Source organism: Paenibacillus sp. PL91, assembly GCF_012935325.2.
Classification (GTDB): domain Bacteria; phylum Bacillota; class Bacilli; order Paenibacillales; family Paenibacillaceae; genus Pristimantibacillus.
The window spans coordinates 518,416-576,086 of sequence record NZ_JABBYG020000003.1; the positions used below are offsets into that span (position 1 = coordinate 518,416).

The following is a 57,671-nucleotide window of genomic DNA, read 5'->3' on the forward strand; positions in this document are numbered from 1 at the left end:
TAAGCGCAATAAGTTCCCGGTAAAACGCCAGTACCGAATTCGGATCGCTTTCGGCTTGCTCGACATTAATCCTCTCATAATTCGGGTTAAGCTTAATCCACGGCTCCGCGCTGCCAAAGCCCGCATAGCGCCCGGCATTCCACTGCATCGGCGTTCTTGAGTTGTCTCGGCTGAGCGGCTGCAGCGATTGGAACACCGCCGCAGGGTCTTTGCCCTTGCCGATCTCCTCCACATACTTATTTATCATCGCGATGTCCTTATATTCGCCGATCGTTTCATACCTTACGCCCGTCATCCCGATTTCTTCGCCTTGATAAATGTAGGGAATGCCTGGCAGCGTATGTATCATCGTCGCAAGCAGCTTAGCCGACTCTTCGCGATATTCCGTATCATTGCCGTAACGCGTCACCTGTCTCGTATGGTCATGATTATTGAGAAACTGCGAGCCAAAGCCACGCCCTTCCAAAGCTTCCGCCCATTGCCTCTGTATTTGCTTGTAGCGAACCATATCCCATTCCGGCATTTCGTCAGCCACTTCAAAGTGAAACAGCGTGTTCAGCTCCGATCGGTCCTCATCGACAAACAGGGCGCCCAGCTCAGGCGTAGCAAATGCGATTTCGCCAACGGTCATCATATCATAATGGCGAAACACCTCATGGTTCATTTCCTGCAAATAATCATGAAGACCCGGATTATGCGTCAAATACCGAATATCACGCGGGTCCTCCACATCTGTATAGCTTTGCGGCTTAGCCAGTAGCGCCAGAGCATCGAGCCTAAGCCCGTCGACTCCTTTATCCAGCCAGTACCGCAGCATTTTATAAATTTCCATCCGCATCTCTTTATTTGCCCAATTCAAATCTGGCTGTTCGATGGCAAAGGAATGCATGTAATATTGCCCCGTATTCTCATCAAGCTCCCAGCAAGAAGGATTGAAATAGGAGCGCCAATTCGTAGGCGGCCCACCATGCACGCCGTCCTGCCAAACGTACCAGTCCCGCTTCGGGCTGTTAATCGAGGAACTAGATTCGATAAACCAAGGATGACGATCCGACGTATGGTTGACGACGACGTCCATCATGAGCTTCATGCCTCTCGCATGAGTCTCCGCCACCAATTGGTCAAAGTCCTCCATCCTCCCCGCTTTCTTCATGACCGTATAATAATCGGACACATCATAGCCATTGTCCTTATCCGGCGATTCGTTAAATGGGTTGATCCACAGCATGGTCACGCCCAACGATTTGATGTAATCCAGCTTCTCAATCACACCTGGCAGATCGCCAATGCCATCCCCGTTCGTATCGCGGAAGCTGCGCCAATAAACCTGATATACAACCGATTCCTTCCACCAAGCCGGTTTTGCCTGCATCCCAATCTCTCCTTTTCTCTCTAAAAAAATACAAATGGCGCGCGAGGGGACACCGTGTCCATACGCCGCGCCATTCGTTTTTTTACATTCAAGCCATTGACTATCCTTTGATGGAGCCGCCGAGCATGCCGCGTACAAAATATTTTTGCAGAGCGAAAAATACAGCTAACGGCATCAGCATGGAAACAAATGCAGCGGCTGTGAGCAAATGCCAGTCATTGCCGCGAGAGCCGACCATATTAGCGATATTCATGGACAATACCTGTACCTCCGGCTGGCTGCCGAGGAAAATAAGCGATACCAGGTAATCATTCCATACCCATAAAAACTGGAATATGCTGATCGAAGCAAGCGCAGGCACAGAGAGCGGCAAAATAAGCTTGCTAAAGATCGTAAAGTTGGTTGCCCCGTCCATAAACGCAGATTCGAATAAATCCTTTGGCAGCTGACTGATTGAGGTATACATGAAATAAGTTATTAATGGCAAGCCAAACGCCGTATGCGCGAGCCATATGCCAAAGTAGGTGCCATTGAGACCAAGCGACGTATAGTCACGCAAAATCGGAATGAGCGCCACCTGCAGCGGCACAACGAGCAAGGCGATTACGATGACAAACAACGTTTTCCTTCCCGGAAAGCGGAGCCATGCGAAGGCATAGGCCGCAAAGGAGGCAATGAAGATCGGAATAACGGTCGCCGGTACCGTAACCGCAATCGTATTCCAGAAGGAACGCGACATACCGCTTCCTTTTTCCGTTTTGGTCGTACCGTCGGGCATTGTGACCGAGTAGGTTTTCCCGCCTAGCACCGTCTCATAGTTCTGAGTCGTAAAGCGAGAAATGACCGTCCACTGTTTATCCTGCACGTTCAGCGTCCGAGCACGCCGATTTTCCCAAATCAGCCTCTCCCCATCAACCTCTACTCCAGCACGCAGCTGATCATCGGTAAAGGTAACGCCGTTAACCTTGATGGGCTCGCGGAGATCGGTATCCTTAGGCAGTTGAACCTGCTCTGTCGTCTGCCAATCGCGATGGGGCAAAATATTCCACCAGCCCGTTGCTAAAATATCTGCGGCAGGCCGGAATGAGGATACGAGCAGTCCGATTGTCGGAATCGTCCAAATCAGGCAAATGACGGCGAGTATCGTATTCACAAGCCACTTGGACTTGCGAGGTTTTTTGTTTTTGCCCATATTAGAAACCCCCCTCTCTACGGAACTGGCGCAGATTGATAATAATGACTGGTATAACAGCGACTAGCAGTACGATAGCTAAGGTCGAACCGTAGCCTGCGTTTTGATACATAAACAGCTGGCGGTAGAACTGCGTAGCTACAACGTCCGTCTCATATTGTCCGCCTGTCATGATCATGACAACATCGAATATTTTGAGCGTAAATACGATGATCGTTGTCGTAACCGAAAGCAAGGTTCCCGCAATGTAAGGAATCATGATTTTGAAGAAAATGCGAACCTCGCCGGCTCCATCCATTCGGGCAGCCTCCAGCATATCCTCTGGAATGCTCTTAATCGCAGCAGAGAATATAACCATAGCGAAACCAGTTTGCATCCAGATGAGAATAACGATGAGGAACAGGTTATTCCAAGGCTGAATCATGCTGAGCCAAGCCTGCGGTTCGCCTCCGAACTTAACGACAATCGCATTTAGAAGACCGATTTGCTCCTCGCCCGGTTGATAGTAATAAATGAATTTCCAAATGACGCCGGCAGCTACGAACGAGATCGCCATTGGCATAAAGATGAGTCCCTTTGCAAGCTTCTCAAAGCTGCTGCGATCAGCCAGAATGGCAATAAGGAGACCTAAGCTTACGCATGCCAAGGTGCCGAAAAACACCCAAAGCAGGTTGTTGCGCAGCGCCATCACGAGAAGCCGGTCTGTAAATACGGCAACATAGTTGGCAAAGCCGACAAAATTGACGGAGCTAGCATCAAAGAAGCTTAAATACAAAGTCCGCAGTGTCGGAAAAACAAGCAGCCATCCGAGCAGCAGCACCGCCGGACCAACAAATACAAAAGGCAATATTCTCCGCTTCCATTGATCCGGATATTGCTCAACTACCCAGTTGAACGAGTAGTAAATAGAATAAATGCCGAGTGCCCCCCATATGACTGCCAGTACTGCATTGATGACCGGCGGAAGATTGGAGTCGCGAAAAAATAAAAAGATGCACCAGTGAACGGCAATATTCAGAACTGGTACGAGCACGGATAACAACAGTAGCCGCAGAGCATTGCCTTTCCTAGCTTGTAGTTCCATATGAATCCTCCTCCAAGGTTTGTGGATACAAACCTAACTTCGTAAGCGTTGCTTAGGTTTGTGGATACAAACCTAACTTCTTTTAAAGATTGGGGAAGGCTCCCGCCTTATGGCGAGAAGCCCTCCAATTCCTCAAGCAGTCATTTATTTTTTCCATCCAGCTTGAATTTCTTTTAGTGCCGTATCCAAATCTACTGTTCCGCTTACCCAGTCAGTCATGCCTTTCCAGAATGTGCCTGCGCCTACTGCGCCAGGCATCAAGTCGGAGCCGTCAAAACGAATTGTATCCGCAGTTTTTACGAACTCAGCCATTCTGCGCTCTTGATCATTCGGGTACCAAGACGGATCAGCATCATTCATTGGCGCTGTTACGCCGCCAGTTTGAATCCATGCTTTAAGTGATTCACCGGTTGTGAAAAATTCCATTACAGCGCGAACCTCTGGACGATCGTTAAACATTGCGTAAATATCGCCCGAGATAAGAGCTGGCTGGCCGTATTGCTCGTCAATAGCAGGCAATGGGAACCAATCGTAATCATCGGCAGTCAAGCCTTCTGGGAAGAAGCTTGTAATAAATCCAGCTTGACGGTGAAGCCATGCTTTTGGCGGATTATCGAATAGAGGCTTAACAGCGTCGCCAAACGATGTTGTAGCAATCGATTTTTTGCCGCCGTACACATAATCCTCGTTGAACCAAATTTCAGCCATTTTTTCCGCAGCGTTTTTAACTACAGGATCTGTAAACGGAAGCTCGCCTGATACCCACTTATCGTAATTTTCCGGAGTCGTTGTACGGAGCATAATGTCCTCCATCCAATCGGTTGCCGGCCAGCCAGTCGCAGTACCGCTCTCAATGCCTATGCTCCACGCTGGATCGCCGTCCTTCGCGATTTGGTCAGTCAAGGTCATAAGCTCTGCCCATGTTTTTGGTACAGTATAGCCTGCTTCCGCAAATGCTTTTTTGTTGTACCACACTAAGCTTTTCACGCTGCTGCGTGCCCATACACCCGCCATTACGTCTCCGCTGGCACCCTTCATTGTTGCCATGTCAAGCCAGCTTTGGTTATATTGCTTTTTCAAATATTCATCGTTTAGGAAAGACTTCACGTCAATGACTTTTCCAGAGTTCACGAACCCTTTAAGTAAGCCTGGCTGCGGGAAATCCGCAATATCAGGAGCATTTCCGCCGTTTACGCGAACAGAGATGGTAGCCTCAAATTCCTTTGAGCCTTCATAAGAGATATCGATTCCTGTCTTGTCCTCGAATGCTTTGATGCTTTCATTGAATTTCACTTCATCCGCATCCGTGAACGGACCGAACATCGTTACTTTTTTACCTTTAAAATCACCATTCATAGCTTGAGCAAGCGCTCCGTCACCCGCTCCAGTGTCGGTTCCGCCCTCTGTTGTATCGCTTGGCTTCTCAGTCGGCTGGTTGGTCGTATTATTTGTATTATTATTACCTCCGCAAGCCGTAATCGCCATTGCAAGCACAACCATTAAAATAAAAACAGTCAATGCATTCTTTGTTTTTTTCGTGTACATAGACCTCATCCTTTCATGTTTAAATCATTCAGTAATGAAATTACACGTTCATGGCCCTTTTGAATCGTAAATTATTTAGAATAGAAGACGAGCTGAGTCATCACCTCCTTTAAAGTGCCAATATAGGCTCTTTTTATGCTCCGAGCAGTTTAAAATCAGTCAGACAACAATAAAAAACGCTTAAATTTACTTGAAAAGCTTTTCAAATTAAGACGGCGAAAACGATTAAAGCCGTTGCGGCAAAAGCTCGTTTCGCGACTATCCTTTTCAATAGGTAAGGTCTTTATTGAACTGGCCTTGTCGACTCTCGCACGATCAAATGATGGGGAAGCTTTTCTCTTAGAACGTCTACTTTGCCCGTCGTAATCAGCTCATGCAGCTTCTGTACCGATCGGAACCCAATGTCATAAGTCGGCTGGTCTATCGTCGTCAGCTTCGGAATAAACATTTGAGCCATTCGAATATTGTCAAAGCCGACAACGGATATGTGCTCGGGAACGGATTTGCCCTGCTCACGCAAATACGATATCGTCCCCATTGCGAATTCATCCGATGCTGCAAAAACCGCCGTCAGGCCAGGGCAACGCGTCAATAATAGCTCTGCTGCCTCATAACCATGCTCGAACCGATGCTCTGCAAATTCGATGCAATTCTCGTATTCCGAAAGACCATACTCCCTCAATGCCTTTTTGAAGCCGGCGTAACGCGGCTCGCCGGAGATCGTGTCTCCTAAAGGAAAGCCGATCATGCCGATTTGGCGATGGCCTGATTCAATGAGATGCTTAATCGCTTCATACGCGGCTCGTTCATCATCAATATCGACAGAAGGAATATCATATTCAGGAGCATTAGTTGAAGCAAGCACGAATGGCAATCGATAGCGCTGCATTTCCTCGTAATACTCTTCATGCAGAGAATCGCTTGTAAATATGATGCCGTCTACCTGTTTTTCGAAAAAGCTTTGCACGTACGCGATAGTCCGCTTCTTATCGCGATCCGTATTGCAGATCATCAGACTATGGTTCAGCATAACCGCAGCATCCTGCATGCCGCGTATTAAGCCGGCATAATACGGATTCTCAATATCCGGAATCATAACGCCAAGCGTATCAGATTTTTTGTAAATCAATCCTCTAGCGAATCCATTCGGTTGATATTGAAGCGCTTCAATAGCCTCAAGCACCTTCATACGCTTCTCTTCCACCACAGTTTCCGGTGCATTCATAACTCTGGATACTGTGCTAATAGATACGTTTGCGTATTTTGCGACATCGCGTATTGTCGATTTCATAATTGCACGCCTTTCTTGATGAGCGAGTTCGTTTGCTTGTGCGGTAGTTTGCTCTAGTTCAGATCATTTTACAATGATAATAGTCTGCGCTTTTTATGAAAGGGCTTTCTGAAAAGCTTTTCTGAAAAGCTTTTCTGAAAACCTTTTCAAACGTAGTATAAACCCTATTCACCCATTATGCAACCAAAATTTATAAGAGCATGTTCGCTGCGCCTCCAGCTCTTAGGCAAGCTGATTTACTGCCCCTATCGGACAAAAAAAAGCGCCGTCCGCAAGATTTCCCTTGCAAACAGGCGCTTTCCTATATGATCTTATACAGCGTACATACGCTCGCGAAGTGCTTTAACTTCAGCACTTTCAAGGTACTCGTCATACGTCATCATCCGGTCAATTACGCCGTTTGGCGTAATTTCAACGATGCGGTTCGCGATCGTTTGAACGAACTGATGGTCATGTGAAGTAAATAGAACCGTACAATCCGTATCCGTAAGACCGTTGTTGAGTGCCGTAATCGATTCTAGGTCCAAGTGATTCGTTGGCTCATCGAGAATAAATACGTTCGCGCCCTCAAGCATCATCTTGGAGAGCATGCAGCGAACCTTCTCGCCCCCGGACAAAACGCTTGCTTTCTTCATCGCATCGTCGCCGGAGAAGAGCATACGGCCAAGGAAGCCGCGAATGAACGTCTCATCCGGGTCCTTCGAATATTGACGAAGCCATTCCACAAGATTCAAATCTACCCCATCGAAATAAGGAGAGTTGTCTTTCGGGAAATAAGCCTGCGTAGTCGTTACGCCCCATGAGTAGCTGCCGGAATCCGCTTCAACCTCGCCGACAAGCAGCTGGAATAGCAAAGTCTTAGGCAAGCTGTTCGGTCCAACAAATGCAACCTTATCACCCTTGTTAAGCGCAATGGTCAGGTTGTCGATAATTTTCTCGCCGTCGATCGATTTCGTCAAGCTGTCAACAAGCAATAGCTGCTTGCCCGCTTCACGCTCTCCTTTGAAGAGGATAAACGGATATTTACGGTTCGAAGGACGAATATCGTCAAGCGAAATTTTCTCAAGCAATTTCTGTCTTGATGTCGCTTGCTTCGCCTTTGATTTGTTCGCGCTGAAGCGCTGGATAAAGGCTTGAAGCTCCTTAATTTTGTCTTCCTTCTTCTTGTTCTCACCGCGCATCAGCTGCAAAGCAAGCTGGCTGGATTCGTACCAGAAGTCGTAGTTGCCGACGTACATTTGGATTTTGCCGAAGTCAATATCCGCAATGTGCGTACAAACCGTATTCAGGAAGTGCCTGTCATGGCTGACTACGACTACAGTGCCTTTGTAGTCGGCAAGGAAATCTTCCAACCAACGAATGGACTCAATGTCCAAGTGGTTGGTAGGCTCATCGAGCAATAGAATGTTCGGCGAGCCGAACAAAGCTTGAGCCAGCAATACACGAACCTTCTCGTTACCGCTTAGGTCAGCCATTTTCTTATCGTGCAGCTCAGGAGTAATGCCGAGTCCGTTAAGCATCTCTGCCGCTTCCGACTCCGCTTCCCAGCCGTTCATGTCTGCAAACTCAGCTTCAAGCTCGCCTGCGCGCATGCCGTCTTCGTCCGTGAAGTCCGCTTTTGCATAAAGAGCGTCCTTCTCCTTCATCACTTCATAAAGACGTTTGTGACCCATCATTACCGTCTCGAGTACTACGGACTCGTCGTATTCGTAATGGTTCTGCTTCAGAACGGCAAGCCGCTCGCCCGGCGTTATATGAACTTCTCCGTGCGATTGCTCCACTTCGCCTGATAGTATTTTTAAAAAGGTCGATTTGCCCGCGCCGTTAGCGCCGATCAAGCCGTAACAGTTGCCTGGCGTAAACTTGATGCTTACATCTTCAAAAAGCGCCCGCTTCCCATAACGGAGCGTTATGCCACTTGTACTAATCATTCGTTTAATCCCGTCCTTCACTACAAAATCGCTTTATATCGAATCATTATACCACAGTATGCGCGGAAACCGAACCTTCTTTTGCCTTGCCGTCAACCTTTCCGCTCATCCGCCAAATCATACAAGCACTTGCTGCGTACAGCATAGCGCTCAAATAAAACAAAAATTTGATCTTCAGCCCGTCTATTAAATAGTCTCACACTATGACTGCAAAGCCTGAAGCAGCATGATTTCATAAAATGATACGCCCCGATTGTAAGGTCTTCGGCTCCAGGTCGGTATAATCTTATTGCAAAAACAATCGATCTCTTTTTTCATACCAATTATCTTCACGGTTAGAAAAAGCCTCCTCAAAATGACCGGCAATATGTCATTTCCTACGAGGAGGCTTACCAATATTTGATCGATATGGAATCGTAACTTAAACGGCTAATCCCAGTTCAGCTTCACTTCATTGCCCGTGCGGGATGATTCGTAAATGGCATCGAGAATACGGTTGTTTGTATAGCCCGACAGCGCGGACGTAATCGGTTCTTTGCCCTCGCGGATACATTCCACGAAATGACGGCTCATCAATATACGGTCATCTTCGCCCTCAAGCGGCACAATATCGCTCTCAACGACTTCATTGTTTGTATGCGTGACATACTTTCCGTTATTTCCAATAATCGCTACACCGCCCTGCGTTCCCATCAAATGAATAAACGGGTCCTCCGGCAGAAATGCGGAATGCGCCGCCCAGCTTACTTCAAGCGATAAGGTTGCCCCATTATCGAGCTTGATCAGCGCAGATGCAAGATCCTCAACATCGTAATACCCGTCCCAATTCGGTGTTCCCCATGTACCCGTACCTTGACGCTTCGGTCCGAATTCGGCATAAGTCGAGCCGTAAACCGAAATTGGCTTCGGATTGCCCATCAGATAAAGCGACAGGTCAAGCATATGAACGCCAATATCGATTAGAGGGCCGCCGCCAGCCATGTCTTTGCGCGTAAACCATGAGCCCCAACCGGGAATGCCTTTTTTCCGGAACCAGCCAGCCTTCGCATTGTAAATAGGTCCGACATCGCCATTGTCAATCCGCTGCTTAAGAGCGCGGCTTAGCCCGCTCCAGCGCATTTGATGCGACATCATCAAAATTTTGCCGGATTTCTTGGCTTCCTCAACAATGGCGCGAGCCGCTTCGGAATCGATAGCCATCGGTTTCTCCAGCAGCACATGCTTGCCTTGCTTCAGCGCTTCTACAGCCAGGGCTGCATGAAATTGATTCGGAACGCCGATGACAACCGCGTCGATAGTTGGATCCTCAAGCAGCGATTGCGGGCTTGCGTGAACAAGCGAAATGCCGTGCTCAGCAGCACGCTGCTCGGCAAGCGGTAGATAAACGTCCGTTACAGCGACGACGTCGATTCCATCCACCTTATTGAACGTCTCCATGTGAATGCTTCCGATCGCGCCCGCTCCGATAACACCAAGACGTATGTTTGTTGCGTGAATCATGTATTGCTCCTCCTATTTGGATTGCCAATGCAATCCTTGCTTCGTAAGATTAGACATGGGTTGGCGAATGCATCCTTGCTTCGAAAGATTAAGCATTGGATTGCGAATGCAATCCTTGTCTCGAAAGATTAAGCATTGATTTCGAATACATACTTTGCTTTGTAAGACTATGCTTAGGTCTGCATGAGCAAACCATGCTTTTCTCATTACTGAAAGTTTACTTGCTCAGTATACAGCTTTCATTTTCCGCCGTCACTGTCCGCATTTGGCGCACTCTTGTACTCGTTTGTCATTTGCCGGAGAGGCGCCACGTCTCCCCATGCGGCAGAATTAGAATCCGTTCATCATCGAGGCATCGTTTTCTGCGCTCGGCCTCCAGCCGATCCAGCGCTTCACGCGGCGTATCATCGGCTAGCTTGAAGGCGCCATAATGCATCGGCACGAACCATTTGGCTTCCAAATCCTCAAACGCTTGGAGCGCTTGCTCCGGCGTAATATGCTGAGGACCCATGAACCATTCCGGCTCGTAAGCACCGATGGGCAGAAGCGCAACATCGATTGGAAAACGACGGCCGATCTCCTTAAAGCCTTGAAAGTAGCCACTGTCTCCAGCAAAATAAATGGTCGGCGCCTCCGATACGATAGGCCGGTCAACGTTGGACAGTTCACTGAAAAATGGTTTTTCCCATGGGGCCATAGGCTCCCTAGCGCTTGCAATTTGCGCTCGAGCCTTTCCCTCATCGGAACCGCTGTGAGGCTTTTTGACGCCAGCGTGACTGACAAGCTTCCCGGTTCGCGAAGTCGGACGCTCGATAACGAAGCCCCCCCAATGCGAGCTGTTCGTATCCCATGGGTTTCGGCGCGTCGAATGCTGAGAAGGCACGAACGTAAACTTCACACCGTGGATTATGACCGATTCCCACCAATGCAGCTCCTTGATTCTAATAAAGCCTTTTTTACGCAGCTTTGGTCCAAGCCCGGCAGGCACTAGCAATTGCCTAGAGCCGATAAGCCTGCGCAGCGAATTTATATTTAAATGATCATAATGGGAATGAGAAATAAGTACGACATCTACCGGCGGTACGTCCTCAACCTTGATCCCTGGCGGCGAAAGTCTTTTTTGAAAAGCCATCTGGGTCGACCATACGGGGTCCGTAATAATGTTCAATCCGCCATGCTGAATGAAAAAAGTTGAATGACCAACCCATGTTATGGAAGGCCATTTTCGATTATCCTCCAAGTATGCGATATCAGGTTCAACATTCGGAACGGTGAATGAATAATCCTTCATTCTCAGTCTGCGAATGCGTTCCTGACGCCATCTTTTGAATTGCTTCAAAGACGTATGCTGCTCAATAGGATCTATGTTAGCAAATCGTTTTAACTTCAACCGTCCATCCCTCCCTCGCAAATATCCGTTGTTTAAATAAGATACCAAGCTGACAGCTCTTAATGCAAATAGGTTAAATATTTTTTATGCGTAAAGCACCACATCTCGCAGCAGCGCGCCTTTTCAGCTAAAAGCGAATAATGGCATCCAAACGCTTCGTTGTTAGCATCCTAACTTGAAATCAGTTAAACTACTTTATATAGGTTTTACACATAAGACTACGCTTTCGACGCACCATTTGTTACTGTTGGTCAGCAAAAAACAATAATTACATCATCATTTCCAGGAGGTTTCCTTATGAAACTAATTTCAATAGAACCGACGCCTAGCCCCAACTCCATGAAGCTGAACGTCGATGAGATGCTTCCGCGCGGGCGCAGGCTTACCTTTAAAGCCAGCGAAGCAAGCGATGCTCCCGAGCTGCTGCAGCAGCTTTTGCAAATCAATGGCGTAAAAAGCCTGTTCCGTACCGCTGACTTTATTGCGCTGGACCGGAAGCCAGGAGCGGATTGGGCTGCCATATTGGCTTCGGCAGGCCAATTGCTGCAGAAGGATCAGGCTGATGGAGGGCAGGATGACGGCAAGAGCGGCCCTTCATCAAGCTATGGAGAAGCGCAGGTGCTCGTTCAAATGTATCGCGGAATTCCGATGCAGGTTCGCGTGCGCATGGGAGATAGCGAGGTGCGATCGGCACTGCCTCCGCAGTTCGCCGAAGCGGTTGGCGTCGCTGCCGGCTCGGGCATGATTCGCGAGCGCAAGCTGGAGGAATTTGGCGTGCGTTACGGGGAACCGGAGGAAATCGCAGCCGAGATCGTGCGCGAGATCGAAGCCTCGTATACGGCAGAGCGATTGGAGACGCTCGTTCAAGCTGCCATCGAGCTTGGGAATTCGGGCGGGGCGGAGGAAGCTGCGGCTGCGGTTGTCAGGCCGGCTCCTCTTACGCTGGACGAAGCGCAGGAGCAGTTCGCCTCTCCGGATTGGCAGGTGCGCTATGCCGCTCTTGACCGTTACGCAGCCTCCATCGAGGGCTTGCCTCTGCTGGCTGCGGCGATTAAGGATGAGAATACTTCGATTCGCAGACTCGCGGTCATCTATCTAGGTGATTTGCGGGCGCCTGAAGCGCTGCCTTATTTATTTATCGCGCTGCGCGATTCTTCGACCTCCGTTAGACGGACAGCAGGCGATACGTTATCCGATCTCGGCGATCCGGCTGCTATTGGCCCGATGATCGAATCGCTTCGCGACAAGAACAAGCTTGTCCGCTGGAGGGCTGCACGCTTTCTATACGAGGCTGGGGACGAATCAGCGGTAGAGGCGCTTCGCGAGGCTGCGAAGGACAGTGAATTCGAGATCCAGCTCCAAGCCCAAATGGCGCTTGAGCGGATTGAGCGCGGCGAGGAAGCTGCCGGCTCCGTATGGCAGCAAATGACCTCGGCGCGCAAAAACGAGCAATGAGCTTTATCTTATCGGATGCTAGCTGTAATTGTGGACAACATGCGAAGAAGGAAGAAGCCAGTTATAGGATGAACGAGAGTTATAAAAATGGGCACGCTTGAAAAGCGAAAAACCTGAAAAATGGCGATACAGGGACTTTTCCTGTACCGCCATTTTTCTGTTTTGATCTTATTCAGAGAAAGCTCTCTCCGCTGGCTGATTGCCCTGTTTCGCTGATGGAAAACCGCCCTTGGGCGGGTTGCACGCCTACAATAGGTCTATTTTCTAGACCTATTTCCGTGAATCGCTCCAGTTTGTGCGGAATAGATCTAGTTCCTAGATCTATCTCCTTTGGCGTAACATCAATTTGCCTATTTGGGGAGTTGTGCGTCTACAATAGGTCTACTTTCTAGACCTATTTCCGTGAATCGCTCCAGTTTGTGCGAAATAGATCTAGTTCCTAGATCTATCTCCGCTGGCGGAACGCCAATTGCCTATTGGGCTGGTTGCGCGCTTATAATAGGTCTACTTTCTAGACCTATTTCCGTGAATCGCTCCAGTTTGTGCGGAATAGATCTAGTTTCTAGATCTAGCTCCGCTGGCGGAACATCAATTTGCCCATTTGGCGGGTTGCGCTTCTATGATAGGTCTACTTTCTAGACCTATTTCCGTGAATCGCTCCAGTTTGTGCGGAATAGATCTAGTTTCTAGATCTATCTCCTTTGGCGTAACATCAATTTGCCTATTTGGGGAGTTGTGCGTCTACGATAGGTCTACTTTCTAGACCTATTTCCGTAAATCGCTCCAGTTTGTGCGGAATAGATCTAGTTTCTAGATCTATCTCCTTTGGCGTAACATCAATTTGCCCATTTGGCGGGTTGCGCACTTATAATAGGTCTACTTTCTAGACCTATTTCCGTGAATCGCTCCAGTTTTTGCGGAATAGATCTAGTTCCTAGATCTAGCTCCGCTGGCGGAACGCCAATTGCCTATTGGGCTGGTTGCGCGCTTATAATAGGTCTATTTTCTAGACCTATTTCCGTGAATTGTCCCATTTTAAACGGAATAGATCTAGTTTCTAGATCTATCATGGCCATTGGCCTTTTGGACAATATCCCACTCCGCTAATGCCCACCTGGCACGTTGCACTCAAAGGTAGATAACCTTTTTATCTCCACCCCTTTTCGTTAGAAGCCCGTTCAAACAAAAAAGAGGCGCATCTCTGCACCTCTTCCATTCCTATTTCCGATTTCGTGGCTAGCGTGCGTACTCCAGCTGTATGCGAACGATAAGCGAGTCATTGCCCGCATACGGCTCATAGCTTGCCCGGTAGCCGACCGCCACCTTTACGCTCTCGAAAGCCGCCTTAAGCGCAGCGGGAAATTGATCGGCATCTTCATATCTGAACTCTAAGCTCGCAGTGCGGGAATCAAGCGCCGATTGAATAACCTGATTGAGCTGCTCCGAGCTTGATACCGTGAACTCAGGCTCAAGCCAGTGGAGGCCCAGCTCCAGCTTCAGCTTGCTGAACCGATTGCGTTCTGCCGAGTTGCCCTGCTTCTCCAGCTCGCGGATCGTATCTGCGTAGGCTGCCGTTGCGACTGGATAAGTTTTGGTCCATTGATGGTCAGCACGAAGCTCTGCGTCCGTCTTCAAATAATAATTGTAGCGGATTGTGCTTTTATTCGGCTTTGAAGCATCCGATGAGGCATTGTTGCCTGAAGCCGATACACCCACCGGATCATCCCAAGTTAAATCCAGATGATACCAAACGCCGTCCAGCTGTACCATATTCCATGCATGCTCGCCCGTGTTGACAGTGCCTTCGGCAATTAATACTGTAATTCCCGCTTCCTTCAGCATCTTGTAGCCGAGCAGCGAATAGCCCTGGCAGACCGTCTCTCCAAGCTTTATCGCATCATAAGCCGTGTAATGCTTCAAGGTCTGATCATACTCGACATGACTAACGATCCAGTCGTGAATCGCTTTTATTTTCTCATGGTCATTCATGCCCGGTTCAATGATCTCTTGGAGCGCCTTCGCTACTTCGCGGTCAACGACTGCTGTTTGGGCTGGCGTCTCGCGGTATCTGGCTTCAAGGGCGATCGTCGATTTGTTGCCCCAGCTTCGAATCGTATAGATATAGGATTCAAGTATGTAGGCCGAATAGTCATCATGACTAAGGGCTGCGCGAATGACATCCGTCAGCTTGCCCGACAGCTCCTGCTTGTCCCCCGTGTAGGTTACCGAAAAATGCTCGGCCCGAGCTTGGAACTGCTTAGCGATTTGTTGCTCCAAGCTCTCCAGCTTATTCGATTCATCCACGACGGCAACCTCCTCCGACTCGGCTGCAGCAGGAAATAGATCCAGCTTAAAGTCAAGATAGAACGCAGCTATTATGATGAAAACCACTACCAACAACTTGGAAGCTACTCTATGCATCCGTACCTCCTGAACGTCTTGTGAAGCAAACCGCACCGGAATTCGCCGCATTCCTTCACAAGCATATTTTTAACTACAGCCGTTTCGCTTTTCAGCTATGTAATCAAACTGTAATATTTCTCTCATCTTGGTTTCATCTTATGCTTATATAATGAATTCATGACCCCCCTTTATTATATATTCTCTCTTGTAGCCTGCAGCCCCGTGCCGCAGGCTTCCTTTTTTGGAGAAGCATTCACGACCTTTTCCTGTAAAAAAGGAATAACCTTCTCCCAAAATGCTGGTTCCTGTTCCGATGTGCTATGCCCTTTCGTTGATACGAACAGCGTATCAATCATTCCCTTCGGCAATTGCTCCTTCAGCTCTCTCAGATCCTCCGCGCTAATAAAATCATCGCCATTCGAATGAATCATCATAACCGGCGTCCGGCCTTCCTCCGAGCTGCCCGCATGCCTCGATAACACCAATGGGATGCTGGCCTCTCTGAATTCCGCCCGCGAGATGCGTGCGCGAATGAGCCAAATCATCGGTATAAGATAAGCAAGCGGGAAGAGCGGCAATTTTTTGCGTCTCAGCTCTGACTTCATCATCGTCTCGAAACGAACGGGCATCGAGTCAGTTACGACTGCGCGAACCTGTACCCCTTGATCAAGCGCAAGCAGCGCTCCGAAGCCACCGAGCGAATGCCCCAGCACCGCAATCCGATCCGGATCGATGCCAGGAAGCTGCTTAGCGGTCTCGATCGCAGCCCGTACATCATCGCGAAACATGAGCGCGGAAGGCGCAGAAATGGAATCGCTGTTGCCATGACTCCGCGCATCGTACATAAATACAGCGAAGCCCGCCTCATAGAGAGGGCGCGTATAACGCAGTACTCTCGTCCGATTGGAGCCCCACCCATGCGCGACCACGATAAGAGGGATTTGTCCATTTTTCAAATCGGTATTCGGGGCGGCGGGATGAAGCAGCCAGCCTTCGAGCTTTGATCCATTGCTCATGAAGGATAGGGATTGCCACTGCGTGTCCACGTCAGGTTCGTCCGCATTCGCAAGCTTGCGCGGATTTTGGCTGCGTGCTCCCATTTGCCAGACGAGCGCGGCTAGCAATGCAACGATAATGAGCAAACTTGCCAATAGCCATAAGACGGCTCCCATAGGTTATCCCTCTTTCCTTTACAAAGCCCGCACAGCTTCTACAAATTGCCGTGCCCGCTCCGTTACTTGCGTAAATTTGTCTTCGCGAATCCATTCCAGATTAACAAGCTTGCTGCCCATTCCGACGGCATTCGCTCCTGCTTTAAAATAATCGGCAATATTATGTAAATCAACTCCGCCAGTCGCAATCATCGGTATATTATTCAGCGGACCGCGAATTTCCTGCAAATACCCTATGCCAAGCGTACCCATCGGAAATATTTTCACAGCTTCGGCGCCTGCCTTCCATGCTTTGACGATTTCCGTCGGCGTCATGACGCCAGGCCATACGGAGAGTCCCCGCTCGCGCCCGAATGCGATAACGTCCTCATCCAAATTGGGCGAGATAAGAAACTGGGCTCCCGCGGCAACGGCTTGCTCTGCAAGCGCAACGTCGGTTACCGTACCAGCGCCTACCGCAGCCTGCCCGTCGAACTTGCTGCGCCAACGCTCTATCATTGCTGCTGCGCCTTCCGTATTCATCGTAATTTCCATCATATGAATCCCGCCGTCTATTAGGGCCTGCGCCGCAGCATCGGCATGCCGATCTTCTATTCCCCGTAAAATCGCTACAATTTTGTGCTGCAGCAGCAGCTCAAGCATCCCGTTCATTCGCTTCTCCCCCGATTCATACTTTCATTTATTCCCAAAATTGCTTTAAAATCCGCAAAAATAAATTCGGAAACGGCAACGTCTCCATATCTTCCTTGCCAATCCATCGATAATGGCTTGCTTCTGAATTCAGCTTGCCAGCGGAAGCTGCATGTTGAGCCGAATTGTGTGCACCGACAGCAGCCTCATATAAGGAGGCAGGCTCAGCAGCAATACTCGAGCCATTTGCTGCGGCAGCTGCAGATGGCTCCATGGCCGAGCCAGACTCATCACCCAAATCCGCCAAATAAAAACGCATTTTCCAGTGAATATGGCTAAAAATATGATCCGCATCCATAAACCAGCTGCGCGGACGGATAAGCAGCCCCGTTTCTTCTTCCAGCATGCGGCTGATCAGCTCAGCAAGCTCGCCCTGTTCTTTCGGCGCAGTCTCAGCCAGCCATTTCGCGTTATCCGGCGCTAATAGCAAATGAGGCAGCTCCCACATCTGGGCTAGCAGCCCCGAAGCAGGCCGCTGTCTTACAAGCACTTTGCCCGCATTCTCGCCGCTGCCTACAATGATGGCCGCTGCTCTGAACTCTGGACGAGGCGGCTTCGCCTTCGTCTTGATCGGCAGCTCTGTTTCCCTGCCCGCAAGCCGCGCGCTGCAGTGCTCCATCACGGGACACGGCAAGCAGCTTGGCGATTTTGGCGTACATACGAGTGCTCCTAGCTCCATAAGCGCCTGGTTAAAATCACCCGCCGCTCCTTCTGGAATAAGCGAGGCCGCCAGCTTCTCAATACCAACTCGCGTAGATGGCTTCGCAATATCGTCTTCCAAACAAAAATAACGAGAGAGCACGCGCATGACGTTGCCATCGACCGCAGGTTCCGGACGATTAAACGCGATGCTCATGATCGCCCCGCTCGTATAGGGACCTACGCCTTTTAGTCCGGCAACAGAAGCCTTGTCGTCCGGCACGATGCCGCCGTAGCGTTCTACCACCTCTTTGGCGCCTGCTTGCAAATTACGTGCGCGTGAGTAGTAGCCGAGCCCTTCCCAGCTTTTGAGCACTTCCGTCTCCGGCGCTTCCGCAAGCGCTTTGACCGTCGGGAACTTGCTCATGAAGTTATTGTAAAAAGGAATGACCGTATCCACCCTCGTCTGCTGCAGCATAATTTCCGATACCCAGACCCGGTAAGGATCTTGGTTCATCCGCCATGGCAAGTCGCGCTTTATAAGCCGATACCAAGTCAGCAGTTCCGTACTAAAAAACAATTTTATAGCTTCCTGTTCCACTAGTTGTAGTCCTCCTCAGATGCGACGGCGGTTTCCAAACGATTGCCAATGCTATGCTTGACGATTTTGCGATAATGAATCGGCGTCAGGCCCATATATCTTTTGAACAGCCTTGATAAGTAATGATTTTGCATGCCAACCTTCTTGGCTATGGTTGCGACGGGAAAGTCCGTTTCCATCAACAGCTGCTTCGCAAGCTCGATTCGGCGATTCGTCACATACTGAATCGGCGAGCAGCCCATGAAGTTTTTGAAGGAGGTAATGAAATAATTGGGATGCAGAAAGGCGACCTTCGCGAGATCCTCGATTTGAATGTTCACATGCAGGTTCGCTTCGATATAAGCGAGCACCTCATTCCATTTTACCTCAAAGTTAGGATCTTGGAGCGTTTGTGCCTGAATATGGCCTTCATCTAGATAAAAAGAAAACATCTCTAAAAAAATCGCTTTTAAACGCAGCTCTCTCGTAATCGTCGGATGATATTGATAAGTATACATTTTGGCAAAGAGATCGTTCATCATCTGCCTGTCCCGCACATATACGAACGGCGGCAAATGGATCGAATTAATAAATTCGATATCGCCAAGCTCTAAGCGAAAATGGCACCAATAGCAGCCATACGGCTCGTCGCCTTCCGTACCGAATGATTGCACCGTGCCAGCAGGCAAAAAATAAAGGGTTCCCGGCTCAAGAATATACCGCTCATTTTGGATCTCCAGCCACGCTTTACCCTTGTCCGGGTAACATAACCGATAAAAATCAGGCTCCGTTTTTTGCACCTTCCAGCCTGGCAGGTTCTCCGAATAGGCGGTCATGATGACTTCAGCTTGGATTTTATTCAATTGATTTTGCAATATACTTTCAATTGTCGGTTTCATAAATTCTCCTATAGGTAAAACTGCGATATAATAATAGACATCACCAATTGATATAAACACAAAACTACCTATTCTATTATACGAACTAACGATTCAAATTCATATGGCATTCATGTAAATACCCAAAACAAACCCGAAATATCCAAATTATTGAAAATATGTATGAGGTGCTGAATATGACCGTTAAAAAAATCATGATGACTTTTATTGCTTCCTCTGGGCTCCTGCTCGCTTTGGCAGGCTGCGGCGGCGGAGGTGAAGACACTCAGAAGGGCAGCGCATTGGACGGGCCGGACGAAGTCGTATCGGTTTATAAGGCTAACTGTGTGAGCTGCCACGGTACAGGGCTTCAAGGCAGAGTCGGGCCTGCTACGAATCTCCAGAAGGTCGGCTCACGTATGAGCGCTGCTGATATTGCGGAGCAAATCGAGCAGGGAGACGGCTCAATGCCTTCCTTCAAGGATCGGCTGACTGCAGAAGAAATTGCCGGGCTGTCCGACTGGTTGGCTGGCAAAAAATGATTGCAAGCTATACGCTTTATATTTTTGTATATTTAGGTAGCAAAAAAAGGATGCCGGAGCGGAATTGAAATTCGCAGGGCATCCTTTTTTATGATGGGCTAATAGCCTATATGGTGACCGTTAATTTTGGGAGATTTCATGAGATGAAGTGCAGATTGGCCGGCGTACGTCCAATGGGTTTCACCCATTTGGGGATGTGTCGGAAACAGATCGCCCTGCACCAGCACCAGATCACCGCCCCAATCGTCCGAATACAAGCCGTCATATTCGACCCATTGTCCCGTTTTAAACCGACGCTTCGTCTTCCGCTGCCGTGGCTCCTTCATTGCCGCCAACCCCTCTCGACTCGCTAACTTGGTATATTACATTCCAAGTATAGTCAAAAGGTTACTGTTATATCCGTTCCGCAACAGCAAAAGCAGAAGCAAGCTTGCGTTCATGCGTAATCGTAACATGAATACAGACAGCTTCAGGGCGCAAGCCTAGGCGCTCCCAAGCCGCTTCAGACAAGCTGCACTCAGGCTTGCCGCAGCTTCCACGCAATATTTCGATGTCCGTAAACCCGATAACCTTTCCGATTCCGCAGCCAAAGGCTTTCACGACTGCTTCCTTCGCCGCGAATCGCCCAGCCGTAAATTGATGGAGACGCTCGCCCGAATACTGGACTGCCAGCGCCAGCTCGCCCGGCGACAGCACTCGCCCTAGAAATCGTTTGCGCGTCGGCCCTTCCAATACTTTTGCTATTCGGGCAATATCCGATAAATCATGTCCGATGCCGATGATCATGCTAACACCTGCCTTTTCCCTGATGGTGAGATTAGCAGATGCTTAAGCTGAAGTCAAGCCTGGCGGCAAGCAGCCTAACCTTTTACCATTCCGTTTATTCCTCTGCCTGCTGACCGCCTATTGCACGTTCATAATGAAAGCTATTTCCAAGCTTGTCTTTAACGTCTACCGTCATCAAGCTTCGCTCCTTATCGTCGATGAACTCACCCGTTGCCCGGTAGGTGTATTTGGTAAAGCCGGGAAATTCAAAAAGCTCTGCTTCGAGAGGCTGCAGCTTGAGTGGAATTGATTTCTTATCCGCACTCCCAGCAGCAGGATCAGCACCTACTGGCTTGATATCAGCGCTGGCCGATACAGGCGCCCCCAGTCCTTCAGGCAGCCAAACATCAAGCCTGACGGCTTGCTCCTCCGTCTTGTCATCAGCTGAAATACGCAAGCTCATATGCGCCTTCTCGCCCATCACATGCCAATAAATCGGCTCGGACAGCTTCTGCACGGCACCCTCCGCAGGCGGCGAAGTCGACGATAACCAGCCTGCCAGCACGAACAGAGTGACTGCGAGCAGCACTTCCATTCGAATGCCAAGCAGCAGCCCTCTTGCGGCACTCGGCTTATTCGCAATTTTCGGCATGAATACGAGCTTATGAAGCGCGGCTATGACTAATACGAGCAGCATGAAGAAGGCTTTGGCAAGGATCAGCGTACCATAAGCGGTCGAGAGCAGCTGCCCCCATGCTGAAAGCCTTGCTGCCGAGAGCCATATGCCGCTAAGCAAGATCAGCGCCATACTCGGCAGCGCCCAAAGCGAGAAGCGTACAGCCGCTTTGTTCAAGCGGTCTATGGCATCCTGATTGAAGGTCAAAGAAAACAAGCCTGCGAGTCCGCCAAACCAAATCGCTGCGGCACCCATATGAACGGCGTGGGAGCCTATTGCCATAGCTGCATCATTCAGCGCCGCATACGCATGACCAGTCAAAGGAAATGTGATGATTAACGCTGCAGCTGCTGCAAATTTGAGCGGATTTGCCCATTTCCGCTCTCGAACAGGAGCGAATGCTAGCAGCAGAACAAATAGCGCAAGTATAGGTCTTAGCGCAGCAACCTTCCCAATCATCGTCCCGTTAGCCAGCTCATAAATAGATACGCCGCCGAATTGATCCGCTAACATGGAAAGGCGGCTAAAGCCGGAAATGATCCAGAGGCTTGCTGCCACGCCTATAAGCAGCCGCTCCGCCCGCAGCGAGAAACCAAAGGGAGCCTCATTCTCAGCATCCCGCCAAATGAAAGTCCGGAAAAACAACATGCCTGCCAGCATTACGCCTGCTAAAATATCAAGCACGCGCAGCGCGATCATAAGCTTCTGTCCTCCTGAATGCTCGTGCTCGCCTTCCTCGGCATGGCTGCTCATTTCATGTTCACCGTGACTCGCATGATCGCTTTCTTCTTCAACCGATATGGCTTGCTGCGACGAGCCAGCCGTATCCGGTAAACCGGAGCCATCATTTGCCGATTCAGTAGTCTCTGAACCGTCAATCTCTTCGGAAGCTTCATTTGCGCTTCCGGAATCCTCGACTCCGGCTTCAGCACCTGGATCCGTATCCATGGCTGTTTCCTTGCCGCTATCCACAGCAGCAGTCGGAATTGGCGCAGCACTCGTTGAAGGAGAAGGAGCAATAGAAGGCTTCGGTGTCGCAGCTGCCGCCTTTGTCGTATCGCTTGGCTTCTTCGTCTGGGACGGTTTCGCCGACGGCGTTGCCGATGGCTTGTTAGATGGTTTCACTTCAGTTCCGGAGCCGCTTCCTGCGCTCCCTGCGGGATTACCGTCGAGCGATACTGTATCATCCGGCACCGCCGCCTCTAACTTAGTCCCTACGGCGAAATCGAAAGAGCCATCGGTCATATGGGAGTCCAGCGACAATACCTGCCAGCTAACCTCATATACGCCCTTCTCCAGCTTCGGAATCGTATAGACAAGCGTAAGATCATCTTCACCGCTCAGCCTGCCAGCGATCAAGTCACCGTTATCTTCCCGTTGAAGCGTTATGCTGCTTAGCTTCTGATCGATTTTTTCTGTGAATGTAATTCGAATGGCAGGCGGAGACTCCGTCAGCTCCGCATCCTGATAAGGCGTCGACTGCGCAATATAGGCATGCGCCGATACTAAGCTCGGCATGCATGCCCACATCATAATAAGTATAGCTATACTATTTATTAGCTTTTTCATAAGCAACCTTATTTCGTGTAGATCGCAACAGCTGCTTGATTGCCGCCAACTGCCGGGAAATATTCAACAGCTGCGCCTGCCGCTTCTGCTGCCGCGCGAAGTGTGACTAAGCCTGTGCCTTTGTAGGCTCCGTCAACATATTGTTTGACGAAGGAAGCATCTACTTTTGCCGTTCCTTGCGCAATCGTCAAGCTATTCACTGCCGTCACATTTCCATTTACATAAATATGCGGCTTAGCAGTCGTTACGGAGCCGGGAAGCTTTGCCGACTTATTTTGAACCGTGAACGTCATGGTCGCTTCATAATTCGTTGTGCTGTACTCGCCTTCTTTGGCTTCCTTCGTGCTTGGCTTAGCGCGAACCAAGTAATAATCAGCAGCGCCAGTCGTGAACGAAATCAGTCCTTTTGCATCGGTTTTCAGTTCGGTTGCTTCCGAATTGCTGCGGCGAATGATATCTACGGCTGTATCCGCCAGCGGCTCGCCTTTTAGAAGCAACTGGATCGACACCTTCTCATCTGGCGTTACAGCAGCAGGATTGAACGTTGGGACTAGCTCTGCGCGATCAGGACTTACTTGCTTCGAGAAGCCTGTCAGCGCCTTGACGCGATCCAGCACGGGAATATCGCCTACTGCTACAAACGATTTTGCGCTGCGAAGCGTACGGCTGGCAGCCTCTTTGCCCTTGAAGACGCTGTCTGCTTCTGTAGATATGATGTAAGCGCCCGGTATGCTCGATTTAAAGGTTGCTATAAAGTAATTGTTAAGTGCTGGCGTCGTTTCAGTTGCCGGCTCGCCTGTGTAGAAGCGTGTGCCCGTAATGTCGGATTTCACGCCTGCAGGCGTAGTGACGTAAACTTTTGAGGCGCTGCCCCACTGTCCTTCGAGCCGGTAGCTTTTGTGCTCGTTAGAGTGATTGCCATACATGAGCTCAACATAAGATACCTGGCCCTGCGCTACGATCGGAGCGCTCGTCTGTGACCATCCATCATGCGCGAATACTGGTGCTGCTGCGCTTAGTGTCATTACGGCAGCCAGCGCTGCCCCTACGATTTTTTTCCGAAATGTCATGCAAAATACCCCCATCGACTTGGATTAACTGTCCAAATTGTATCAATGGGGGGCTTGCCGCACATGACTCATAAGAGCTATTGAGCTGTGAACGATATGTGAAATGAGCCTCGAGTTAGCGTATATATTCGGAAAAATCAATCGGACTTTCATTAACCTTTTTCTCAGTGCCGCCGTAATCGTTAACGCTTAGCTGAAGCACGCTTCCATCAAAGGATGCATATCGGACGCTGAGCTTCTCATCTGCCGACCAAGCAGGGGCACGGAGCCTTGCTTCATCCGCAAAAGCCTCAAAGCTGTTGATGCCCCTTTGCTGCGCCTCCTGTACACGAATTGCTTCAAGGATGACACCGTTTCGAGAGCCTTCGCTTGTGACGATATAACGATCAGGCAACCGCTCAACCTCGAAAGGCTGCATCAAATAGACGGCCAAATATACATGATTCATCTGACCGAGCAAAACGCCTGGCTCCTGCAGCCAATCCGCATTCGGCAATACTCCGACGATTTGATGCGCTGCGCCTGCTGGAAGCGGATAAAGTGCGGCGATCGTGTTTCTGTGAAGCAACACTTCCGTATGCTCAGTTTGATGCCTTGGATCACCACTTGCATTCGGCTCTGCTGGATGGAAAAAGTAAGCTTGGTTCACACCGTAATGCTGATCCAGCAGCGGGAACGTAATATCCCAGCGGTGCTGCTCATTGTCAAACTCCGCATGCCGCTCCCACATGCCGCCAGCTGCAAAATCCGAGGTAATATAGGCGTAGCTGTGAAGATGTTTTGTACCCTCATCGGCAAGCTTTGTGATCACCTTCTTCACCTCGACAGGCTCACTGCGATGAAGTGCCGTTCGGCGTACCGACTCGGGTGCCTCGTAATATAGAAACCCGGCATACTCCGTCCGAGGCATTTTCGCAGGCAGCTCAAAATCCCCGAATTGCACATAATCGTGAAGCACATTGCCATCGAGCGGGATATCATGCTTCTGGCCGCGGCAATGGGCGCCGACCCAGGCCCCCTTCAGGTAAAACGCCGCTCTCTCGTTCCAGAGATAATCGAGCATGTCGCTGAGCTCTTTTTTGATCGCTGGATCGTTAATTTGCTGCCATGCGCATGTGAAGGCCTGCACCCAATGCCAAAACCACGGCAGGCTCCCGTATTCGGACATTCCATTCTTGCGGACATGAGCCAAAGTAAGCAGGAGATTGCTGCGCCCGTCCTCTAGCAGCTCAGCATCATCGAATAATTGACCGAAGATCAGCTTGGCCGCTGTATATTTGGCATCGTGATGGCCGAATACATTTTTTTTCAGGTAGAACCCGCTTTGGTATATGTGGACGAGCGCCGAGTCAAAAGCATCCGCAACATTTTCGTCTAAATGAGTGCTGTACCGTTCTGCAAAAAAGGCCATCAGGCTCCCCATGAGCTCCACAGGCAATACGTTCGGCTTTGCAAGCCGCGGCTCCTGACCTAAGTTTAACGGCCAATGCCCATAGGCAGCGCTCTCCGTATCCTGGTCTTGTAGGCGGAGCACCTCTAGCAGAATTGTTTCTGCCATATGTTTAGCAGCTTTCGCCTCAAAGGGCAGCTGCTCTGGAATATCGACTGCAGCCGCAAATAAATAAGAGGCATAATAGAAGTTATCGCGTATATCGTGATGAAACCATAAACCGCTGCTTAGAAGCGGCTGGCTCTGAGCTTGTATCGCTATTTTTCGTATGATCTCGATTTGTCTGGCTGTGAAGGACATTTTAATAGTCTCCTTGGTTTTCCCAGATTTTCTTACTATCATATAATAATTTTAATGGTTTCGGAAAGCGCTTCATTGTCATCTATCTGAAATAATGATAGTTTTGAGAGAATGGAACGCTCTCGATACAAGCAGAGCAGCATATTCGATTAAGGAGCTGAAAGTATTGCACAACGGATACACATCAATTACCTCTTTATCTAGCGCAGCCAACTTTATTTGGAAAGCAGATAAGAAAACGACGCTAACCTTTCGCACGTACATACGGCCGCGAGAGTATGGCCATCTCCAATTCAAGCTCTGGCACAGCAATATCGTCGATTCTACGTGGGCAGACGGCACCGAGTCGAAAGCGAATGATCCAGGCGGCCGCTGGCGGATCGAATCCTGCTATGTGGCAGACGGCGGAGAGCAGCCGGATGGCCATATCGTTAAGGGAACAGGGCGTGCCGTGACGTTTGCCGGCTCGTCCTCAAAGGACGTGCAGCAGGGCGAACAGTTTTGGAGCGACCCCGTTGCGATCGAAATACCCGATAATCATTTTCTGGCATTCAGCTGGGCGCTTACGACAGATGGCACAGATGAAGGAATACCTTTTAATACCGAGACCCTGCTCGCAAGCGCGTATGAAGCAGAAGGCGATCTTGCCGGGCAGGCATCGGGAGAAGGTTATGCACCTGCGGGCAATCGCCAGATATTGCCCTCTCTGCTCGCTTATGAGAAAGCAGTGGAGAAGCGTATCGTCTTTCTTGGCGATTCTATCACGCAAGGCGTACGCACCGAGCAGGATGGCTACACCTTCTGGGCAGCGAAGATTGCTGCAGGCCTAGGGCCGGACATTGGCGTATGGAACATTGGCAGCGGGTGGGCACGCGCATACGATTTGGTAAACGACAGCGCTTGGCTGTCCAAAGCCAAACAAGGCGACGAGGTCGTAGTTTGCCTCGGGGTCAACGATATTGGTACAGCCAATCGAAGCGCCGAGCAATTGATTGCTGATTTAACCTCCATTATCGAGCAGCTTCATGGAAGCAAGCCGGGCCTCGCGATTTGGCTGTGCACGCTGCCTGCTTTCAACTTCTCGGGTGAGCAGGAAAACGTCTGGCGTACGGTCAACGAGTGGATTCGAAAGCGTGATGCAAATGGTGCAGCTGCTGTGGCTGGCGTATTCGACATCGCTGCCGTACTCGGACAAGCTGAGCCTAGCGGCCAGCTGCTCCGGCCCGAATTCATGAGTCCTTATGACGATCCTCATCCAAATGGAACAGCCGGCGCTGCGGTTGCCGAGGCGTTTCTCTCATGGTATAGAAAATAGTCAAAAAAACAGCCGAGGAAGCAAGACCTCTCGCTTCCTCGGCTGCTGTTTCATTTCATCAAGCTGCGTTTGCTGAAATACCCATCAATCAGCAGCGATAGGATAATTCCTGCGCTGTACCTCGCCAAATCAACAGCCAGAAACCCGCTGCCGAGCACCAATGCTCCAATAAAAGTGCTTCGAATCGAGCGAATCCATTGTGCCTGATACAGCTGACTAAACTCGATGCCAAAACAAAATATAAGGCTAATCAGCGCAGCCCATAGCAAGCTCTTTTGCACCCCTACCGCTCGAACCCCAAAATAGATCATGCTCGCCCAAAGCGCATCGCCCGCATGCTCCGCAGCAAATACAGGCAACGCTTCAGCAAATCTCCTAGAGCTAAAGCCAAGAATCATTGTAACGATTACGGCAATGAAGTACGGTAATCTCGCTTTCAATGCATGCACACCTTCTTATTCGATTTGCAAAAACATGCTGATTTGGCTATGTATCGTAGTCCAATTGACCATGCCTTTATCAAACTGGATGCTATCGATCGGCAGCTCCTTCAAAATCGCCAATTCATATGCCTTACGCTGCTCAAGCACATCAAGCAGCCCTTCTACTCCGTTTAAGCCTTTGCTTAGCCCATAGCCTTGCTCGGTGTAGTACCAAGTAATAAATTCCAACCATTCAGCCGGCCGTTCCGCAATGATCTGAGGGAATATTTCCTTGAAATTATGCTGATACAAATAAATGAGCAATGGATTAAGCGGCTTGATGAGGCTGTGCAGCTCATGAATATAGGCAGCGATTGCAGGTTCAGGCTCATTTTCGCGTGCAAGCATGACCGTCAAAGGATTTTGCAAAAAGCAGCATTCCAAAATGTACACTTCATCCCCCATCGCTGCCCGCTCCACAAATGAGCTCCATTTGCCTTTTACAAGTTGTTGATGCTGCGCAAGCGGCAGGCTGTACACATCATTAGCGCCAAAAGCCTCTCCATGAAAACGGTCCGATTGCTTCATCAGCTTGCCGTAATATACGATAAATCCGTCTGCTTGCGCTTCCGAATGCCGTTCGATGAGCTGTTGTTGTTCCGCATGCTTGTGCAAGAGCGCCTTGTATTGTCCCTCTGTCAAGAAGGCCGCACAGTCATAATCAGCCGGATGCTCCAAATCGCCTTCCAAAAATAAGCGGTTAGCGATATTTTGTTTATCCAATAATTGTTTCACATAGCGTGCCGTGCTTGTTTTCCCTGAACCGGGCAAGCCTTCAACTAGAATTAGCTTTGTGTCTTTCATACAAAACAGCCCCTTCCATTAGTAAGACATTCTAGCCTCCCCCTTATTCTCCTGCCATTGCGGCAAAGGCAAAGCATAGGTTTAGGTATTGACATAGGCGCAATCTCAGCTACGTCGCACCTGCTGCGTATAAAGAAAAGACTGCCCCATGCCGATTGCTCGGTCTAACGGGACAGTCTTCGTATCGGGAACAAAAGCAGCTAAAAGCTTAAATACCCGGAATCGGGGAGCGCTTGTGCTCGGTTTTCAAATATTGTTTTTCAAGCTTCTCTCGAGCTTCGGCGTTGATGTCCTTGCCCTCAAGATAGTCGCTATTGTCGCCATAGGTGATGCCCAGCTCGCCCTCATCGGTTTGCCCATCCCATAAGCCAGCGGTTGGCGCTTTGTCCAGCACGCTTTGCGGAACGCCGATATAGGAGGCTAGCTGGCGAACCTGACGTTTGTTGAGCGTGCTGAGCGGAGTAATATCCACTGCACCATCGCCCCACTTCGTGTAGAAGCCGGTAATCGCCTCAGACGCGTGATCCGTACCTACGACAAGCAGATTCAAATCAAAAGCAAGCGCGTACTGTACGACCATACGCGTTCTTGCCTTCACATTGCCTTTGCCGCCGCGGCTCAAATGGCGAGGAATGCCAAGCGACTTGAAGCTATGCTCCACTTCGATCGCAATCTCGTCCACCGCTTCCGCGATATTCGTCTCTGCGCGATGCTTGAGCTGGAACGCTTCTGCAACCGCGTAGCTGTCGGCAATATCCGATTGCTCGCCGTAAGGTTGGAAAACGCCAAGCGTCATATATTCGCGGCCGGATTCCGCGCTAAGCTCATCCGTTGCACGCTTGCATAAGCCAGTTGCGACTGCGCTGTCAATCCCTCCGCTAATGGCAATGAGCAGCCCCGTCGTACCTGATTGCTTCACATATTGCTTTAAGAAATCAACCCGCTTGCGAATCTCAGCTTCTGGATCGATGCTTGGCTTTACGCCAAGTCTTTCAATAATTTCTTGTTGTAAGCTCATAGGTACCGTCCCACTTAGCGGCAAAACCGATCGAAAGCGTCAGACAGATCGGCTGCAATGTCGGATGCGGAACGATTTTCAATCTGGTGGCGCTCGATAAAGTGAACAAGCTCTCCATCCTTCAGCAATGCGATGGAAGGGGAGGATGGCGGGTAAGGCGCAAAATATTCACGAGCTTTTGCAGTCGCTTCTTTATCCTGTCCTGCAAATACAGTATATAAATGATCAGGAGTAATATCATGCTGAAGCGCCTCAGCAACGCCTGGACGGCATTGGCCTGCTGCACAGCCGCAAACCGAATTAATAACGACAAGTGCCGTACCCTTTGCGTTAGGCAATTTTTCTTCTACTTCTTCAGGTGTGCGAAGCTCCTGAATACCAATGCGAGTAAGATCGTCCCGCATAGGCTGCACCATATCTAACATGTATCGTTCGAATGACATCGACATCGAAACACACTCCTTTAATTACTTTATTTTAGCTACTATTATACCGTCCGTAGTTAAAATAAAGCAACCGGAGCGCGAACACTCCGGTTGTTCTTTTTCATGTTGAATCAGAAGAGTCGCTCGGGTCATCAAGGCCGTATGCTGCATTTTTGTCAGGATGCGCAAATAAGCCTTCCTTCGGCGGGAGCCCCTTCTCAAAAATATCCCGGTTCTCTGCCGTCAGAAAACCTATATCTTTAAATGGATGCACCCATTCATCGCCCGCCATTATAGCCGGATCGGTATCCTCGCTCCACTGTGACAGCGGCGAGTCTGGCGACTCATATGCATGGTCGCCGATCACAATGCCATACTGATTCACAAAAGGCGCGCGGCTTCCGCGCCCTTCCCGAAATTGGGGCAAAAATTCGATCTCATACGGATCCAGCGCCGGATCATCAACATGCTTATTGCTCTCATGCTTATCTGGAGTCACATGATCACCTCCGTACTAAATCGACGGACGGTTAGGTCCATCCAGCTTTTTGTCAAAACCAGCGGACTCTGGCGACTTGCTTTTATCTGCCGCGTTTTTTGCAGCCTGCTGCGCTTGCTCAGCCGAACGGTTTTTATCTTCATTTTGCTGTGACATTGCCAACGCCTCCTCCCATCATACTCATAACCTATAATGCGGGTTATCGTTCAAGGGTAGTATGCGCCAATCGTTCCTTCCTTATAAATCCTGAGAGAGACGAACCATATCGACTACCTGAATCCCGTTCTCAAAAATCGGTTCCGAATAATGCCTAATAAAAAAATCCCGGTCAATGCCCGTCATTCTAAATCCGCATTTCTGATAAAGGGCAAGCTGGGACATCCCGGAATTCCCGGTCCCAATTTCGATCGTTTTATAGCCTTGAAGCGCTGCATTCTGAATCGCATGCTTGACCAGCTGTTTCCCTATTCCCTTTCCTTGCTCGGGCTCAGCAACTGCAATATTCACGATTTCAACCGTGTCCGGCCTTGTTGGCAGGAGAACATACTCACCAACAATTTCGTTATCCACAACGGCGACGAAGCATTCACCGCGCTTTAAATATTGCGAAACGAGCAAAACGGAAGGATCCGCGAGCAGCAGAAGCTCCATCGGAGGCTGCTCAGTGTCTGACAGCTTGCGTATATCCACCTTCAACACTCCTTTTTATTCTATTTCTCTATGCAAAAGAACCGTAAATGAACAAACATTCATTTACAGCCCCATTCTCGATACGCTGCTTTAACTCGCCTTCTCTTCTTGCAGGAAGAAGGTTACGACAAACGCCGTTCCTTCGCCTTCCTTGGATTCCACGTCGATCCGCCCGTTATGGCGCTCAGCGATGCTGAGGCAAAGCGGCAGTCCCAAACCAGTGCCCTGCGTCTTCGTAGAGAAAAACGGCTCGAACAAATGCTTCATCTGTTCAGGCGAAATTCCGACGCCTTGATCAGCAATTCGTAATTCTACTTTTCTTTCAAAATAGCTGGTTGTAATAAATAATAAACCCTTGTCGCTCATCGCTTCCATGCCGTTGCGGGCTAGGTTTAGAAACAGCTGCTTAATTTCCCTGTTGTTCATCATAATAAGCGGCAAATCCTCACATAGCTCCACTTCAATCGTCTGGCCGCGCAAATTCGCATCCGCATTGAGCAGCGGAATGAGATCGTTAATAATATCATGCAAGGATGCAGGCTCCATCGTAAGCGCCCTATTCTGTGCCAGCGATAAAAAATCGCTAATAATCATATTGGCGCGGTCAAGCTCTTCAATGACGATTCGAAAATATTCCTGCTGATTATTTGGACTGCGTTCCTGAATGAGCTGGACGAAGCCGCGGATAACCGCCATCGGATTGCGGATTTCATGCGTGATGCTTGCTGCCATTTGACCGACTAGACTCAGGCGCTCCATCCGGCCAATCTCATCCTTCAGATGGCTTAGCTCCGTAATATCCTGTGCTAAAAGCGCCGCTCCAGCATTTTGATCCGTTATAGACGTTCGGAGCGAGATCGTAGTTAACAGCATGATTTTATCGCCAGCAGCGAACGGAACAAGCGAGGACTTCTTGCCATTAAGCGCTTGATTGAGCAGCTTGACGCAAGCATCTCCGTATCCGCTCTGGAAGATGTGAGGAAAAGCAATACCCAGCATCTGTCTTGCATCTTTAAATTCTAAGCGCAAGCTAAACATCATAGCTGCCATCTCATTGGAATGTGTAATTAGTCCTTCACGATCCACGACGATGACGCCAAAAGACGTCTCGTCTATAAATTGCTGCAGCTTCTCCACTTCATTTCGATAATTAGCCGATACCCGCTTTACCTCATCATAGAGCAGCTTCTTTTCCTTGACGCTCTCGATCATGAAGATGGACAGCCAGATCGCCGTCAAAGAAGCGGATACAGAAAGAAACAGTACTATAACCAAACCAAACGACCATGATGCCTCGCTGATTGAAATATAGCCGGTAATCGTAATGATGAAATAAATCATTAATACGGACATCAGAAGAATGCCCTTATACTCCTTGAGAAGTGCTGAAGCTCGTTCAAAAGGACGGATCGAAAACAGCATGAGCGGTACAAAGCCTACAGTGAACAAAATGAAGCTGACTATTTCCCATATGCTGTCCAGCATCGGAATTCTCATGGCTATATAGATGAAGGTAAGCACCGCTAATGTTGGCAAACCTCCATAGAGTGAGCCTAGCAAATAAGGTATTAACCGAAAATCAACATCGTAGCCATACACATTTGTAGCTGTAAGCATACAAAGTATCATTGAAGCGCTACAAAAAATGCCCATAAACAGAGGCATGCCCTTTCTGCCCTGCTCTTTATCATGCCAAAGTTGGAAGGCGAAAACAGGCAATAAGGATAAAATGAATTGTAACAGCAATTCCTTTAACACAGCCGATCGGTTCCCCCTACTCGCGCTCCGAATGCATGCCCCTTATTTAGTTATTTATCTATTACCTAGTATACGAATCTATTAATCCGATTAAAACATAAAAGGCATCTATTTACAATTGCTCTTCCAGCCAATTTAACATTTCTAAAATAGCTTTCTCTCCTTCGATATCATTGTGAAGCTCATGCAATCCGCCATCCCAACGTCTAAAATGGCACTGCTTGCCAAGCGTTTCAGCTAATTGGCTGCTGGCATTAAATGAAGTCACACGATCAGCAGTTCCATGAAGAAGCAGCAAAGGAACCTGAAGATTTGTTGCATTAGCAAGCGCCCACTCTCCGCCAGCGCCAACTTCAGTAAAGGTATTGAGCGTAATTTTTGTATGGCATAATGGATCCTCTAAGATTGGCGCTGCCTCGTCGTAGCCGGGGCGGAATAAATCGGCTATATGGAGGCCTGTCGATTGCTGCATCGTCGGAAAAACGGATGCGAGCCTGCGTCCAAACCACTCTACCGCCGGATGAGGCTTGAACGCCAGTCGGAGCCATGGACTTGTCAGAATAAGTCCTTGAATCGGCGGATGAAGCAGCAGCGCGCAGTTAAGCGCCACATTGCCCCCCATGCTATGGCCGTATAAGAAAATAGGCAAGCCAGGATGCCGCTCGCCTGCGGCTTCAATCATGAGAGCAGCATCGCTCGCTGCTGCGCCAATCGAAGGCAAATGCCCCCGCTTGCCAGTTGAGCGGCCGTGTCCGTGCTGATCAATCGCAATAACCGCAATACCTGCAGCCGTAAAGTGAGCCGCCACATGCTTATAACGGTCGCCATGCTCTCCCATTCCGTGCACAAGACAAACGACAGCTTTTATTTCCTGCGCGTCTGGCTTCCATTCCCTTAGAAATAATGTGGAGCCCGTTGCGCCAGTTAATTGCCATTCATCACGCAGCATTATAACGCCGCCTTTCTTTTGTGGTATTATATATACACTAATAATATAGCAGGTGGAAATTGATGCAATATGATGTAATCGTAATTGGCGGAGGCTCAGCCGGGCTAATGGCCGGTATAGCCGCGAGCATGGACGGCGCTAAGGTGCTGCTTCTCGACAAAGGCGATAAATTAGGCCGAAAGCTCGGCATCTCAGGCGGCGGCCGATGCAATGTAACGAATAATAAAGATTTGGACGAGCTGATCAAGCATATTCCCGGCAATGGACGTTTTCTGCACAGCACCTTTTCCAATTTCAACAACAAGGATATTATCGCATTTTTCGAAAATCTCGGAATTGCCCTTAAGGAAGAGGACAACGGGCGCATGTTCCCTGTGTCGGACAAGGCTAAGACTGTCGTGGATACGCTTGTTAATCAGGTACGAAAGCAAGGCGTCAAAATCGTATTGAACGCTCCAGTCGATCATATCATGTATGCCGAAGGAAAAGTGACGGGCGTACGCATCAAATCCGGCGAAACGTTCCTCAGCAGGAGCGTCATCGTTGCCTCTGGCGGCAAATCAGTGCCACAGACCGGCTCGACTGGCGACGGCTACGCTTGGGCGGAAAAAGCCGGTCATTCGATTACGGAGCTGTTCCCGACCGAGGTTCCGCTCACCTCGAATGAGCCTTTTATTACAAGCAAGGAGCTGCAGGGCTTGTCGCTGCGCAACGTGGCGCTGTCGGTATGGAGTCCTAAAGGGAAGCAAATCATTGAGCATTATGGCGATATGCTCTTTACGCACTTTGGCATTTCAGGTCCAATCGTGCTGCGGTGCAGCCAGTTCGTGGTCAAAGCCTTAAAGCAGTTTAACACAGGCAATATCGAGGTAGCGATCGACCTTATGCCAGAAAAAAGCAAGGAAGAGGTCTATAAGGAAACGCTGCGGCTCACCGAGCTCGAATCCAAAAAAACGATCAAAAACGTGCTTAAAAGCTATCTGCCCGAAAAAATGATTCCGATTCTGCTTCAGAAGGCCGGCTTGCAAGATAGCCTTACTTACGACAATATTCCGAAGCAGGATTGGATAGCTCTGTCCCAGCTAATTAAACATTTTCCGATAAGGGTTTACGGCTCCCTTTCTATAGAAGATGCATTCGTAACGGGCGGAGGCATCAATTTGAAAGAGATCGATCCAAAGACGATGCAGTCGAAGCTGATGGCTGGGCTATTTTTCTGCGGAGAGATTTTGGACATTCATGGCTATACGGGAGGCTACAACATAACCGCCGCGTTCTCGACCGGCTATACGGCAGGCTTAAACGCCGCGCTCCGATAAATGCAGCAAAAGGCTGTATCCATCGTCCCAAGGACCTTGGATACAGCCTTTTTTATTTTATTTTATTTATGTAAAGACCGTTAAATTCGTACATCTCCCGAGAAATGGCCATACGTACCGGGATCAGGCAAAAACTCCTCGTTAAAATCCGCATCATCGTCACGATTATGCAGCTCCTCGGAAAATTCAGTATCTCCGTAGGATGAAGCCCAATCCTCATTCACTAGATGAGCTGGAATGGCGATAGCATCAAGCGAATATGCACTGCCCGTTACGGCATCAGCATCGATTTGGGCTTGCTCGACGAGCAGCCCGCCATGCGCTTGCGCGATCTCAAGCGCAGATGTTAGGTCGCTTCCCTCCAAATGCACATGCATGCGGCTTCCTTCATGAAGAACGGTCTCGTAGCCGAGCTCCCGCAGCGTCTCACAAGCGAGTGACGCGCTATCTTCATCATTAAAATCAAATAATAAGGCTGAGTTAGCAGACAATTGTTTTCCTCCTTTTTCGTTTTGATTAGCATGTCCAAACTCTGCAAAATCATGTTAAAAAATGAGTGATAAATTACAAGTCATTCTTTTTTCACAAAAAGTGATGTAAAAATGTTAGGTTTTATGACATAATCATTACATACAGTTTGGTATACGCTAATTGATGGGGAGGTGTCATCGATGAACCATTTATTTTATTTGCTTTCAGATCCTATGCTTATCGTCGAGTTCGACGAATCCCGCTGGTCTATTCGCGATGTCAATCAAGCGTTTGCTGATTTCTCTGGCTTTAAAAAATCGGATCTCATCCTGCTCGACCCATCCACAGTGATCTCGACGAGGGAGGCTGGGCTCTCCTTCAAGGAAGCCATACATCAGCTCTCTGACGAGGATACCTTCTCTCCTCGGATCGAATGCAAGCTTGTTACTAAAACCTCGACTCCAGCGGACGTCCGCCTATCTTGCCGGAAGCTGCAGCTTGGGGATCGTACGGCCTTTGTCATCATTTGCAAGGATTTGCGCGAAGCCAAGTGGATAGACCACTATATTATGCACCATAAAATCATGGTCTCATCCATCGTAAATGAACGTTATTTCATTATGAACTTAAAGCATTATTATGCGCCTGTGCAGCAGCCTTCCTCCTTGTATATAAACAAATCGATATTCGATCTCGTTGCAGATCACGAGCAGAGCAAAATTAAACAGGTATTCGAATATGCCAAAAACAATCGGACAGCCGAATCCATCGACTTTCAGCTTAAGTTTGATGATCGGTATTACAGCGCCGATGCCATTATCCAGCCTTTTTACAATGGCAACCGCAGCTTCAAAAACTTTGTTCTCATCCTGACAAACTTGCATGTGAACAATCAGGAGGAGGACCCGTCGTACAAGCTACGGCTGCTTATGCTGAGCAAAAACGTTTCCGTTACCTCTCTCGCGCAATCTACACTTATCTCGCTTACGACCATTTCGAAAATTCGCAACGGAAAAATTAAAAAACCCCAGCGTTTAACGGCGGAATTGATTGCCGGAGAGCTCGGTGTCAGGCCTGAAACGATATGGAGCAGCTTTAAGCGGTAAATATCTGCTCCTCTCCTCTTTCTAAAGAGCGTCCGTATCATGCTTAATTTATAGTAATTTACGATAGATAACTCAGACTGCGTAAACAGCTGGCGCCCCCCTTGCAACGACCGCAAAGCTCTTGCCATGCAAGCGGTTTTGATTATGGTCATATCCTCGCCTTCGGAAGATTAGCCACGTAATCCTTAAACAGCACTCCGTTAAATAATTGATTGTGCTTTTTGAACTTTTTGTCAAAAAAAAGACGGTCATCCTCCGCAGAGCATGACCGTCCCTTCAACTATTCCATATGGTTAGCCGCGATATGGCGCGAGCGCCTCATTTAAACCGCGCGTTTGCTCATATACCTGCTGATATGCCTTGAAGATGCCTGCATAAGCAGCAACCGCATCAGGCTGCGGAGAATACGATTCCGCGTGCTTCACGAATTTATCCGCACATGATTCCAAGCTGTCAAACCAGCCGCAGCCGTAAGCAGCCAGCATTGCAGCGCCTAAGCCTGGTCCCTGCTCATTCTCAAGCGCTACGACCTTCGCGTCAAAAATATCGGCTTGCATTTGGAGCCATGCCGGATTTTGCGCGCCTCCGCCGATAGATATGACGGTATCGACTGTTTTGCCGGCCCGTCTGAACATATCGACAGACTCGTTGAGCGAGAAGGTAATACCCTCCATAACCGCACGCGCAAAGTGAATGCGCTCATGCGAGCCGTCAACGCCGATAAAGCTTGCGCGAATAACGGAATCCGCATGCGGCGTTCGTTCGCCAACGAGGTAAGGCGTGAACAGCAGTCCGCCCGCTCCCGGCTTCACAGCGCCTACTCCTTCAAGCAATTGGTCAAAGGATTCGTTTGGCGCGAACGTTTTCTTAAACCAGCTAAGGCTGTAGCCAGCGGCTAATGTAACGCCCATCGCATAGAAGGAATCCTCTTTGCCGTGGTTAAAGAAATGCACCTTGCCTGCAAAATCCTTTGATTTATCATTCTCATAGGATAGAATAACGCCCGATGTACCGATGCTGCAAAGCGTCAAGCCTTCCGACAGAATGCCCGAGCCAATCGCTCCGCATGCATTGTCAGCACCGCCCGCGAACACTTTAGTTGCTTCCGTCAGCCCTGCGGACTCTGCAAACTTCGGCAGCAGGGTTCCAACAAGTCCATGAGACTCAATAAGCGGCGGGCAGAAGCTAGCTGGAAGACCAAAGGCATCAAGCACCTCGCTGCTCCACGCTTTGCCAGCCACGTCTAGAAGGAGGGTGCCCGCTGCATCGGAGTAATCCATATGAAGCTCGCCTGTCAACCGGTAGCGGAGATAATCCTTCGGCAGAAGGAACAGCTTTGCCTTCGCAAAAGCTTCGGGCTCATTCTCACGAACCCATAGTATCTTCGGCAGCGTAAAGCCCTCCAAAGCCGGATTGCGAGTGATGCTAAGCAGCTTGTCGCCAAGCGTGCGCTCGATTTCACGGCATTGCTGCGTCGTACGCGTATCATTCCAGAGTATCGCATTGCGAACGGGATTGCCTTCTTCGTCCAGCAGCACAAGGCCGTGCATTTGACCGGAGAAGCTGATGCCTTCAATTGCGCTCGCATCGATACCAGCATGAGAAGTCAGCTCTTTCAGCGCTTCAACCGTTCCATTAACCCAATCATCCGCACGCTGCTCGCTCCAACCCGAACGCTCATGGAGCAGCGGGTAGCTGCGGGATGCTTCCGCAGCAACGGTGCCATTTCGGTCAACTAGCAGCACTTTGACTGCGCTCGTTCCTAAATCTATCCCAATAACGTAGCTCATTTGGCTGTAATCCTCCCGGCCTTAAACGCTGAAAATAACTTCGCTCAGTACGAGGCGAATCCGCTCTTGACGACCTGACTCGTTTTTGATCGGATTGTTTTGAAGCGCATATTGCTCAAGCGATGCAAGCGTCGCTTTGCCGGACACGACTTCTGCGCCGATACCTTCTTTGAAGCTGCGGTAACGGTTATCGACGATATTGTCGAGAATTTTCTCTTCTGTCAATTTCGCCGCAGCTTTAAGACCCCATGCGAAGCTGTCCATACCTGCAATATGAGCTAGGAACAGATCCTCCGCTTCGAATGAGCCGCGACGAACTTTCGCGTCGAAGTTAATGCCGCCGCGGCCGATGCCGCCAGCTTTCAATACTTCAAACATCGTAAGCGTAGTCGAGTAAAGATCAGTAGGGAATTCATCAGTATCCCAGCCGAGCAATAGATCGCCTTGGTTCGCGTCAAGCGATCCGAGCATGCCGTTGATAGCCGCCGTGCGAATTTCGTGCTCGAACGTGTGGCCTGCAAGCGTAGCATGGTTCGCTTCAAGGTTCAGCTTGAAGTGATCTTTTAAGCCGTATTTTTGCAAGAATGAGATCGTTGTAGCTGCATCAAAGTCATATTGGTGTTTCGTAGGCTCTTTCGGTTTCGGCTCGATCAAGAATTGTGCGTCAAAGCCGATTTCCTTCGCATAAGCAATTGCCATGTGGTACAAGCGGGCAAGGTTATCAAGCTCAAAGCCCATATCTGTGTTAAGCAGCGTTTCGTAGCCTTCACGACCGCCCCAGAATACGTAGTTTTCTGCGCCAAGCTCTTTACCTACTTCAAGCCCTTTTTTAAGCTGTGCGCCTGCATAGGCATAGACATCAGCGTTGACAGCCGTTCCAGCGCCATGCACATAACGCGGGTTCGAGAACATGTTAACCGTGTTCCAAAGCAGCTTTTTGCCTGAGGACTTCATGTTGTCCTTCAATAGCGCTACGATTACGTCGAGGTTTTTGTTCGTTTCTTGAAGCGTTTCGCCTTCCGGCGCAATGTCCACATCATGGAATGCGTAGAAAGGAATGTTCAGTTTATTCATAAATTCAAAGTTAGCTTCAACGCGCGCTTTCGCACGGTCAAGGCCGCTATATTGATCCCAGCCGCGAACCATAGTAGGTGCGCCGAACGGGTCTGTACCATTTGCGTTAAACGTATGCCAATAAGCTACCGCGAAGCGAAGGTGCTCTTCCATCGTTTTGCCTAAAATCACTTGGTTAGGATCGTAATGTTTGAATGCCAGCGGATTATCCGAGCCCTTACCTTCAAACTGGATGGTGTTGATATTTTTGAAATAGCTCATAGAAAACTAAATCCTCCTTCACGGAATTCGATATTTTTGTTAGTGCTTACATTTAGAATAACACGCTTCAACTTAGTTTGTCTATTAAACAAACTAAGTTTTTGTGTTACACTAGCAATAACTTATTCCCAGCTCATAAAACGCTTTTTGAGTATGCTCCTCAAGCAAGCTCCATATTCGACATTTCGTGCTACAATGATAAATATTGTGACTTGGACGGAGGCTTTCAGTATGAAATTAAAACCAACAGGAGATTTAGCGCTCATCAAAAAAATAAATACGGCTATCGTACTTGAATCCGTTCTGAAGCATGCGCCGCTCTCGCGAGCGCAAATATCCGAGCGGACCGGCCTTAATAAGGCGACGGTGTCCAGTCTCGTTCAAGATTTGATCGACAACCATCTTGTTCTGGAAAACGGGCCGGGACTATCGAGCGGCGGACGCAAGCCTGTCATGCTGTTATTCAATGGAACCGCAGGTTATGCTGTCGGCATTGATCTCGGCGTTAACTATATTCGTGGCATGCTAGTCGACTTGGAAGGCAATGTGATTACAGAGCATCAGAGCAAGCTGAAGCAGCAGGATGCCAACCATGTCATTGGGCAGCTAGAGTCATGCATCGAGCTTCTTATCCATGAAGCGCCCGAGAGCCCTTATGGCGTTGTCGGCATCGGCGTTGGCGTACCAGGCATAGTCGACGATAACGGAACGATTCTGTTTGCTCCAAATTTAAAGTGGCATCAGGTGGAGCTGCAGTCGCAGCTTGAAGAACGCTTCAAGCTGCCGGTAACGATAGACAATGAAGCAAATGCAGGAGCTCAGGGCGAACAGAAATACGGCGCAGGGCGCGGCATACCGAACCAAATCTACGTCAGCGTCGGAATCGGGATTGGAACGGGAATTATTTTGAGCAAGGAGCTGTACAAGGGAGCTTCCGGATTCTCCGGCGAGCTTGGCCATCTCTCGATTGAGTATGACGGCAAGCCGTGCAGCTGCGGCAATCGCGGCTGCTGGGAGCTGTACGCTTCCGAGAATGCTTTGCTTGAGCGCGCAGCATCGCTGGGCTTCGAAAATTTGGAGGAGCTGCTTATCGCTGCGGCTGCTGGAGATGAGCGAGTTATCGAGCTGATACGCTCGATTGGCGACTATTTGGGCGCGGGCATTGCGAATATCGTCAACGTGTTTAATCCGAATGTCGTTATCATCGGCAACCGCATGAGCCGAGCTGCCGAATGGCTGGGACCAGCCGTACAAGCAGCTGTCGATCAGCGAACGCTTCCTTATCACCGTGAGCGAATGCGCATTCTTTTCGCAGAGCTTCAAGATCAATCCGCTGTCCGTGGGGCTGCGTATTACGCCATCAGCAGGTTTTTCACAAAAATTAAAAGCTAAATATGAAGCAGGAGCTGCTCCGATGACTTGAGACAAATCGGGCAGCTCCTGCTTATTTATTGAACACGATGAACGCCAACGGTATTCAGCGTACTCCCTTCAATCGACACTTCAGCAATTGACTCCTTGATGGTTCCATTCGAGTAGTAAGCTGTAAATACAAACTGTAATTTTCCTTGCTCGAGCTCTGCAAAAGCATGATCCCATAGCTCGCCGCTCCAGCTCGTTTGCGCAGCATTGCTTTTATCTAGCGCTGCTAAATAGCTCGACATCTTAACTTGGACCCGCTCCGCCTTCGTCGCCGTCCCTGTCATCGTCGTATCCGCCTTTAGCACAAACTTCTCGCCAGCCCAAAAAACCGAATAGCCGCGCGGAGAATCAGGTTTGCCTGTCTTTTCTAAATTATAGTCAATCCGTCGCTCATCCCATTGGACCGTATGCTTCACAAAGCCTGCAACATGAAGCGGCAGCACCTGTACCAGCTTGGTTATACTGACCGGATCGGCAATCCCGTCGCTTACCGTAATTTTCATACTCCAGGATCCAACCGTTGTCAGTTTTAGAGAAGGGCCTTTAGCCGGATAGGCTGGACCATTCACCGTGTAGGAATAGCTGCTTTGGGCCCCAAAAGGACTCGTCAGCTCATAAGCAATCGAAAGCGTATTACCGTCCGGATCAGCCGCATTCGAAGAGAACGTGGTCAAATCTCCCTCGTACACCGGCTTCGGCGACCAGTCAAAATCTGCGGCAGGCGGACGGTTGGTGACAAAATGAATATACGCGAAATGTCCTTCATTGCCAGCTTCATCATAATCAAGAACGGTAAGACGATATTGTTGTCCGGCATCTAAACCCGTTACCCGGTAGGATAGACGGTCAAGCGCTAGCGGGATGCTGTACTCTTTTGTCCCATCATTATTTAGATCAATATTGGCGACACTGCCATCTGCATTAACCTTTTGTAAGTAGAAGGTTCGAGTTGCATGCCCGGAGGATGGAGCTGCATCGCTAAAAGCATTGAATTGCACCGTTACTGCGGTCGGTTCAACGAGCAGCTGTTCATCTACATCTGCCGGTTTAACCGTATCTACAAAGAAGAAACCATTACGGGAGTAAGGCCCCCAAATGTAGCTGTCATTTGCTCTTGCTCGCCAGTAGTGCAGCCCTTCCGCAAGTGCTGTCGTTGTAAAGCTAGTCGCAGCCGTGGCCGCGTTTGTGTTCACCACAGAGGTGCCGCTCGATGCTCGAAACACCTCGTAATCTATCGCTGTAATCGGATGATTCTCAGGATCAACTACAAATGTGCGCAGCTGTGGTCGGTTCGAATTGATATAGATCGGATCGTCTCCATCTGGCGCATGATATGAGAGCAAATATGTCGTAGGAGGCGCGTCTAACATAAAGTATCTTACATTACTTAAATTCGACCACACGCCTGCAGAGTACACTTGACCTTGTACTTTAACCAAGCGACCAGGCGTGATGGTTTCGGTTAGCATTGGGTAACTGAGCGCATTACCCTCATGCTCGATGGACAAAGCTGTCTCATTATTGTCTACATACGTCATGGATAGACGATAGCTCTCTTGCGGATCTCCCTCTGCATCAAAGTAAGACCATGTAATCGTTGGCTCTTTGAGCAGAACGGTTGGAGCTGCTGCCGTTACGCCTGTAGGGTACGAAATGGTCATGACAGGCTTGGTTTGGTTTATAGGAGGTAAACTGTCTTTTAAGACGATGTACTCCCCCCAATATGACCATGCTCCATGTATGTCTCTTACTTGCTCTTGTACGATCAGCTCCACACCTGGACGGTTGTAATATTCACGTTTACCAGTTGTCCATGTGTTTTCATCGGCCCAGCGTGTGCGGAAGAGCTTGTCCGACAAAACATGAGAGATGTCAGGATCATAAGAACTATCATACGTTTCATAATCAAGCGATTCGCCTTCTGCAAATACTTTTCCTGTAAAGCGGACGTCAGGCTGCGCTATCGGTCTACGATGGGCATAAATAATCTTTTTAACCGGCTTTGACCATTTGCGATAGGAGGCTAATCCAGGTTCATCCTGTCCACGGAATGTAATCTCGTACAAGCCTGCTCGATCTAAAGCACTGATGGTGCTTGGGAAAGATTGACCATTATACGCACTTAGAGCATCGGGATTCTCGAAAAAGTTTGGATTATGGCTATAGCTCCACTCTTCCGCACCCATTACATCTTTATCGATATCATTGAAGATTTTCTCATACATGAGAGGTTCGTTTACAAGGACTGTTTCATACGTTTGTTCGGTGTACGTATCGCCGTAATTTGTTATTTTCAAATTAGAGAAGGTCGCGTTTGACTGTCCGAGTGCCATAAAGCCGGCCGATCCTTTTACATAAGTACCATCAGCAACCTCAAGCCGTTTAGCGTAATTCACATAAACGCGCTGTATGCCGTTTATTGATTCTACTTTGATCGGGTACGTATTGAATGCTGAACGTACTAATGGTGTTGACTGTAAAAGAGTTTTGGCTCCATTCACTACACGATATAAAGAAAGCGTATTATTCACCCATTCTACCGTAAACATATTTCTTTCATTTTGAATTTGGAATCCAGTACCGATTGTCTTATCATTTTTTATGTCATTCACACTTACATTGAACTCTAGCGCATAGTTTTTCTTTACTGCATTTTGGTCGTAGAATAAACCGCCCCACTCGTCACTGGAAATGCTTATTGTATTAGGGTCAATAGGACTTACTCCACTTTTACCTGATGCAGAAACGAAAGGCGCTACAATGTTAGAGCCATCGGTCGTATGAAAAACATAAATAGATCCATCGGGTAAAATAGGAGAATCTTCTTCAAAGCTACCGTATTGTCCCCCAACAAGATGACCTTCACTTATCGTTACATTTTTAGTTATATTGAATATGCTATAAATCGAATGAGGATTATCAGTCCCACTAGGAACGTATTGTCTGTTTATTGAAAATAAGTCGCCATTCGGCAATTGGGATACTCTTACCGCATTTTTAAAAGCAGTAGGAGCAAAAGGACTCGAAATTTGCGTTCCGTCCTTTTGAAAAACGAGAGCGTCAGCTCTGTTTCCTGTTATAAGTACTTGATCGTTTTTCATAACAAGCAACCGATTTGGCATATCATCGTCCCTCACCATATTGCTATAGGACTGTCCTGACGATCTAATTAAAGATAAGTCATAACTGTTATAAGTCTTCATCTCTAAAACATTACGGTAATCCGTGTTTCTTACATAAGTAAATACGTATAAGTACTGTCCATCATTTGACATAGATACAGGAGAAGTTTTAGGACTAGAACCACTGTAGGCAGTAGTCGTGCTAGTAAGTCCTGTATTAAGTCTAGTACCGTTAGATGTAATTTTAGTCAAGGTCCGTCCTGAAATATAAACCGTACCGTCCTCTGAAAAAGTTGCTTGGTAGCGGTTATAATCATATACCCCGTATCTGAACGGGACTACGTTTCCGCTCGTCGCCCATATCAATTGTCTACTCTCTAGTGAAAACTTGTAATACTTCGTTTCTACTAGGCGATTGGTCATATCGATAAACTCAACGCCAATAATAACGCTTTTTAAATCTGGAGTCAGTTCGTATAGAACAGGTTTATAAGTTCTACCGTCAGAATCTATAGGGAAACTGTCTTCTTGGACGACAGCTCCTTGCGGATTTATGATTCTCGTCCTGACTAGATTATTCTCAAACCAAACGATATGAACCCTTTCATCCTTTTTAATTTCTACAATACTGTTATAGTACATCCCTGGAGTAGGCTCTATAAAGTTAAAAGTAGATAGAACTTGTCCTGTTTTTGAATCATGTTGGTTATACGTGTACAAATCAGTTTGCGTATTAAGCCCTCTAGCGTAAGAATAGATTCGCTTACCATCAAACACAATGGGAGTTATATAGTTTCTTCCAGAACCTCCTCCAAATAGTCCCCAATTCGTTCTTGCTACCAGATCAGAAGCGTAAGACGTAATGTTTCGAGAGTTATTTCCCGCACCTGTATTAGGATATTTTATATTAAAGTTTGCTTGAACAGCATTCTTTGTCCGAATGTTAGAGTCGGCAAGCCATGCTATTTTATCTGCATCTCCTCCTATATATGGATTCTTTAGTACCCATGACCGCAGGATCGATTGCGGAGCAAATGAAGTAATGGGCGGTGAACTATCCTCACCTTGACCCGGCTGCTCCGTGATACCGAATGCATTAAAATTGACTTCGGGTGCATAGTTCAAAATGTCCGACTTCGCTAAATTCGAACTACCTTTCTTGCCGTAATCCTCCTTAACTGTCGCACGGTATTGTCTTTGGCCAACAGACGTATACGTAACGGTATGTGTTGTTTTATAGGCTCCATTGTAAAGGGCCGTCCAAGGCTCTTCCTCAAAATTTCCGTTGCCGTTCGAATCATATCGCTCCTCAAGCAGCAAGTGATTGATGGTATCTCCGTCTGGACTTTCCCCTTCAACATAGAGCATGAATGCGTTATTTCGATAGGATTCTTCTGGAGCCGTGATCTGAACGGTTGGCGGCATATCGGGAACAACACTCAACGGCAGGGATGCCCAATCACTAAAACGGCCTGTCGTGTCGTAAACCTTTCCTTCCAGTATGTAATCCCCTAATGCAAGATTATTCACCGTAGGGAAGCCGGAAACATAACTAGATCCAGCTAGAGGCTTGTATCTTTTTTCCGATCTACTATGATCAATCGTTTCACCACGAAATTCGAGTGGCGTGTAAGAATCATTAAGATGATACGGAACTGGAAATGGGCGACCTTCAATGATACGAGTCACCCCTGAGACAATGGCTACAGGCTTTGGATCAATTACCGTTAGTCTAGCCGATGTACTCATTGATCCTCGGTCATTGGTTCCTATAAATTTGGCGGAATACTCGCCCACCGTGTTATAGGTTACATCTGCATACTCAAGTTTGCTCTTATTCGGAAGGACTGCTTCAAGATCTGGCGAAAAGTCCCACTCAAAGGTATCGTATCCGCTGGATGTATTTAGTAATGACGATTTTTCACCCGCAATAATGGTATCCGGTACAAATCGTATAGCTAAATCCATCGGATTAGGGATTGGTGAAGGGGGAGAGGTTGGCGTTGCTATAGGCGTACTGCTGGGAGTTGGCGTTGCGCTTGGTTTCGGCGTTGCTGGAGCGTTTGACACATTTACGACTAATCTCGCCCATTCTGACACTTTGTTTTTACTGTTGGTCACGCGTAGTTCAACGAGGTATTTGCCTAAATTATAAAAGTCCTTTGTTACAGGTTTTTTGTTGATGGTGTTCCCGTTTGGTGTCTTGTATTTCCACTCGTAAAGTGTGATAGGTTCTTTGCCGGGCGAATAGGACAGCTTATCGTCCAACTTAGGATCGATCGATGGTTTGATCGTAATTTCGGGCTCGGTTCGATGATCGCCCTGTAGGTGACTTATGATTGCGTTTGGAACTGTTCGTTCGTTTTTCTTGTTAAAAGCGATTTTGAAATCTTTTGTGTTGTTCGTTTCATTTGATTCAGCAACAGCTTCCCCGAAATCCGTTTTAGCTGTGAAGGTCTTAATTCCGCTTGTGGTTGAGGATACATTTACTGTTACCGTTTTAACCTGACCAGGAGGCACGTTTGATATAACTTCTGATTTAATGTTGGTTCCCACAATGCCTACAGTAAAAGCGCCGCTGCTTTCAGTACCTTTGTTTTCTGTCGTTATTTTGATCGGTACAGAATCGCCCACCCACGCATCTGCTGGACTAATTAGGGTTTTAATTAGTAGGTCGGTCTGTTTTTTTATTATTAAAGGTTCCAATGGTGGAATATAAAACATCTCATACCACCATGAGCCGTCAGGCTGCCATATATTCCACATTTGAACCACGCCGGGACTAAAATCTGTAGGCATCTGTTGAATAATTACATATTCTTTAAGGGTTTCTCCTGTCCATCCCTTATTAGTTCTTTTGTTATAACTTTCAATAAAGGTAGCGGATTCTCTGTAAGGATCAACAATCGATTCTAACCATTTACGTGCATCGGGATGAGAAGTTAACATTGGTGTTGGAGTGATTTGCTTACTTTCTCCCACCGTTGTATTCCATGGTGTTTTAACCCAATTCTTTGCGACATTTAGGGTAGCTCTTGAATCGCTTCTGAACTTCCAGTTACGATAAAGATTCCCATTTATATCCCAACCAAGATAACGCCAATGTCCATCATCAAATAAATTTCCGGACACCTGCAAGGGAGAACCATAAACTACTAATTTACTGCCCATTTCACAACTATTAGAAAGGAAATTACCATTTAAGATTTTTTTTCCTTTGTCAGTTGTTATTGAGGTTGGTAAGTTATACTGCTCAATAAGAGTTTGAGAGTCTGTATCATAAGACGATGGTACGGGGCAATCTTTTTTGCCGTCCGCAAAAGCAGTAGATGGTATTGATGTTTGCATTAATATAAAAGCTATTATCAATAATGCAATTTGTTTTAGTGACATATTCAAGGAGTTCACTCTCCGATCCGCACCATAACCGTTTTATTATCACTTCCCTTATAAACTTTAAATGTCCTATTATCATATTTTGTTTCGAATACGCTGTTAGCATTACTTGAATCTAAACCATTGACCTTAATATAGCTTGAATAAGCTTTTTCATAAGATTTTGGATAATAGTACTTTAGTAATTCTTTAACAACGCTCTGATTTTCTGCGCTTGATTCAGAAATGATAATAGAAGTCTTTTTTAATTCAATTACGTATTCGATCGCAAGAGTATTGTCAAAAAAATTGTCTGATCCTTTAGCGTTTATTAATAAAATGCCACCACTACCATTAGTAGTCGTCCCTTTGAAACTCGGTAGAGATTGAATCATCGTATTCAGTTCTTCTCTTGTTTTCGGATAAGCTACCGGCTTCCCATTCTTCGCAGTCAACGTATTCGCAATCATCACCACAGCCTCCGCCCGGGTAGCATTCTTTTCCCCGCCCATCGTTCCATCCGGATAGCCCTTCATAATTTCCAGCTTCTTAGCCACCGCCAAATAACCCGACTTCACGCCCTCCAAATCCTTGCCAAGCGCACGGATCGTCATGCGGGCAATCTCTTCACGCGTAATCGGTAGATTAGGCTCAAATGTATTCTCCTTATAATCGCCAACCTTAATAATCGATTGCTTCAATCCAGCAGCGATATAAGAACGAAACCAGCCAGCATCATCCGTAAATGGCGTATCAGTATCTTCTGCTTTGATTTTCAATGCGGCAACAAGCGACTTTAAAAATTCTGCCCGCGTTATGTTAGCATCTGGTTTAAAGGTTTTGGCATCATAACCATTGATCCAGCCCTGAGCAACTGCTGTATCAATCTCTTTTTTCGCCCAATGGGTCTTCGTATCGGTAAAAACCGCCGCAGCCGCAGCTGCTGCCTGCACGCCCATCAGCATTGCCACCAATAATGTTATCGTTACTACTAGTCGACCTATTTTTTGCATATTCAACCACTCCCGTTTATATTGTGAACAACCTTTAAAATACACATTTTTTTACAGCACAACTTACCAATTCTTTCCGCCTATCCTGTTTTCCTTCTTTTGTCCTCCCTTTCATCACCAGCTTTTGTCATTTTTCGACAACGTCGCTTCTTTCTCCCTCAGCAGGCCCCTCTCCCAGAGACACTACCGGTGCAGCACAAAAAAAGCACGCCCCGCCCTCAACCGAGGGTGTAAGCGTGCTTCGCTATACGTCATATTCATTAAAATAGATGTTACTTCACGCGACAGAATCTGTCAATATCCTCCAATAGGCTAATTGGTGGATTGAGCGACAAGCGGCTTATGCTTGAACAATGGGATCAACAGCAGCATGCCCAAGAACATAATCGAGCCTGCGACGACATAAATGCCGACTAACGGGAACACCAGCTTGAGCTGTCCGGCAGCGAGCGTCATAATGACCATCATTCCCATAAACATCGGGGTAAGTACACCGTTCACTCGGCCTGTATAGGACTCCTCTGACCACTGCAAAATCATCGTGCTAATACCGATTTGAATCATCGGGAAGCCTAGTCCGCTAATAAATTGCAGCACCAGCGTAATGGGAACGCTTGTCGATAAGCCAGTGCCGATCATGCACAGCGAGCTTATGACAAGGCCAAGTGCAAGCAGCTTTTGCGGCGCAATCTTTTTAGCTACAACCATAACCGCTCCGCCTCCTACTAGCATCGCAATTCCGTTGACCATCAGCATATATTGCAAAAATTCTTTCGGCTGACCCAGCCGCTCAAGCACGATAAATAAGCCAAGCGTTTGAGCAATGCCGACCGCCGTCCCAGCCAGCGCGAACGTTCCGCCCAGCGCCTTCAATACCGGACTGCGCCAAACATAGTCGAAGCCAGCTTTTAGCTCCTGCCAAAATTGTCGTTTTGAAGCTACTTCCGTTTTATCTACCTCACGGTCGCGAGGAATACGGAACAAGACGACAGCCGATAATAGAAAAGCTACGCCCATAACGCCGATCGAAATTTCAATGCCGAATTTTTGATACGACATTACGCCGAGCGACGGCCCAAGGACCATAAAGATCGCCATAAGTGATTGGAACATCGCCATTGCAGATTGCAGCTGCTCCGCCGGAACATGTTGTTTAAACAGCTTCATGGCCGATGGCTGCGAGAACTGGGATAATATCGCTGACACGAATGTAGCAAAATAAACCATATGCCATGATCCGTATAGAAGCGTAATCAGCACGATAAATACGGATAAGGCGGATAAGAAATCACACCAAATCATCGTTAAACGCGGTTTCCACCGATCAGCAAACGTTCCGCCTATAAACGAGAATACGAATATCGGCAAAAACTCCACAAACCCCATCAAACTAATGGCGAACGGATCTTCGTTCGTCTTATCTGTTACATACATCAAAATCGCAAAGTTGCGTACCCAAATCCCGATTTGCAGCAATACATTTGACAGCAAAATCGTTTGAAAAAACTTGTTGCGGAACAAGCTATCTCCCGCTCCTGATACTTCTTTACCAGACATTCTAACCAACACTCTCCCTCATCAAAAAATGTTTCTTTAGCCGTTGCCTTTATCGGCAAGGCCATGGTAGCCTTTTTCCCCGAAGGGCCGCAGCTTCTCTACCCACTGCTCCTTCAAATCTCCCACTTCCCGATTATATTGACGAACCAAATCAACGGGCTGACGGCCTACTGGGTCCAAAACGTCTTTATAATCATAACGAATCTTTTGATCAAGTTTAACGGTCTCTAGTATGAGAAAAGAAAAATTTTCGCCGCCAAATTGTTTCCATTCCTTCTGAAGCTCACGATTCGGATGTGTATCCATATTAAGAATAAATTGCTCTTTTCCCCATAGCGCGTCTAAATTGGTCGAGCCTCCAACATATATTTTGCCATTGGCATTATTTTTTATTTGGAAAACACCCATCATCCGTTCGCGTTCCTGATAATCCGCTGTCAATTGCTTGCGCTTTGCCTTATCCATTTTCGGTCCACTCTCCCGTAATTCCTCTAGCTTCTGCTCTTCCTTCGCTGCCTTCTTCTTCCCGGCTTTCGCTTTCTTGCCCGCCAAGGCTGCCTTCGGTGCCGCTTGCTCCTGCTGCTCTCCTATTTCTTGCTGCTCTCCGCCTGCGCCCTTGATCCAATAAGTGCTGCCATCGTCCTTGCGGTCCAAGTAACCATATTCAATCAAGTAGCGGCGAAGCGTCACGTAATCCTCTTCCCAGAAGGCGCTGAGCCGCGCATTCACTTCCTTCTCCGTATAACGGACCCCTCTCTCGAAATAAGAAGCAATATGGCGCAGCAGCGCGACTTTGCGCTTCTCCTTGCGCGGAAATGATTCCAGCGGTCCATCCGGTCCATTCGGCAAATATTGCTTCAATAGCTCGGCATATTCCTCCTCGGTAATTGCATACCGCTCATCTACCTGCCTCGCCGTACGATGCACAGGCACGAAGCGCGGCGCCGCGACGGCGCCTTCCTCCATCATTTCCATAATGGCGAGCAGCAGCTTCGCCTGCTTCGCCTTCTCCTTCAGCACGAAGCGATGGTTTCGAATCGTTGAGGCGCTGCCCGCCCCCGTACGGCCCATCATCTCGGTATCAGACAAATGATCGGCAAACCCGCGGATGAGCTCTTTTTGCAAATCGGTTAAACCCGTTTGTTTCTTGTCCAGCTCAAGCAAATAATCAAGCATGGAGCCATGCTCCTGCTCCACATGAAGCGCTGCATATTTGCGTGCCTCGTACCAGCGTCCAGCTTGTGCATCATGAAAAATTTCGCCATCCTCGAAGCGGTCACCGCAAATGAGGCAATAATAAGCCCCTTCCGCTTCCTCAAACACATACCCCTGCTTCAGCTCTTCTATTGTCGATACCCAAAACCGTTCCTCTTGGTCCATTTATGCAAACACCTCTTAATTATGTTTAGTTATTTTATAGACATTATATAATTTTGTTTGGTTTTTTTCAATACCTTCGTTTGAATATAAAAAACAGCCGCCTTAAGGATCACTCCTTCAAGCAGCTGTTATTCATTTCGATCTACATTATGGAGTTTCTTTTCTGTCCTTAGGCAGCATAATCGCTAACAGCCCTATCAGCGGCAAAGCGCTGCAGGCTAACATAATAAAGCTGAGCGAGCGCGAATCCGCCAAATAGCCGAGAACTACTGCGCCAAGTCCGCCCATACCGAAAGCAAGTCCCGTGATAAGGCCCGAAGCGGTGCCAACCTTGCCAGGCATAAGCTCCTGCGCATATACGACGCTGACCGAAAAGCCGGATTGCAAAATAAAGCCCAGCACGACGATTAACGGATACACCCATGCCAGCGGCAAATGCGGAAGGAGCAGCGCGAACGGCGCTGCGCCAAGAATCGAGATCAGCATCATTTTTTTGCGTCCGATCCGATCCGCCAGTATGCCCCCTAAGAAAGTCCCTGCCACGCCGGCTGCCAAAAATAAAAACAGAGGAACCTGCGCCTGCTTAATCGTCAAGTGATACGTCTCTACCACGTAAAACTGATAAAAGTTTCCGATAGCGGCAGCATACCATGAACGGGCAAAAACGATCGCAAACAAGATAGCGAGCGCAAACGCAACGACCTTGGGCGCAAGAGCCGCCTTCACTTTGCCCGCAGCCTTTCGCTGCTGCATTTTCCCAGCATGTACGGCTAGCTGCGTCTTATACCAAGGAACTACCTTCATTAAAATAATAATGGCGGTAGCAGCGAGCAAAGTGCCCCAAATCGCACCCTTCTGCCCAAATGGCAAAAAGATCAGCATTGTCATCAGGGGTCCAAGCATATGGCCGAAGTTGCCGCCAACCTGATAGATCGATTGGGAGAACGCTCGCCGGTTGCCTGCAGCCAAATGCACGACGCGCGAGCCCTCCGGATGAAATACCGCCGAGCCGAGTCCTACGAACACGACAGCAAGCAGCACCATGTAGAAATTCGGGGCAAAAGCCAGGCCTATCATCCCCAGCATGCTGGAGAACATCCCGACCGGGAGCATCCAAGGCGCAGGCCTTTTGTCCGAAATCAAGCCGACTACGGGCTGCATGACCGATGAGGTCATATTGAGCGTAAAAGCGATCCAGCCGATCTGCGCCAAACTAAGATTCAGCGATTGTTCCAGAACCGGAAACAACGCAGACACGACCGATTGCATCATGTCATTCATGAGATGCACCGAACTGATGCATATTAATATGGCATATACGGTAGCTGATTTTATTGCCGTTTTATTTGTGCCTGTCGTCGCAAGTGGCGCTGACATAATAATAGGACCTGCCTTTCCTAATGAAACAACTTATTTCCGTTGCCCTGTCGAAGTGATGGCTTATGATTTTGAAAATTTAATACATACCGGACTTCTTAATTGTAAGGAAGAATCGGTTTTCGTCAGCAGACCGCTCTCCTCATCAACATTAAATACGGCAACATTGCCCGTCTTCTGATGTGCGACTAGCAAATGGCCGCCATCCGGCGAAATCGCAAAATTGCGCGGCGAGTCGCCTCCGCAATCGATATGCTGGATCAGCGTGAGCTCCCCGCTGCCTTGATCAACCGCAAATGCGGCAATGCTGTTATGCCCGCGGTTGGTGCTGTACAAATAACGACCCGACACGCCCAAATGAATGTCCGCAGCATCGTTATAGCCATCAAAGCCAGACGGCAGCGCAGAAATCGTTTGGCCTGCCTTTATGACGCCGCACTCTTTATCAACCTTAAGCAGCGTAATGGTGGAGTCCAGCTCATTCATTACATAACCTGCCTGCAATGCCGGGTGGAAAATCAGATGACGCGGTCCAGCGCCGCGATGAACCTTGCTGATCCCATGGTGGGTAAGCGAGCGCCGCTCATTGTCATAACGATAAATAACGACAGCATCGATCCCTAAATCAACCGCGCATACGAAGGGAGAACCTTCAAGCGGCACGATGCAATGCGCGTGCGGAGCATCCTGTCTTGCTGCGTTTGGCCCAAGCTCGCCGGTATGCTGCTGAATGGACGCAGCACTCTCCAGCTCGCCGCTTGCCGCGATCGGCAATAAGGCAACGTTACCGCCCGTATAATTGGCAGCGAACAGCGCTTTTCCTTCCTCATCCGTGCTTATATAGCAAGGGTGAGCGCCATGCGTTAGAAAGCGGTTGCCCGTTATGCTCAGCAAGCCCGTAGCTTCATCAATCTCGAATGCGGCAACCGATCCGCCGCTATCATCGCCCGTTGCTTCTGTCTCGCTTGCCGCATACAAACGATCTCCGCCAGGATGCAGCGTTATGTATGAAGCATTCTCCAGGCCGCTAACACGCTGCAAGACGTCCAGCTCGCCTGTCTTGCTATTGAACCTGCATACGTGAATTGTTGGCTCTTCCGCGGTTCCATACGACCCGATATAAAGGATCCCGCTTGATGTCGGTTGTCCATTTTGATTACTCATTTGCACCCAACCTCTCTGTCTTTTTGGCATTACAGTGACCATAGCACATGCCGCTTCAGCAAACAATGTCTTTTTTTTATAAAAGACTTCACAAATCTTATTGTAACATGTTACAATGTAAGCGCTAACAATCAGTGGTTCACATTTCTAAAGGGGGAAATTGAGATGATGAATGAAGTACTGAGCGAACGGAATGTCTATGAGGATTTCGAGCTTGAATCGGATGTGCTTTACTTCAAGCTTGGCATGCAAGGGCTCGTAAGCTTCCATGGCAGAAACTATAATATAAAGAAGAGAATGACTGCCGAGCAGATTGACCAGTTAACTCACCAGAGCAGCTTCTATCCGGTGAATTCCAATTGCTACATTAATATCGGCAAAATCAAGACGATCGAAGGCGGCACTATCCACTTCGATTCCGAGATCGCCGATTCGAAGCAGGTATCGGTGAACCGCCGCAAGCAATTTGTCATTCAGCAGCTGTTCTCGCAGCGCGCTTCGAGCAACGATTTGCGCATTATGCTGTAGCACACAAACAACCGCCATATTCCCGCATCTTGGGAAATATGGCGGTTGTTTGTTTGTCCGCGTCCTGCTATTCTTAGTTTGAATAAATATTTTATGCCAATGCTGCGACGAATACGTTTTTTCTTCAAAAACATTTTTAGGAGGATTTTCATGTCTACGCAAGGACAAGCATTCGAGCAATTATTTCATGACGAGCAAGCCGTTTGGCTGCAATGGGGCGCTTATGAAGCGGCCGTATTGCCGGCAGTTGGAGCAAATCTCATCGCATTTCGCGATAAAGAAAACAACTATACCTTTTTGCGTGAGCCTTCATTAGAGGAAATGGACAGCTTCAGAGCAAACCCGGGCATTCATGGCATTCCTGTTCTGTTCCCTCCTAACCGCTATGAGGATGGCACCTTTACTTGGAACGGCAGAACCTATACCTTTCCTGTCAACGAAGCGAAAACCGGCAACCACCTGCACGGCTTTTTCCATACCGCTGCATGGAGCGTAGAGGATTTTGGCACAAACAAAACGGAAAGCTACGTGTCGCTCAAAATTTCCATCGATGAAAATCACCCGATTTATACGTATTTGCCTCATCGCTTCACCTTGAAGCTTCGCTATTCGTTGAACGACACGGGACTTCTGCAGCATGTATCGGTACATAATGAAGGAACGGATGCGATGCCTTGCCTGCTCGCTTTCCACACGGCAATCAATGCGCCGTTCGATCCAGGCAGCACAGCCGATGATTATCGCTTCACCCTAACGACCGGCAAGCGCTGGGAGCTTAATGAGCGTATGCTTCCGACTGGCAACTACCAACCGCTTTCAGCGAAAGAAGAAGAAATGAAGACGACAGGCATCTCGCCTTTCTGGGAGTCGATGGACAACCATTACACAACTGAGCCGCAAAGCGGCCGCAACACGATGGAGCTTACCGATACACGCAGCGGCGTAACGCTCGTTTACGATGTCGGAACAGCCTACAAGCAGTGGATGATCTGGAACAACAACGCAACGCCGGGCTTCTTCTGTCCGGAGCCGCAGCTAAATCTTGTCAATGCGCCTAACGTCAACCTGCCAGCCGAGCAAATCGGGCTTGTGTCGCTCGAGCCGGGCGGCATATGGGAAGAAACGAGCCGCTTATACGTTAGAAAATAGGAAATGCTGAAAGGATAGCAGCGAATTCGCTGCTGTCCTTTTTTTTCGATGTTATATAATCAGAGCCAAATACAGGACAAGAGTGACTATTGTCGAAAAAGACTGTAAAATATAAGCATCAGCCCCTCTGATGTCGAAAACTGAAGGGAGAATATGATGCGACAGCCATTATGCAAATCACTCGTGCTTTTATGCTTCTTATCCTTTATTCTCATCGCTATTCCGCAGCCTGCCGCGCACGCCGGCTTCTTTGATCGAATCAACGACATTTACAATACACCTAAGAAAATAGAAGAGCTTGAGCAAAAATATATCGAAGCGCAGGAAGCTATTGCAGGTCATCAGCAGCAGCTTGAGGAGTCTGCTAGAGTTGCAGCTGAATATGCCCAAAAGCAGAAAGAACTGCTGGAGCAAAATGAACAGCTAATCGCGCAAAATGCGAGCATGCAGGCAGAGATGGAGCGGATGAAGCAGGAACGTTCATCCTTGGTCAGCAAGCTGATCAATACCGTCATTATTATTGTTGCCGTATTCATTGCTTATATCGTAGCGATACGCGTCTGGCGGTATGTAGCATGGCGCAAGCATCGCAGCACCCGCGGAAGGGGAATTAGCGGATGAACATAACCGTCCCCGCCCAAACCGGACATGTGCAGGTCAGCCTTGAAGGTGCGGACAAGCTCCATGTGCTCCATCCAAAATCTATAATTGCTTATCAAGGCGAGCCTAACAATCGGGAGGATCGCTTTATGGATTTTGCCGGGATGTATCGCAAAAAACGTTGGATTCGCTCTCTCCTATCCGGCCCCTCCGAGTTCATTATCGGATTGCCTGCCGGCTGCTCGCTTGAAACGATAAAGATCGAAGAGAAAAGCGATTTGCTGTTCGATTTTCGCCATGTCATCTTTTTCTCAGACGGCATGCAGCTGAAATCCGTCATTCAGAAGCTCAAAAACGCGTGGATCACGAAAGAATTTGTCCGTATGCGCTTCTCCGGTCCAGGCATGCTCGGCATCATAACAGCCGGGGACGTCAGGTCGATTCAGCTGCAGCCGGACTGCCCTCTTTACGTGGAGACGGGAGCGCTTGTTGCATACCCAGAGCATGCCTCCATACAGCTCTCTGTCTATGGCAATAAGCTCGCAAGCCAGCATATGAATGTGCAGTGGGAAATTCGCGGCAGCGGCCCCGTGCTTATTCAAACGGGCTCTCGCGATGCCGAGCTGGAGGAACAGCTGCAAAACGGCGGATTTATCAAAAGAATTTTGCGCGAGGTGCTGCCATTTGGAGGCATCTACATCAAATAAAGAGAGGCCAGCCGACCGTCAACTGACGGTAGACCAGCCTCTTTTTTTAGTTAGATGCCTTGCAGCGAAAAGCGATGCGTATACACTTGGTTCGCATATAAAATATATTCCTTCTCCGGACGCTGACCCCAGCTATCATTTCCGCCAACGCCTGTCTGCTTATGGTTGACGCGAACGACCGTTTTGTCGCTAATCGGCAGCAGATGAATATGATCATGCGCCTCCAGCTCGGACGGCGTATAAGGCAATACGTTCAGCTCAAAGTGCGGAGCGCCCTTCAGCACGAGCCCTTCGCCCTGCGCATTCGTCACCGCTGCATGGCGAACATCCATTTTGTTGCCGCATTCCTGCGGTCTAATATAGGAAACCATTTGATCTTGAACCTTGCCGGCATATCGCCCAAGCTTTCCGCCGGTTTGGCGATCCCAATACGTCTCGTCCGGCCCCTTGCCGTACCAGCTGACTTGATCGTATTGCACCGGCATTTGGAATAGGATGCCTACCTCAGGAATTTCCGGCAAGCCCGCGCCTGGCTGCAGCTCCTCATAGACGTTAACCTCTCCATCGCCGCTTACGATATAAATAATGGAAAGCAAGGAAGTGGCGGTAGTTGGCAAACTATATTGCGCGCGAACGGTTACACTGCTCGCCTCAATCTCCCAGGTCAACGCACGCAAAACGCGTTCTGCTCCCGCTTCCCGCCATGTCGCACAGCGCACATGCTGCTGATTGCCACGATCATTATCCGTGTATGCACGCCAGAAGTTCGGCGCGAGCCCTTGCAATAACCGTTCTGTGCCAAGCCAAGTATAGGAAGCAAGG

General features: G+C 48.5%; 47 protein-coding genes (2 of these 47 only partly in view). 10 read left to right on the forward strand and 37 right to left on the reverse strand.

Features of this window, described 5'->3' with window-relative positions:
- From HI950_RS11065 to HI950_RS11100, 8 genes are all read right to left on the reverse strand, one after another.
- Positions 1 to 1,372: the 5' portion of a glycoside hydrolase family 13 protein gene (locus HI950_RS11065; protein WP_169083589.1), read on the reverse strand. Its footprint begins 290 nt before the window's first position; 1,372 of the gene's 1,662 nt are visible here — the first part of the coding sequence; the start codon lies at positions 1,370 to 1,372; the stop codon falls past the left edge of the window.
- Positions 1,373 to 1,472: 100 nt separating this feature from the next.
- A complete protein-coding gene (locus HI950_RS11070; protein ID WP_169083588.1) occupies positions 1,473 to 2,564 on the reverse strand; it encodes a carbohydrate ABC transporter permease in 1,092 nt (363 codons plus the stop codon).
- A gap of 1 nt (position 2,565) precedes the next feature.
- Entirely contained in the window at positions 2,566 to 3,648 is a 1,083-nt protein-coding gene (locus HI950_RS11075; protein ID WP_169083587.1) for a carbohydrate ABC transporter permease, read from the reverse strand.
- Positions 3,649 to 3,792: 144 nt separating this feature from the next.
- Positions 3,793 to 5,193 carry an ABC transporter substrate-binding protein gene (locus HI950_RS11080; protein WP_411268084.1) on the reverse strand — a complete coding sequence of 467 codons (1,401 nt, stop codon included), beginning with the start codon at positions 5,191 to 5,193 and terminating at the stop codon, positions 3,793 to 3,795.
- Positions 5,194 to 5,476: 283 nt separating this feature from the next.
- Positions 5,477 to 6,484: a LacI family DNA-binding transcriptional regulator gene (locus HI950_RS11085; RefSeq protein ID WP_169083585.1), complete on the reverse strand. Its 1,008-nt coding sequence runs from the start codon at positions 6,482 to 6,484 to the stop codon at positions 5,477 to 5,479.
- Between the two features lie 311 nt (positions 6,485 to 6,795).
- A complete protein-coding gene (locus tag HI950_RS11090; RefSeq protein WP_169083584.1) occupies positions 6,796 to 8,415 on the reverse strand; it encodes an ABC-F family ATP-binding cassette domain-containing protein in 1,620 nt (539 codons plus the stop codon).
- A gap of 429 nt (positions 8,416 to 8,844) precedes the next feature.
- Positions 8,845 to 9,915: a Gfo/Idh/MocA family protein gene (locus HI950_RS11095; protein ID WP_169083583.1), complete on the reverse strand. Its 1,071-nt coding sequence runs from the start codon at positions 9,913 to 9,915 to the stop codon at positions 8,845 to 8,847.
- Between the two features lie 289 nt (positions 9,916 to 10,204).
- Entirely contained in the window at positions 10,205 to 11,305 is a 1,101-nt protein-coding gene (locus HI950_RS11100) for an MBL fold metallo-hydrolase (protein WP_169083582.1), read from the reverse strand.
- Positions 11,306 to 11,602: 297 nt separating this feature from the next.
- On the opposite strand from HI950_RS11100, the gene HI950_RS11105 reads away from it, so the two are divergent.
- Positions 11,603 to 12,760, forward strand: coding sequence for a conserved virulence factor C family protein (locus tag HI950_RS11105; RefSeq protein WP_169083581.1), 1,158 nt, complete (start codon positions 11,603 to 11,605; stop codon positions 12,758 to 12,760).
- A 1,236-nt stretch (positions 12,761 to 13,996) separates the two neighbouring features.
- Here HI950_RS11105 and HI950_RS11110 read toward each other — a convergent pair.
- The 5 genes from HI950_RS11110 to HI950_RS11130 form a co-directional block, all read right to left on the reverse strand.
- On the reverse strand, positions 13,997 to 15,181 hold the full coding sequence (locus tag HI950_RS11110) for a transglutaminase domain-containing protein (protein ID WP_169083580.1): 1,185 nt from the start codon (positions 15,179 to 15,181) through the stop codon (positions 13,997 to 13,999).
- Positions 15,182 to 15,354: 173 nt separating this feature from the next.
- Positions 15,355 to 16,335, reverse strand: a complete 981-nt coding sequence (locus HI950_RS11115; RefSeq protein WP_169083579.1) for an alpha/beta hydrolase — start codon at positions 16,333 to 16,335, stop codon at positions 15,355 to 15,357.
- Between the two features lie 18 nt (positions 16,336 to 16,353).
- Positions 16,354 to 16,986: a bifunctional 4-hydroxy-2-oxoglutarate aldolase/2-dehydro-3-deoxy-phosphogluconate aldolase gene (locus HI950_RS11120; protein WP_169083578.1), complete on the reverse strand. Its 633-nt coding sequence runs from the start codon at positions 16,984 to 16,986 to the stop codon at positions 16,354 to 16,356.
- A 28-nt stretch (positions 16,987 to 17,014) separates the two neighbouring features.
- Positions 17,015 to 18,265 carry an A/G-specific adenine glycosylase gene (gene mutY, locus HI950_RS11125; protein WP_169083577.1) on the reverse strand — a complete coding sequence of 417 codons (1,251 nt, stop codon included), beginning with the start codon at positions 18,263 to 18,265 and terminating at the stop codon, positions 17,015 to 17,017.
- Positions 18,265 to 19,143, reverse strand: a complete 879-nt coding sequence (locus HI950_RS11130; RefSeq protein WP_169083576.1) for an AraC family transcriptional regulator — start codon at positions 19,141 to 19,143, stop codon at positions 18,265 to 18,267. Before HI950_RS11130 ends, mutY begins: the two co-directional genes overlap by 1 nt.
- Positions 19,144 to 19,319: 176 nt before the next feature.
- Here HI950_RS11130 and HI950_RS11135 point away from each other — a divergent pair, with 176 nt between their 5' ends.
- Positions 19,320 to 19,664 carry a c-type cytochrome gene (locus HI950_RS11135; RefSeq protein WP_169083575.1) on the forward strand — a complete coding sequence of 115 codons (345 nt, stop codon included), beginning with the start codon at positions 19,320 to 19,322 and terminating at the stop codon, positions 19,662 to 19,664.
- Positions 19,665 to 19,762: 98 nt separating this feature from the next.
- On the opposite strand, the gene HI950_RS11140 is transcribed toward HI950_RS11135, so the two are convergent.
- The 5 genes from HI950_RS11140 to HI950_RS11160 all read right to left on the reverse strand — a co-directional run bounded on the left by HI950_RS11140 (position 19,763) and on the right by HI950_RS11160 (position 25,494).
- On the reverse strand, positions 19,763 to 19,990 hold the full coding sequence (locus HI950_RS11140; RefSeq protein WP_169083574.1) for a hypothetical protein: 228 nt from the start codon (positions 19,988 to 19,990) through the stop codon (positions 19,763 to 19,765).
- Positions 19,991 to 20,057: 67 nt separating this feature from the next.
- Positions 20,058 to 20,450, reverse strand: a complete 393-nt coding sequence (acpS, locus tag HI950_RS11145; protein WP_169083573.1) for a holo-ACP synthase — start codon at positions 20,448 to 20,450, stop codon at positions 20,058 to 20,060.
- Positions 20,451 to 20,544: 94 nt separating this feature from the next.
- Positions 20,545 to 22,623, reverse strand: coding sequence for a copper resistance protein CopC (locus HI950_RS11150; RefSeq protein ID WP_169083572.1), 2,079 nt, complete (start codon positions 22,621 to 22,623; stop codon positions 20,545 to 20,547).
- A gap of 59 nt (positions 22,624 to 22,682) precedes the next feature.
- Positions 22,683 to 23,744: a DUF4198 domain-containing protein gene (locus HI950_RS11155; protein WP_169083571.1), complete on the reverse strand. Its 1,062-nt coding sequence runs from the start codon at positions 23,742 to 23,744 to the stop codon at positions 22,683 to 22,685.
- A gap of 115 nt (positions 23,745 to 23,859) precedes the next feature.
- The gene (locus HI950_RS11160) at positions 23,860 to 25,494 is read right to left on the reverse strand and encodes a hypothetical protein (RefSeq protein ID WP_169083570.1); all 1,635 of its coding nucleotides are present in this window, start codon (positions 25,492 to 25,494) and stop codon (positions 23,860 to 23,862) included.
- Between the two features lie 166 nt (positions 25,495 to 25,660).
- On the opposite strand from HI950_RS11160, the gene HI950_RS11165 reads away from it, so the two are divergent.
- Positions 25,661 to 26,809 carry an SGNH/GDSL hydrolase family protein gene (locus HI950_RS11165; protein WP_169083569.1) on the forward strand — a complete coding sequence of 383 codons (1,149 nt, stop codon included), beginning with the start codon at positions 25,661 to 25,663 and terminating at the stop codon, positions 26,807 to 26,809.
- A gap of 50 nt (positions 26,810 to 26,859) precedes the next feature.
- Here HI950_RS11165 and HI950_RS11170 read toward each other — a convergent pair whose 3' ends face one another.
- The 9 genes from HI950_RS11170 to HI950_RS11210 all read right to left on the reverse strand — a co-directional run bounded on the left by HI950_RS11170 (position 26,860) and on the right by HI950_RS11210 (position 33,434).
- The gene (locus tag HI950_RS11170) at positions 26,860 to 27,258 is read right to left on the reverse strand and encodes a ribosomal maturation YjgA family protein (protein ID WP_317618331.1); all 399 of its coding nucleotides are present in this window, start codon (positions 27,256 to 27,258) and stop codon (positions 26,860 to 26,862) included.
- Between the two features lie 6 nt (positions 27,259 to 27,264).
- Complete coding sequence (locus HI950_RS11175) at positions 27,265 to 28,095, reverse strand: P-loop NTPase family protein (RefSeq protein ID WP_169083568.1); 831 nt, start codon at positions 28,093 to 28,095, stop codon at positions 27,265 to 27,267.
- Positions 28,096 to 28,303: 208 nt separating this feature from the next.
- A complete protein-coding gene (gene nadE, locus HI950_RS11180; protein ID WP_169083567.1) occupies positions 28,304 to 29,113 on the reverse strand; it encodes an ammonia-dependent NAD(+) synthetase in 810 nt (269 codons plus the stop codon).
- A 14-nt stretch (positions 29,114 to 29,127) separates the two neighbouring features.
- Positions 29,128 to 29,562, reverse strand: coding sequence for a BrxA/BrxB family bacilliredoxin (locus HI950_RS11185; RefSeq protein ID WP_169083566.1), 435 nt, complete (start codon positions 29,560 to 29,562; stop codon positions 29,128 to 29,130).
- Between the two features lie 97 nt (positions 29,563 to 29,659).
- Positions 29,660 to 30,037, reverse strand: a complete 378-nt coding sequence (locus HI950_RS11190) for a DUF3905 domain-containing protein (RefSeq protein WP_169083565.1) — start codon at positions 30,035 to 30,037, stop codon at positions 29,660 to 29,662.
- Positions 30,038 to 30,052: 15 nt separating this feature from the next.
- On the reverse strand, positions 30,053 to 30,193 hold the full coding sequence (locus tag HI950_RS11195) for a hypothetical protein (RefSeq protein ID WP_169083518.1): 141 nt from the start codon (positions 30,191 to 30,193) through the stop codon (positions 30,053 to 30,055).
- 81 nt (positions 30,194 to 30,274) lie between these two features.
- Positions 30,275 to 30,727 carry a GNAT family N-acetyltransferase gene (locus HI950_RS11200; RefSeq protein WP_169083564.1) on the reverse strand — a complete coding sequence of 151 codons (453 nt, stop codon included), beginning with the start codon at positions 30,725 to 30,727 and terminating at the stop codon, positions 30,275 to 30,277.
- A gap of 90 nt (positions 30,728 to 30,817) precedes the next feature.
- The gene (locus tag HI950_RS11205; RefSeq protein ID WP_187768068.1) at positions 30,818 to 32,344 is read right to left on the reverse strand and encodes an ATP-binding protein; all 1,527 of its coding nucleotides are present in this window, start codon (positions 32,342 to 32,344) and stop codon (positions 30,818 to 30,820) included.
- A gap of 253 nt (positions 32,345 to 32,597) precedes the next feature.
- A complete protein-coding gene (locus HI950_RS11210; protein WP_169083562.1) occupies positions 32,598 to 33,434 on the reverse strand; it encodes an alpha/beta hydrolase in 837 nt (278 codons plus the stop codon).
- 62 nt (positions 33,435 to 33,496) lie between these two features.
- Between HI950_RS11210 and HI950_RS11215 the strand changes: the two genes are divergently transcribed.
- Entirely contained in the window at positions 33,497 to 34,753 is a 1,257-nt protein-coding gene (locus HI950_RS11215) for a BaiN/RdsA family NAD(P)/FAD-dependent oxidoreductase (RefSeq protein WP_169083561.1), read from the forward strand.
- Positions 34,754 to 34,833: 80 nt separating this feature from the next.
- Here the strand turns inward: HI950_RS11215 and HI950_RS11220 are convergent, their stop codons facing one another.
- Positions 34,834 to 35,244 carry a hypothetical protein gene (locus HI950_RS11220; RefSeq protein ID WP_169083560.1) on the reverse strand — a complete coding sequence of 137 codons (411 nt, stop codon included), beginning with the start codon at positions 35,242 to 35,244 and terminating at the stop codon, positions 34,834 to 34,836.
- A gap of 180 nt (positions 35,245 to 35,424) precedes the next feature.
- On the opposite strand from HI950_RS11220, the gene HI950_RS11225 reads away from it, so the two are divergent.
- A complete protein-coding gene (locus HI950_RS11225) occupies positions 35,425 to 36,330 on the forward strand; it encodes a helix-turn-helix domain-containing protein (RefSeq protein WP_169083559.1) in 906 nt (301 codons plus the stop codon).
- A gap of 293 nt (positions 36,331 to 36,623) precedes the next feature.
- On the opposite strand, the gene xylB is transcribed toward HI950_RS11225, so the two are convergent.
- On the reverse strand, positions 36,624 to 38,120 hold the full coding sequence (gene xylB, locus HI950_RS11230; protein ID WP_169083558.1) for a xylulokinase: 1,497 nt from the start codon (positions 38,118 to 38,120) through the stop codon (positions 36,624 to 36,626).
- Positions 38,121 to 38,141: 21 nt separating this feature from the next.
- Positions 38,142 to 39,455, reverse strand: coding sequence for a xylose isomerase (gene xylA / locus HI950_RS11235; RefSeq protein WP_169083557.1), 1,314 nt, complete (start codon positions 39,453 to 39,455; stop codon positions 38,142 to 38,144).
- A 231-nt stretch (positions 39,456 to 39,686) separates the two neighbouring features.
- Between xylA and HI950_RS11240 the strand changes: the two genes are divergently transcribed.
- Positions 39,687 to 40,847 carry an ROK family transcriptional regulator gene (locus HI950_RS11240; protein ID WP_169083556.1) on the forward strand — a complete coding sequence of 387 codons (1,161 nt, stop codon included), beginning with the start codon at positions 39,687 to 39,689 and terminating at the stop codon, positions 40,845 to 40,847.
- A gap of 56 nt (positions 40,848 to 40,903) precedes the next feature.
- Here the strand turns inward: HI950_RS11240 and HI950_RS11245 are convergent, their stop codons facing one another.
- The 6 genes from HI950_RS11245 to HI950_RS11270 all read right to left on the reverse strand — a co-directional run bounded on the left by HI950_RS11245 (position 40,904) and on the right by HI950_RS11270 (position 53,865).
- A complete protein-coding gene (locus HI950_RS11245; RefSeq protein WP_223285223.1) occupies positions 40,904 to 47,392 on the reverse strand; it encodes an Athe_2463 domain-containing protein in 6,489 nt (2,162 codons plus the stop codon).
- An 11-nt stretch (positions 47,393 to 47,403) separates the two neighbouring features.
- A complete protein-coding gene (locus HI950_RS11250) occupies positions 47,404 to 48,387 on the reverse strand; it encodes an S-layer homology domain-containing protein (RefSeq protein WP_169083554.1) in 984 nt (327 codons plus the stop codon).
- Positions 48,388 to 48,699: 312 nt separating this feature from the next.
- On the reverse strand, positions 48,700 to 49,944 hold the full coding sequence (locus HI950_RS11255) for an MFS transporter (RefSeq protein WP_169083553.1): 1,245 nt from the start codon (positions 49,942 to 49,944) through the stop codon (positions 48,700 to 48,702).
- A 36-nt stretch (positions 49,945 to 49,980) separates the two neighbouring features.
- Entirely contained in the window at positions 49,981 to 51,324 is a 1,344-nt protein-coding gene (locus tag HI950_RS11260; RefSeq protein ID WP_169083552.1) for a DUF2087 domain-containing protein, read from the reverse strand.
- Positions 51,325 to 51,471: 147 nt separating this feature from the next.
- A complete protein-coding gene (locus HI950_RS11265) occupies positions 51,472 to 52,701 on the reverse strand; it encodes an MFS transporter (protein WP_169083551.1) in 1,230 nt (409 codons plus the stop codon).
- A gap of 63 nt (positions 52,702 to 52,764) precedes the next feature.
- Positions 52,765 to 53,865 (reverse strand): lactonase family protein, encoded by a 1,101-nt coding sequence (locus HI950_RS11270; protein ID WP_169083550.1) that lies wholly within the window; start codon positions 53,863 to 53,865, stop codon positions 52,765 to 52,767.
- 165 nt (positions 53,866 to 54,030) lie between these two features.
- On the opposite strand from HI950_RS11270, the gene HI950_RS11275 reads away from it, so the two are divergent.
- The 4 genes from HI950_RS11275 (at position 54,031) to HI950_RS11290 (ending at position 56,849) form a co-directional block, all read left to right on the forward strand.
- Positions 54,031 to 54,393: a LytTR family transcriptional regulator DNA-binding domain-containing protein gene (locus tag HI950_RS11275; protein ID WP_169083549.1), complete on the forward strand. Its 363-nt coding sequence runs from the start codon at positions 54,031 to 54,033 to the stop codon at positions 54,391 to 54,393.
- Between the two features lie 150 nt (positions 54,394 to 54,543).
- Positions 54,544 to 55,542, forward strand: a complete 999-nt coding sequence (locus HI950_RS11280) for an aldose 1-epimerase (RefSeq protein WP_169083548.1) — start codon at positions 54,544 to 54,546, stop codon at positions 55,540 to 55,542.
- Positions 55,543 to 55,695: 153 nt separating this feature from the next.
- Entirely contained in the window at positions 55,696 to 56,163 is a 468-nt protein-coding gene (locus tag HI950_RS11285) for an SNARE domain-containing protein (RefSeq protein WP_169083547.1), read from the forward strand.
- Positions 56,160 to 56,849 carry an AIM24 family protein gene (locus HI950_RS11290; RefSeq protein ID WP_169083546.1) on the forward strand — a complete coding sequence of 230 codons (690 nt, stop codon included), beginning with the start codon at positions 56,160 to 56,162 and terminating at the stop codon, positions 56,847 to 56,849. Before HI950_RS11285 ends, HI950_RS11290 begins: the two co-directional genes overlap by 4 nt.
- A gap of 50 nt (positions 56,850 to 56,899) precedes the next feature.
- On the opposite strand, the gene lacZ is transcribed toward HI950_RS11290, so the two are convergent.
- On the reverse strand, positions 56,900 to 57,671 hold the final stretch of the coding sequence (lacZ, locus tag HI950_RS11295) for a beta-galactosidase, LacZ type (RefSeq protein WP_169083545.1). The gene runs 2,336 nt beyond the window's last position; 772 of the gene's 3,108 nt are visible here — the last part of the coding sequence; its start codon lies beyond the right edge, outside the window — the gene reads right to left on this strand; it ends in the stop codon at positions 56,900 to 56,902.

What these genes read in the sequence shown, in the direction of transcription:
- HI950_RS11070 (WP_169083588.1), bottom strand. Translation starts at nt 2,564, where the DNA reads ATGGGCAAAAACAAAAAACCTCGCAAGTCCAAGTGGCTTGTGAATACG.
- HI950_RS11075 (WP_169083587.1), bottom strand. Translation starts at nt 3,648, where the DNA reads ATGGAACTACAAGCTAGGAAAGGCAATGCTCTGCGGCTACTGTTGTTA.
- HI950_RS11080 (WP_411268084.1), bottom strand. Translation starts at nt 5,193, where the DNA reads ATGTACACGAAAAAAACAAAGAATGCATTGACTGTTTTTATTTTAATG.
- HI950_RS11085 (WP_169083585.1), bottom strand. Translation starts at nt 6,484, where the DNA reads ATGAAATCGACAATACGCGATGTCGCAAAATACGCAAACGTATCTATT.
- HI950_RS11090 (WP_169083584.1), bottom strand. Translation starts at nt 8,415, where the DNA reads ATGATTAGTACAAGTGGCATAACGCTCCGTTATGGGAAGCGGGCGCTT.
- HI950_RS11095 (WP_169083583.1), bottom strand. Translation starts at nt 9,915, where the DNA reads ATGATTCACGCAACAAACATACGTCTTGGTGTTATCGGAGCGGGCGCG.
- HI950_RS11105 (WP_169083581.1), top strand. Translation starts at nt 11,603, where the DNA reads ATGAAACTAATTTCAATAGAACCGACGCCTAGCCCCAACTCCATGAAG.
- HI950_RS11110 (WP_169083580.1), bottom strand. Translation starts at nt 15,181, where the DNA reads ATGCATAGAGTAGCTTCCAAGTTGTTGGTAGTGGTTTTCATCATAATA.
- HI950_RS11115 (WP_169083579.1), bottom strand. Translation starts at nt 16,335, where the DNA reads ATGGGAGCCGTCTTATGGCTATTGGCAAGTTTGCTCATTATCGTTGCA.
- HI950_RS11120 (WP_169083578.1), bottom strand. Translation starts at nt 16,986, where the DNA reads ATGAACGGGATGCTTGAGCTGCTGCTGCAGCACAAAATTGTAGCGATT.
- HI950_RS11130 (WP_169083576.1), bottom strand. Translation starts at nt 19,143, where the DNA reads ATGAAACCGACAATTGAAAGTATATTGCAAAATCAATTGAATAAAATC.
- HI950_RS11135 (WP_169083575.1), top strand. Translation starts at nt 19,320, where the DNA reads ATGACCGTTAAAAAAATCATGATGACTTTTATTGCTTCCTCTGGGCTC.
- HI950_RS11140 (WP_169083574.1), bottom strand. Translation starts at nt 19,990, where the DNA reads ATGAAGGAGCCACGGCAGCGGAAGACGAAGCGTCGGTTTAAAACGGGA.
- acpS (WP_169083573.1), bottom strand. Translation starts at nt 20,450, where the DNA reads ATGATCATCGGCATCGGACATGATTTATCGGATATTGCCCGAATAGCA.
- HI950_RS11150 (WP_169083572.1), bottom strand. Translation starts at nt 22,623, where the DNA reads ATGCCGAGCTTAGTATCGGCGCATGCCTATATTGCGCAGTCGACGCCT.
- HI950_RS11155 (WP_169083571.1), bottom strand. Translation starts at nt 23,744, where the DNA reads ATGACATTTCGGAAAAAAATCGTAGGGGCAGCGCTGGCTGCCGTAATG.
- HI950_RS11160 (WP_169083570.1), bottom strand. Translation starts at nt 25,494, where the DNA reads ATGTCCTTCACAGCCAGACAAATCGAGATCATACGAAAAATAGCGATA.
- HI950_RS11175 (WP_169083568.1), bottom strand. Translation starts at nt 28,095, where the DNA reads ATGAAAGACACAAAGCTAATTCTAGTTGAAGGCTTGCCCGGTTCAGGG.
- nadE (WP_169083567.1), bottom strand. Translation starts at nt 29,113, where the DNA reads ATGAGCTTACAACAAGAAATTATTGAAAGACTTGGCGTAAAGCCAAGC.
- HI950_RS11185 (WP_169083566.1), bottom strand. Translation starts at nt 29,562, where the DNA reads ATGTCGATGTCATTCGAACGATACATGTTAGATATGGTGCAGCCTATG.
- HI950_RS11195 (WP_169083518.1), bottom strand. Translation starts at nt 30,193, where the DNA reads ATGTCACAGCAAAATGAAGATAAAAACCGTTCGGCTGAGCAAGCGCAG.
- HI950_RS11205 (WP_187768068.1), bottom strand. Translation starts at nt 32,344, where the DNA reads ATGCTTACAGCTACAAATGTGTATGGCTACGATGTTGATTTTCGGTTA.
- HI950_RS11210 (WP_169083562.1), bottom strand. Translation starts at nt 33,434, where the DNA reads ATGCTGCGTGATGAATGGCAATTAACTGGCGCAACGGGCTCCACATTA.
- HI950_RS11215 (WP_169083561.1), top strand. Translation starts at nt 33,497, where the DNA reads ATGCAATATGATGTAATCGTAATTGGCGGAGGCTCAGCCGGGCTAATG.
- HI950_RS11225 (WP_169083559.1), top strand. Translation starts at nt 35,425, where the DNA reads ATGAACCATTTATTTTATTTGCTTTCAGATCCTATGCTTATCGTCGAG.
- xylB (WP_169083558.1), bottom strand. Translation starts at nt 38,120, where the DNA reads ATGAGCTACGTTATTGGGATAGATTTAGGAACGAGCGCAGTCAAAGTG.
- xylA (WP_169083557.1), bottom strand. Translation starts at nt 39,455, where the DNA reads ATGAGCTATTTCAAAAATATCAACACCATCCAGTTTGAAGGTAAGGGC.
- HI950_RS11240 (WP_169083556.1), top strand. Translation starts at nt 39,687, where the DNA reads ATGAAATTAAAACCAACAGGAGATTTAGCGCTCATCAAAAAAATAAAT.
- HI950_RS11245 (WP_223285223.1), bottom strand. Translation starts at nt 47,392, where the DNA reads ATGTCACTAAAACAAATTGCATTATTGATAATAGCTTTTATATTAATG.
- HI950_RS11250 (WP_169083554.1), bottom strand. Translation starts at nt 48,387, where the DNA reads ATGCAAAAAATAGGTCGACTAGTAGTAACGATAACATTATTGGTGGCA.
- HI950_RS11255 (WP_169083553.1), bottom strand. Translation starts at nt 49,944, where the DNA reads ATGTCTGGTAAAGAAGTATCAGGAGCGGGAGATAGCTTGTTCCGCAAC.
- HI950_RS11260 (WP_169083552.1), bottom strand. Translation starts at nt 51,324, where the DNA reads ATGGACCAAGAGGAACGGTTTTGGGTATCGACAATAGAAGAGCTGAAG.
- HI950_RS11265 (WP_169083551.1), bottom strand. Translation starts at nt 52,701, where the DNA reads ATGTCAGCGCCACTTGCGACGACAGGCACAAATAAAACGGCAATAAAA.
- HI950_RS11270 (WP_169083550.1), bottom strand. Translation starts at nt 53,865, where the DNA reads ATGAGTAATCAAAATGGACAACCGACATCAAGCGGGATCCTTTATATC.
- HI950_RS11275 (WP_169083549.1), top strand. Translation starts at nt 54,031, where the DNA reads ATGATGAATGAAGTACTGAGCGAACGGAATGTCTATGAGGATTTCGAG.
- HI950_RS11280 (WP_169083548.1), top strand. Translation starts at nt 54,544, where the DNA reads ATGTCTACGCAAGGACAAGCATTCGAGCAATTATTTCATGACGAGCAA.
- HI950_RS11285 (WP_169083547.1), top strand. Translation starts at nt 55,696, where the DNA reads ATGATGCGACAGCCATTATGCAAATCACTCGTGCTTTTATGCTTCTTA.
- HI950_RS11290 (WP_169083546.1), top strand. Translation starts at nt 56,160, where the DNA reads ATGAACATAACCGTCCCCGCCCAAACCGGACATGTGCAGGTCAGCCTT.